Origin of the sequence: Pseudomonas sp. CFII64 (genome assembly GCF_000416235.1) — a bacterium.
Lineage (GTDB): Bacteria > Pseudomonadota > Gammaproteobacteria > Pseudomonadales > Pseudomonadaceae > Aquipseudomonas.
The window spans coordinates 1-57,671 of record NZ_ATLO01000053.1 but is presented as its reverse complement, the minus strand read 5'-3'; the positions used below and the strand labels follow the sequence as shown (position 1 = coordinate 57,671).

Genomic DNA, 57,671 nt, shown 5'->3' with positions numbered 1-57,671 from the left:
GTGTGCTGCTATTTATTTTTGCGCTGTCGGATCACATAGCGATTGGCAGTAGCGAAGCGTTTCAGTATGCATTGCCGACCTTCACCCGACCGTTAACAGATACGTTTCGGGTATCAGGAAGGTTCATCTGGCCTGCCTATTATGCGCTGTACCTCGGTATCTTCTATTTGATATTCAAGCGTTTGAAACCTCAACACGCATTGATCGCGTGCGCCGCTATGTTCGTTGTGCAGACCGTCGACATGAGTAAGGCGTGGCCCAATCTACGTGAAGTGTTAAGCCGTGCCCCAGCCCCGGGATCACTATTGGAATCGCCCGTCTGGAAAGACCTCGGCGCGCACTACAAAAAAATAATCTATGTATTGCCGGTTAATTCAGCGCCCCAATGGCGTCCTCTTACAGAACTGGCCGCAGCTCACCAGATGGCAATCAATATTGGCTATTTCGCAAGGGTCAACCCGGACATCGAAAAAGCCGCGCGCGAGACACTCATTGCATCAGTGTCTGCCAATGAATTCCAGAAAGATGCGTTGTACGTCTTCGAAAACGATTTCCTGTGGACTCTGGCTGCAAACCGTCTTGCACCATCAGACGTTGCCGGGGTGCTGGATGGCTACCGGGTTCTTGCGCCCGGCCTGAATGACTGCAAAACCTGCGTACCAACAACAGCATCCCGAATCGTTGCTGAGAAAAATAGCACCTATGACTATGCCTCCGGGCCTGTGCGCTTTGCACCTGGAGAAAAAGGTCTTGCGTACCTTGTTTACGGTTGGGGGACTGCGGAAAACTGGGGCACCTGGTCCAGCGGCAACAGCGCTCTGATTCGTATGAACTTGCCACCGGCAAGCATGGATCGCGACCATACCTTGTTCATTGAGGGCAACGCGTTTCTTTCAGCGAAGCATCCGGTGCAAAACGTCGAGGTTTTGGTGAACAGGCATCTATTGGCGACGATGAAGTTCGAGCTGAACGTTGCCAGCGGCACACAGTCAATTTCCATTCCCAAACAACTCATAAAGGATGCAGGCGCACAGCTGTCCATCCTTTTAAAATTCAAAGATGCCATTTCACCAGCAGACGCCGGCGCTTCTTCAGATGCCCGAAAGCTGGCATTGGGCATCAAGACACTGGAAATCAGGCCTGATTAGGCTTTGTAAGCTGACACCGGGGGCGGATGAGACGCCCCTTAGCCCGTTTTTGAGAGGAGAGTAATACAACGTAATGGATACATTAGACCAGCCTTCTGCAGCTCGCTTGTTGCTAAAGCGAACCCTGCGATTCGGCGTAACAGGACTTTTCGTGACAGGCGTGCATTTCGTAATTGCTACCCTGATTATTCATTATGTTCTGTCAAACCCTTCTATTGCCAATGGCATCGCTTTCTGCTGCGCCACGATGCTTTCCTATCTCCTGCACACTGTATGGAGTTTTTCCGCCAAACTGCACGGAAAAACATTATTCCGTTTCGTTGTTGTTTCTATCGTGGGCTTATTACTGTCACTTACCATCCCTCTAGGTGTGCAGTACCTTGGCTTCAGTGCCTTGATAAGTACCTGCGCTGTTATTTTTTTACTGCCTCCAGTTAATTTTATACTGCACAACTTTTGGACATATAAATGATACGTTCATCGTCCCGCCTTAGAGATCCCTGGATCCTGATGCCAATAGTTATCGGCGTTGTGTTATTCTTTCTTGTTACGGGAGGAAAAATATTAAATCCTCTCTACGTTGACTGGCTGATGAAAGGCGATCCAGCGCAGCACTTGATAGGGTGGCAGTTTTTTCGCTCGACTCCTCTCTTACAGTGGCCTTTAGGGGCTAATCGCGCTTTTGGTATGGAGTTAGGAAGTTCTATCGTTTTCAGCGATTCAATACCGCTCATGGCTTTCTTGTTCAAGCCTTTCAACGCGATACTCCCTGAGCAATTTCAATACACCGGAATATGGATCCTGATTTGCTTCTGCCTTCAGGCCTATTTTGCCTGGAAATTACTTTCTTTATTTGTCACGGACAAAATCCTTCTGGTTATCGGCTGTCTTTTCTTTGCCATGGCACCGGCCAGCGTCTGGCGCTTGCACGCGCACTTTGCCTTGTTCAGTCACTGGGTATTACTCGCCGCCCTATACCTCTATTTCTCAACCCGGTTCTCGAAGTTGCGCTGGGCGGCCCTGCTCATTGGCGGGGTCCTCATTCACGCCTATCTCGTTGTCATGCTTTTAGCCATCGCAAGCGCTGACCTCGTTCAACGCCGATGGGTAAAGCAGATATCTACAGTTCACGTCGCGGGATACGCGTTTACTGGCTTTGTCCTAGTGGCTTTGGTCATGTGGGCCGCCGGCTATTTCATGGTAGGCGCAGGGGTTGCGGATATCGGTTTTGGCTTTTATCGAATGAACCTTCTGGCACTGATTGATCCTGATGACCTATGGTCTAAAGTCATCCCTGATCAGACACTCACAGCAGGGGATTATGAAGGGTTTAATTATCTAGGCGCGGGCATTATTGGGCTTGTCGTTTCCTCGATGGCGGCGCTGCTTATAAAACCCACTCGTCAAGGGTATCGAGCGGCAACCAAAGTACCGTTAATCCTTTTATCCATATCGTTATCCATGTATGCGATTTCATCTCACATCGCAGTGGGTCAATCCGAGGTTTTTGCCTTCGCACTTCCTCCATTGGCCGACCGTATCACCAATACATTCAGGGCATCCGGACGTTTTTTCTGGCCGGTCTATTACCTTATTTATTTCACCGTTTTCTATATTTTAATGACACGCTTGAAGGTAAAACTGGCCATCGCGCTAACATCGCTGATGCTCGTTTTTCAGGTGTGGGACACTGCCAACGCCTGGTCGTTCTTCAGAGTCAAAATGACGGATACGCCCGCTTGGGACTCGCCCATGACGTCTTCCCTCTGGAAAGATTTTTCCCAGCGTTATAAGTCCGTCATTCTGGTGGTTCCAGGGAGTTTAAGTACGGACTGGATTCCCTTGGCTCAGTTTTCAGCCGCTCACAGGATGATTACCAACACCGGTTATTTCGCCAGAGTAGATCCTTTGGTAAAACTTCAGATGCAGGACCATTTGAAGCAAACCGTCGCGTTTCATCAATACGATCCAGACTCGATCTACATTTTTGAAGACGACGCGCTTTGGGCTACGGCCTCGCAGTCTGTAGCAGAGGACGACGTGGCGGGGGTACTTGATGGATTCCGATTTTTGGCCCCAGGGCTCAAACACTGTGCAAGCTGCGATATAAGCACTGTTGTTTCGGTGGCCGATAGTAATAAAGCTCCCTACAGCTCTGGAGTTCTATCTTTTCAGCCGGGAGGCTCAGGCGTTGAATTCCTTTCTTCAGGCTGGTCTGCTCCGGAAGGAGCGGGTACTTGGTCAGAGCAGCGATCAGCATCCATAAATCTCGAATTACCCAATGTACCAAAAAGGAAATTGGCGCTCTATTTAACTGCTCGTGCTTTTTTATCCAATGCACACCCCCTTCAGGACATCGAGGTGAGTATTAATGGTACGCCGTTGAAAACAGTCCGATATTTTCTTCCAGACCCTTCTGGGCTTCGCGTTATCCCAATCCCTGAAACGCTGGACTTGTCTGCATCTGAACATCTGCAGGTTAATTTTAACTTTAAAAATGCCATAACACCCTTAGAACTAGGGTTGTTTATCGATGGTCGGCCTTTGGGTATCAATATACAATCACTAGAATTGAAATCAATTTATTAATTATTATAAGTCAAAGGCTATATCACAGCCATCTACCGCCTTGGACTCGCTCCAGTTTTAGATGGCTGAGCATAGCAGACGCCTAATGATGTTTATGCTGGGAGCGCAGGCGGCACCAATCCGCTTGCTCTTGGAGGGCTTGGTCTATGGCTTTCACTGCATCTAATTCCCGGGTTTAACGGGAACAAGTGGAGAGAATCAAACTTGGCAAATCGCGGATTTACTAAATCGGGCACATTTGAATCTAAATCTGCAGAAGCAGCAATTGCTCAATCAGATGGATCAGGGGCCTAACAAGCTGACGTCGCTTGGCGGCGCAGCTTTAATCGGACGTCAGGGCGCTGGGGGAAAGCTATGCGCGATCTATTGAAAGCTATTTTTATTCTCGTACTTGCCCTGACATCAGGGCGGGTGCTTGCGGATCTACCTATTGCTCTAGTGGCTGAGGCGCGTCTACCGTATGACTACTCACCGTCTAACTACGATAACTCTCCAAGCAACTATAACAACTCCATAAGCAACTACGATAACAGTCCGTCTAATTATGACAATTCGGAAAGTAACTACGACAACAGCGCATCCAACTACGAGAACAACCGCAACGGGAACCGCAGGATTATCTATAGTTCAAATGGTTCCGGAACCTTCGCTGGCTACTACGCTATTGCTGACAACGGCACAACAAATTTCTTCTCGCCATCTGGAAAGAGAATGTTCTACACGCCGAAAGGCGGTCGAGGTGTTTTTTGCGGAAAGGATGGGAGCTTCTGCGGGGCGCTAGCAGTCGTTGACGGACAGTTTTCTCTTGCGCTCACTGAGAATGGCATCAAGGTAATGTTTCTGAGCAACTAGCCTGGCGCCTAACAATTCATTCAAGCCGAACCCGCTTCGCGGGTCTGCTTAATTCAGGCGTTAGCAAGCTGCACATTATCCAGTCGGAGGAGGAGCCTCTGTCCATTGCAAAGCTCGGCTGGTACTCGATCACGCATCCTACCGCACTCATAGAAAGGCTTACGATTGGTGAATATGCGCCATACCTTCGCTGCTTGTAGAGACGCCTAGGGTATAGGCGAGGTTGGATAGGCTTTTTACTCCAAACAGGTTTTACCATTAATCCCGTTATGTGCCGACTTTATGGCTCCCACCGCATGTTAGCGTCAGGCTTTGGGGATGGCGATTTACCCAATCCGATTGGATGCGTTTCGTCGTTGGATCGGATGCGCTGTGCAGTCCATGGCGGGCCTTAACCTTTTCTGCCAATCAGCTGTCCGAGTGCTCAAGCACAGCAACTTCCTGCGGTGACCAAGTGAGGTCACACCTGAATTCGTTCCACTTCATCCAGGCTTATGGTGTCCCGACGTCGGTCGTACAAGTCAGTGGTGCGGGTCGAGGCATGGTTGGCCATCGCGCCGCGTTCTCCAGCGTGCCTCCATTTTTCAGGTATGCCGGCTGGGCGCTCAACCGAGTCTCTGATCAACGGTATGTACTGACCTATCCTCCCCATCTCAACTCCCCTGCCCTCCAGCCGATAGCGTGAAGACCCTTATCAGAAACGTCCTTCACACCGATTAGAGGCTATCGATGAAAACCGTCCAGGCTCGCTACACCGTGATTTTCATCATACTGATTGCCGCCATCGCGCTGATGACCGAGCAGGGTATCGAGCATTTCGTTGCGCCGAAGATTCAGGCCACCGAGGAGCAGGTGGTGTTGCACAAGGTCGATCAAGTGGCCACGCGCATTCTGACGGATCTGGCTCGGGTCGAGGCGCAATCGCGGGGCATCACCCAGGCGGTACCGTTGCTGGACAGCGACGGCATTGATCGGGTCATGCCGGGGCTGATCGATCAGTACGGGGACACCAAGGTGTTTGGCGGCGGGATCTGGCCGATGGCACAAATGCGTACGCCAGGCCGTAACAAGCACAGCACCTTTTATCATCGGGATGCTTCAGGGAAGCTGGTGGTCAGCACCTACTGGAACTCTGATGCGGCGCCTAACTACTACGAGCAACCGTGGCACAAAGCTGGCCAGAATGCCCCAAAAGGGCAATGCGCGTGGGCGGCGGCTTATCAGGATGCGGCCAGCCCGCAACCGCGCACCAACTGTGCAATGGGCATTTATAAGGACGGCGTGCTGTTCGGCGTGTCGACCATTGACGTTACCCTGGGCTTTTTCAATGGCCTGATTCAGGACAAACAAAAGGAAGTCCAGGGGCAGATCATGATCGTCGAACGCGACGGCAAGATCCTCACCAATCAGGAGACGATCCCCGGCGAGATCGTGCTCAAGAATGTCGCGGACTTCAGCAATCAGTCGCTGTTCGCCAAACAGATTCAGGAAGGCTTGCGCAGCATCTCTGGCAGCAACCTTTATCAGCAGGCCTATAAAGACCAGCAAGCCGGCGACCTGACGTTTTTCCTCAAAGCTGTGCCGGGCACGCCTTGGTTGATTGCAACCGCCCTGCCCACTTCGTTACTGACCTTGCACAGCAATGAGGTGTTGAAAACCCTTGGGCTGATTCAGATTCCACTGGTGATCCTGTTGGTGGTGGTGCTGGTTTTCGCCATCAGTCGCCTGATGAAACGTTTGACCGTGCTGCGCGGCAATATCGACACGTTGTCGTCAGGCGAAGCGGATCTGACACGACGCATTGCGATCAAGGGCGAGGATGAACTGGATGCCGTCGGTAATTCGGTCAACCGCTTCATTGCTTATCTGCAAGGCATGATGGTCGATGTGGCCGCGGCTACCAGTCAGATCTCCGGGGAACTGGTGCAGCTGCAACAGCAATCGCGACACACCAATCAAATCCTGGACCGCCATGCCTCGGAAACCGATCAGGCGGTGACGGCGATCAATGAGATGAGCGCCACGGCTGACAGCGTTGCGCAAAGCGCCAACGAAACCGCGAGCTTTACGCAAAGCGTCAACGACGCAGCGCAAAAATCCAAAGCCGTGGTCGACCAGGCGTCAGTCAGCGTTTTGTCCCTGGTGGAAGAAGTCGAGAGCGCCACGCAATACGTTCAAGGTATGCAGAGCGACGCCAAGCGCATCACCGATGTACTCGGGGTGATTGGTGGCATCGCCCAGCAAACCAATCTGCTGGCACTCAATGCCGCGATCGAAGCGGCCAGGGCTGGCGAACAAGGCCGTGGCTTTGCCGTGGTGGCTGATGAGGTGCGCGCCCTGGCCGGACGCACACAACAGAGCACTTCGGAAATCAACGAGATGCTGGCCAGGCTGGAACAGGGCGTCAACGATGCCGTGGGGGCGATGGTCAAGACCAAGGCCAGTTGCGAATCCACAGCCGATCGGACTTCACGGGTCAACGAAGGCCTGGATGGTATGGCCAGCTCTGTGCTGCGCATCCACGATCTGAGCGCACACATCGCCACGGCCGCTGAAGAGCAAAGCGCAGTGACTGAAGAGATCAACCAGAACATGGTCGCCATCCGGCATATGGTCAGTGACCTGGTGAACAGCGGGCAGCAAGCCGACAAGAGCACCGAAGCGCTGCTGGCCTCCAATGAGCGGTTGGTTATCCTGGTGAATCGCTTCAAGGTGCGCTGACTTATAGCCTGCAGCTGTAGGAAAAGCACGACTGCCTACCCTGCTATACGGCCTATCGACTACAAATTCCGGCTATGCCATTAGTCGGAATATTCCCTGCGAAAACGTTGGTTTTTGTCGGCTGTTAGTGAACAGCGCTGCGCTAATACGTTGTTTCCGGGACAAATCACGCTCTGGATCGCTGTTTTCAACCGAAGATGGCGAGCGCGAACGCCTCTACCACTGATACCCGGAAATGAAATGTGCCTTGCAGGCCGCGTAGAACGGGCTATCGACTACAAATTCCGGCTATGTAACATTTTTGAGAATATCCTGATTAGCTAGCTATATAGCTAGATAGACATCTATCTAGCTAGCCAAGACTTGGTCGGCGGGGGGTTTAACGGGCTTTTCAGGGATAAAAAACGAAGAATTCTCTCGATTCGGTCACAGTTTGACCCAGTGGTTAATACAAAACGAAAAAACCGAGGCGAGGAACAATCTGCTCAGGGGCGCGTAACAGAACGGCCAGGTGACCTGGGCTGAAGGCTATCGACTACAAATTCCGGCTATGGCAAAAAGCCTCTTTTAAGCTAGATAGATATAAAGATAGCTAGATATATAGCTATACATCACTTACTTAACTATCTGTTTCTAAAGGTAATTCATTTATCAAAACAACCTGTTCTGCTGGAATCACTTCCAGTCCGTCACCAAGGGATAGTCGCATTTGCGCAGCTTCCTGGAAGCGAAACATCAGGCTTTTGACTGTCTTGCCTTCGGTAATGGTCTGGTAGGTGATGGTAATTCCGGACTTGGCCATGATCTCGTTGATGGACGGGGCTATGACGCGCTGACGCAGGTTGTTGAACCGTTTGTAGCTGTCTCCCAGGTCCAGCAGGATGCGCAGTTTCTCGACCTCGATGATGAGCACGCCGGTGCTTTTGAACTGCATCATCAGCTCGAACAACCGGAAGCTGTGCATGGAGTTCAGGTTGGCAACGCGACGCAGATCGTAGGAGGTCAGCTTGCTGTTGAGCATCGACAGGTAGGGGATGACATCGACCGTAAAGTTAAGCGTCACCCGGCCCTCGCCTTCTGCGTAAGTCGCTTTGTAGACCCAGCGGATACGCGTGCGGTTCTTGCCGTCAAAGGTCTGGATATCGCGCTCGTAGAGGGAATCCGCCGCTTCCTTGAGGTTGGTGTAGGCAAACCGGATCGGCACGCCATAGATCTCCGCGAAGCTCGCCGCGGTCACGGTGATCTTGGAGGGCATGGGCTTGCGGGGATCAACCTGGGCAATGGCTGCCAGCAGCAGACGCTGTTCCTGAAGCGTCAGGCGATAGGACGCACTTATCAGATCATTGGCTTTGGTCACAAGCAATGATGAAGGTTCTCGGGTGGTCATCGACTAATCCTGGCGCGGTAAGGAGTCGATAGTAACAAGCTTGGGCGAGAAGTTTCTCCCCCCAATTTCATAGCCAGAATTTGTAGTCGATAGCAGGGCCATTGGCCATAGCCGGAATTTGTAGTCGTTAGATGTCAAAGAGCCATGCCCAGAATTTGTAGTCGTATACCTTGTCCGCCATAGCCGGAATTTGTAGTCGCTACACGAAAAACGCAATTCCTAGGAAAAGAATTTCCGAATGTAACCTTGGCTAAACATCGGACAAATGCCACCAGAGGTGCCATAGCCGGAATTTGTAGTCGATAGAAGGGCTTGCGAAGGCTGGATTTGCGGCTGCGGCAGATGCCTGATGCGTATAGCCGGAATTTGTAGTCGTTAGCGGTCTTGCAAAGCGTGCTTGCGAGACGATCGGGTGGGGGTTTGCCTGTGGATAACAGCCGGAATTTGTAGTCGTAATAGCTTAAATTTGTAGTCGTAAGGGCTGGAATTTGTAGTCGCGTAGCCGGAATTTGTAGTCGTATAGCCGGAATTTGTAGTCGATGCACCTCTGGAGGCCACGTAAATCAAGGCCTGTAGAGGTGCTAAAAACAAGATTTAAAAACAAGCTTAAAAACAAGAAAAAAAGATTTTAAAAAGGGGCTCGAAGCTCATTTTTCTGATTTGGGAAAATCAAAAGCCACAGCCAAAAGCAAAATCATTAGCCGGGCTCCTCAGAGCGCGCACAAGCGACAAACTCTGAGATTGCCGAGCTGGTGCGTGAAGAAACCCTGTGTGGAGCGCTGAGAGGCCAATGAGCGCCCTAGACATCGGTTTGAACAGAATATCTGCGACAGGTTTCATGAACATTCCTGAGGATGGGCGGAATCTTTTTCGAAACACCCCGATCGGCAGCATCGATTGGTGTTTCAAAAACCGCGCCAGACCCATGAAGCATCGATGAACACAGTGATCAATCCTTGAAAAAGTTCAGGTAGATCTGTCGTGACCTATGCAAACGTCCTACACAAAAATAAGGGAGATCCTCCCCCTACAGGTATAGCTAGCTATCTATATAGATAGCTATACTGCTAGCTGTCTTATAGCTATATATATAGCTATACATTGGAATAGGGAACCACAGTGACCATTTTTGCTTGTGTAAACACCAAGGGCGGCGTTGGCAAAACGACAACGGCTGTGCACCTTGCAACGATGCTCGCAACACGCGGCAAAACTCTTTTGATCGATGGCGACCCGCAAGGCAGCGCCGCAAGCTGGGCTGCATGGCGTCGTGACAATCCGGAATACAGCCCAAGCCCGACGACTGTTTGCTTGCAAGGTAAAGCTATTAACTCTGAAGGTCGTCAGTTGGCCAGTTCTTATGAGCATGTCGTCGTTGATGCCGGCGGGCGTGATTCAGTAGGCCTGCGTTCAGCGTTGCTGTTGGCTGAAGTGGTGATCGTCCCGGTGGGTGCCAGTTCGTTTGACGCCGCTGCCATGACTGACCTGTTGACCGTCGTTGACCTAGCTCGTGATTACAATCCGGATCTCGACGTACGTATGCTGCTCTCCAGGGTCGATACCCGCACCAAAGACACAGGCGAAATGCTGGCCTTCCTTGAAGAGCAGTCATTCAGTGTGTTCAAGACCAAGATCTGTGAGCGTGTGGCCTTTCGCCGTTGCATCAGTGAAGGCGCCATCGTGCATGAGTTGCGACGCGACCACGCTGCTATCCAGGAAATGAACGCGTTCCTCGCTGAAGTCGAGGTGTTGGGATGATCAAGTCCAAGCCAGACATCAAAAGCTTCAACAAGGATCCTAACGATTTTCTCGAAGGAGGGGAGGCGGACAAGGCTTTGTCCAAATCACGCTCGGCTCCAGAGAGGGCCATCGTTGGAGACGCCACGACTTCTGCCATAGAAGCCTTCAAGCCGGAACCTACGGTGCAGAAATTGTTTCGCCTGCGGTGGGACATTGCCAACGCCTTGAAACTGGGTGCAGCTCAGGAGTCAGCAAAGACGGGCAAGCGCGTCACCGAGACCGATATCATCCAGCAGCTGCTGAAGAAGCATTACAGTCTCAAATAATATATATATCTATATAGCTAGCTATCTTTGATCCTTTATCCTTGGCGTCGAGTAACGCGAAACGCCACCGCAAAGCGAAGGCCTGAGCGTTGCAGGGCAGGGGGGATAGCTAGCTATATAGCTGGCTAGCTATCAATGATATGTTTAATACCACCCCTAACAGCCGATAGCCTGATTACTGCTCTTCCTTCCCTCGGCGTTTGCCTGCAGAAGATCAGAGGAGAAAGCGTTTTTCAAAGAAAACTGCTATGTTAGGGGTGGTATTAATAACTGGAGGCTTACATGCTGACGGATATCACGGCAATCCATGCGCAACTGGTCAGTAAACTCCACGCTTTTAATCAGATCTGGCCTGAATGGGTCGTCTCTGCGCGGGTCTGGCAGTTGCCTTTGTTGGCCGAACAAAAAGCGCCTGACTTGATTAAGGCTCAGCCCCTGGAAGGGGCCGCTGCGATTGAAGCAACGGTGCGCGCGATGACGCAGTTTGAACGGGTGCCTGGCCAGGCACCGGGAACGGTGATGCGATTGCCAGGTTACTTCACGCTCAACCGAAGCGTCTTGCCTTGGGTACAAGAGATAAACCAGCTGAAAGATGAGCTGATGGCCGCGATTGAACGCACGCGAATTGAGCTCAATCTGGCGCCTACCGCGCGCTCAAAAATCCTGCGCCAGGCGTTAGGTGCACAATTCAGCATGAAGCAGTTGGCGCGTCATACTCAGGTGTTCGATATCTGTCCGCGGTTGATTGTGTTCACCTGGGCGGGTCACACCACGGGAGGCGAACGTGTCGCGGTGGGCAAAGTTCGGGAGTTGCTGAGCAAGGCCGCCGAGCAGCAGTCCGCCAAGGAAAGCATCGATATAGGACAAACCTTGGCTGGGGCTGAGCTGCGCCGCATCGTCAATCTGGCCGATCAGGCAAACCTGATCAAATACAAGAAGGTTGCTCCGCATCCACGGGCGATGGTGTATTTCTCGGCGAGCTCGCGGTACGACGCGATGATTCACAGCAACCTGCCGATGTTCGTCCTAGCGGGTGAAGAGCCCACCACCGTACATGAGTTGCGCCACTTTGATCGGCATGCCCGTCAGGCTGAGCGGCCTGACAAGAAGTCACGGATCGAGATCATCCCCCGCATGAACCTGTACCTCAACCCCGATGATCTGGTGGGCCAGCGCAAGACAATCGTGCCTGTCAGTAAACCCAGCGATGTCGCTTCGACGTATTCGGGCAACGTCCACAAGGATCCCGTTACGGCTCGTCCTGCAGAAGACGCACAGCTCGGTCTCAATCTGGCTCCGGACAAGGATTGAACACCTCGGCCGCGCCAGCCTGGATATACGCGGCCCACTCGCTCATCAGCTGCCGGCGCTTTTCCAGCAAATCGCCACGGTTATAAGCGGCCTCGACTTTATCTTCCAGCGAGTGGGCCAGAGCCATTTCACAGACTTCGCGGGGAAACAGTGTGTTTTCTGCGGCCCAGGTACGGAACGTGGAGCGAAAGCCGTGGGGTACGAATTCGCCGGCCTGCAGTTGCTGCATGACCCGCCGCAGCGCATTGCCCGGCAAGCTCGCGGAGTGTCTGGCATTGGGGAACACATACAGCGGATGCTTGCCTCGTTGCTGCTCCAGAACCTGGATCGCGCCTGGGCATAACGGGACACGATGCGTTTTGCCGGCCTTCATGCGCACCGCATCAATGATCCATAAACCCGTAGCCAGGTCAAACTCGGACCAACGCGCATCGCAAACTTCCGAGCTGCGGCAAGCGGTGTAGATCAGCAGTTCACAGGCCCGCGCCGCAGTACTGGCCAAGCTGTCCAGCCGGCGAATAAAGGGGCCGACTTCCTCAGCCGGCATGGCGGAAAATGGCATTTTTGCGTGTTTCTGCCGGGGCAAGAGTTTGTCGAGATGGCCACGCCAGCGCGCCGGGTTTTCGCCCTCGCGCAATTTACGCGCCTTGGCCGCATCGAGCACCAGCTCCATGCGGTTACGTAATCGAAAGGCGGTCTCCGGAATGTTGTTCCATATGGGCGTGAGCACGTCCAGCACATGCTCGGTATCAACGCTGGCCACCGGCATGTCACCCAGCAACGGGTACACGTGATCGCGTAGCGTATGCGACCACTGCTGGACATGCCTGGCATTTTTCCAGCTTTGCCGATGGGTTTTGATGTAGCGTTCGGCTTCGATGCGGAATGTTACAACCGCCGGTCCAGGCAACGTTTGCGGCACACCCAGCAAAGCCCGCTTGCTCAGCGGATCAATGCCCTGGGACAGATCCAGCCGATGAGTGTCGACCGCAAGCCGCGCGGCCTTGAGGGACACGGCCGGGAACGCACCCAAACCCAGGTCATGACGTCGATTATTGAGCTGATAGCGCAGCAGCCATTTCTTGGTACCCAAGGCGCTGACTCGCAGGATCAAGCCACGCTCATCGTGGTAGCTGCCGGGCTTTTCGATGGTCCTGACGAAGGACTGCGTCAGTTTGCTCATTTTTGGTTCTTCTGGGGATTAGTCAGGCGGATGCTGAATTCTACAGCGGAATGTACGCGGAGTATCCCTCTGCGTACATCTGTAAATAATCGCCGTGGCCACTGGAAATCACAGCAGAACATTATCCGGGCCCCACATTCAGACCCACGTCCACAGCTGCGACAAATTCACCCGCCAGCGTAGTGTCATTCTGACCGCACGTGGTATATTCATGGCGCTTATGATCCAGAGACACTCTGTTCATAGCATTTAATAATGCATCTTGGTTGATGCCGTACAACAAGGACGTATACGTGCAGAAGGGAGATGCATCAAGCCAAACCAATGTTTCTCCACCCCTGTGCGCATACTTGGCCTGAGCCCAGCTTGTCTGTGGTTGCCTTTGAAGGTGCACATTTAATCATGAAAAATATTTACTTGATCAGTAACGTCAAGGATGGCGGCAAGACTTATCTCGAATATCTGCTGCCAGCACTGAACGCGTTTCGTAATAAATATAACTGTATAGTACTCCAGACCAGTACGACCGGAATAAGCAATTACGAAGCCGGACAAATTTTAAACTATCCAGTCCAAGAGGTAGACCTGCTGTTTATCGCTCAACTGGAATCTCAGATAGTTATTTCGAACGATGCGATAATTGGCGCACTGTTAGATGAGTCGAGTTTTGGTATTTTTATTGCCCACGGCAATGTGGGCATGCCGGTCAAGGACAAGCAATATTTCGCCGATTTGATATCCTATTGGGATGTCGTTGTCTCTTCTTCTCGGTCACTTTCTGACCTGATCAATGCAGGTTTAAAGTTCTACAGGCATGACCGGGCTGTATTGCGTATTCCGTCCAAAAGAAAATCTCGTCGGTCCGATCTTCGGATGACAACTGTGGTATCGACATTACCCGTTAAAATCCCGGCACCGTTTAGCTCCGCTCCGGAGCTTAGAGAAACGTCGCAAGAATATACAGTGGGTCTCCTGCCGACCCAAATTGGAATATGCCCGGACGGCGCCTCTCTGTTTGAATGTATGAACGTGGTTATTAATACGGTGAAGGCTCGGATTCCCCACGCGAAGTTTATCCTGCGTCCCTATATGACGGATTTTGACCATCCCTATGTGGAGGAAATGTTTGAACAGCTTCACCAATATCCATGGATATCAATAGATAACACCAGGCAAAGCAGTAAAGAATTTTACCAGCGCTGCGACACTATCATTACCGATGCGTCCAGTGGCGGTGTTTCTTTTATGCTCAATACCGGCAGATTGCCTATTTATTATGTCCCGAATGTTGATGAGGACAATATGATCGTCAAGACCTGGCTGGAACAAATGGGCGGTTTTCTGCCGATAGCCCGAACCAGCGATGAGCTTGAGGATTTACTGTTCGGCTTTGAACTCCTCACCCGCGAGCAGCGCTATTCGATATATAAGAATTTTTATGACGCTGAATACAGCGGACAGTTTTACCCTAACGAAGTGTTTCAAGACCTGATCCAGAAAAAACATCAGTCAGATTTTCGCTACTCTTCCACTAACGCGCTCGGTGAAATGGTCAGAAGTGGAATCAAGGTCCCGAATGAACCCAGGAGTTGACATGCGCTTTAGGCAGACAACACACCCGATTTGAGCATGAGTCTGTTTCATATGGAAAAGAATATTGCCGGTCTCGATTTACCCATCGATGAGCCGGACGCAGCTGACTGGGTAGTGGAGTTTGATTCTCACCGCTCGCCACAGATCTTGGCTGATGACTTATTACATCATTTTTATAAAAGGAAGCTGGTATGAAAACCGAATGGGACTACACCACCCTGGCCGATGCCTATCTGAAAAGACCCGACTACGCTGATGCCGCAATCGACGCCATGCTTTCGATTGCCGGTGCCGAGAAAGGCGACAAGTTTTGCGATGTCGGTGCGGGCGTTGCGCATCTGACCATGATGCTGGCAGCTCGTGGCCTGGACGTTGTAGCTGTTGAACCCAATGATGCGATGCGGGGCAATGGCATCAAGCGTACCAGCGATCTGGTCAATGTCAGCTGGCATGAAGGCACCGGCGAAGTTACGGGGCAATCATCCGCTGCTTTCGACATGGTCACCTTTGGCAGCTCCTTCAATGTTTGCGATCGCCAGCAAGCCCTCAAGGAAACGGCGCGCATTCTGAAACCACGCGGCTGGTTTGCCTGTATGTGGAATCATCGCAATCTTGATGACCCGATTCAGAGCCGGATCGAGGCCATCATCAAGGAGCGGGTAGAGGGTTATGGCTACGGCACACGACGTGAAGATCAAACGGCGGTAATCGATGCCAGCGCACTGTTCGGTGCGGTTGTTCATCTTGATGCGCGGGTCATTCACGAGCAAAGCATTGCAGAGTGTCTGGAGGCGTGGCGCTCCCATGCGACGCTGGAGCGCCAGGCCGGTGCGCAATTCCATGAGGTTATCAGCGCAATCGCTGACTATCTAAACAGCCTTGATACAGCCTCGATCCAGATTCCGTATTCAACCAATATCTGGGTTGCTCAGTTGAGATAATGCTAATGGCGCTGCATTTCTCTACAAAGGCTGACACGTTGGTCAGCCTTCAAGAGCGGCTCACCTCAGCTCGCATTGCTCCGCTGTTGTCATTTACCGTGAGGGAATGGCACAGGGGAAAGCAGGCCTGTTTTCGGGATATCCGAGGGCGGCTAGGCAGCGGGCCGTGGATCGTACGCTCCAGTTGTCTGCGCGAAGATGGCACGCAAGCGTCCAACGCGGGGGCTTTTCTGTCGATCCTTGGGGTCGCTGAAGCGGAGTTGGAATCGGCGATTGAACGAGTGATCGCCAGTTATGGCGATGCACCTCTGGAAGACGAAGTACTGATTCAGCCCATGTTGGAGAATGTGGTGCGCTCAGGCGTTGCCTTTTCCCACGACCCCAATACCTGTGCGCCTTATCGGGTGCTCAACTGGTCGGAAGGCAGTGACACCGAATCGGTCACCGGCGGCATGGGCGGGCGGTTGTGGCAGCAAGCCGCACGCAGCGAAGTGCCGCCACCCAGGAACCTGATGCCCATTATCGCGCTGCTCGAAGAGTTGCTCGTCTTGTTCGACGGCGCACCTGTCGATTGCGAGTTCGCCGTGACACGCGAAGCAGAGGGCGAGGTGCTGTGGCTACTGCAAGCCCGGCCATTGATTCTGCAAACACCCCCGCAATCAGACCTGGATCAGGCCGCTCAGCTGAGCAGTATCGAGGACAAAGTCGCGCGTGGCATGCGACCGCACCCGTTCCTGATGGGCCAGCGCACCGTCTATGGCGTGATGCCGGACTGGAATCCGGCCGAGATTATCGGCATCCGGCCCAAACCGCTGGCACTCTCGTTGTACCGGGATTTGGTCACTGACTCGATCTGGGCTTACCAGCGCCATAACTATGGCTACCGCAACTTGCGCAGTTTTCCGCTGATGCCGCATTTCTTCGGGTTGCCGTATATCGATGTGCGCCTGTCATTCAACTCTTTCATTCCCGCAGATCTTGATGAGGGGCTGGCCGGGCGGCTGGTTGATTACTATATCGAGCGGCTGTTGGCCGAACCGACACTGCACGATAAGGTCGAGTTCGAAATTGTATTCTCGTGCTACACCCTGGACTTATCGCAGCGACTGGAGCGTTTGGCCAGTGCCGGTTTTCTGCAGCACGAGCTGGACGCGATCAGCACCAGTCTGCGCAAGCTAACCAATCGCATTGTTCACCCCAAGGACGGCTTATGGCGCGCTGATGCTCACAAGCTTGAAACCCTCAATGCCCGTCGAGAAGAGTTGCTGAACTCCAGCGCCGATCCCTTGGAGCGCATTTACTGGCTGCTGGAAGATGCCAAACGCTACGGAACCTTGCCATTTGCAGGTCTTGCGCGTGCAGGATTCGTGGCGGTGCAGATGCTTAAATCCCTGGTGAGCGTGGGCGTGTTCTCGCAGGCTGACTACGACTGCTTCATGGCGGGGGTATCAACCGTCAGCGGCCAATTGGCACGTGATCGGGCGACACTGGACAAGGCGACGTTCCTTGCGCGCTACGGCCACTTGCGCCCGGGCACCTACGACATCCTGTCGCCCCGTTATGACGAGGCGCCGGAGCTCTATTTCGACTGGACGCAGCGTCCAGCCGCACCGGATCCGGTTCAACCCTTTTCGTTGACCCTTCCCCAGATGCGGGCAATCGTGAAGCAGCTCGAAGACCACGGCTTGCAGCCTGATTCGGTCGGTTTGCTGGACTTCATGCAAGCCGGAATCGAGCTGCGGGAGTTGGCCAAATTTCACTTCACTCGCAATCTCTCGGATGCATTGGCTTTGATTGCCGAGGTCGGCGCGCAACATGGCATTGGCCGTGAAGACATGGCTTATTGCGACATCGGCGTCTTCAAGGAGCTGCACGTGGCCGCCGTTGACGCCAAAGACCTGCTGCTGCGCAGTATTGAGCAGGGCAGATCCCGCTATGAAAAAACCCTCAAGCTCGCATTGCCGCCAGTCATTACTCGACCTGAAGATGTCTGGTCTTTCGAATGGCCGGAAACAGAGCCCAACTTCATCACCCAGAAACAGGTGACGGCGCCTGTGACGAGCAGCAGTGACCGAGAAAGGCTCGCCGGCGCGATTGTCTGCATCCCCAATGCGGACCCAGGATTCGACTGGTTGTTTGCCTATCCGATTGCCGGCTTGATAACGGCCTGGGGCGGCGCCAACTCACACATGGCGATTCGTGCGGGTGAACTTGGCCTGCCAGCGGTCATTGGTGCCGGTGAAGTGCTCTATCGCCGCTGGTCGGTGGCTCGACGCCTGCATCTGGACTGTCCCGGCCGCTGGGTGGAGATCCTCGAATGAAGGTGGTGTTGGGCAGAAGTGGTTCGGCTTGGCTCGGCGCTCACGTCAGAACAGTGTGACAAGGCGCATATGACCAATACGCTTGGGCAGGTCATTGAAGCCGGTCGAATCCCGATACAAGCCTTGCCATACACCGGGCAATGGGGTGAGGTCGACTCTTCTGAAGATCTGTTTCTGTATCAGTAAACGGGCTGGCCAGGCGGCGGGGAGGGTAACTGGATTCTGACCGCCAGAAACGCCGCCAATGCCTTTGCCCGGCAACACCTAAAAGCGCAAAAAAGTAAACCGCCCGCGTAATGAAAATAGCCAGATCACCTCTTAATGTGTACACCGACAGCTGAATTAATTGCTCGCCGCCCGGTCGCATATTTGAAGATCCCGCTATTTTCAAACATGAAATATTTTTCGGAAAAACACTCAATAAGATGTTCGATTAATTTTTTAAAATCCAATTGGAATGGTCAGCTGAGTGCATTAAGCTTTCTCGGCCTTCAGGCGTTTCAGGCAACGGGGATCCAGGATGGAAGGCGGGAAAATATATTCCAATGGTGCTTATATCGAGCCTGTCGATGTCGGCATTATTATTCTGGATTCTGAATTACGCATTCAGTACTGGAACAGTTTTATCAGTGTTGCCGGCCAGAAAGACCTGAATCAGGCCTTGCACCTTCCATTTGTCAGCGTGTTTCCAGAGGCAGACACGCCACATCTGAGCGCGATGATCAGCAAAGTGCGCAATGAGGGCGTGCACGTTTATACCCAGTGGCGTGAAACACCTTACCTGATTCGCTTGACCAGCTCTGCAGCCGGCCATCCGGCTACTTTGATGCTGCAAAGTACGCTGCTGTTTCCATTTATCCAGGCCAATGGGGTGCTCTGCTTCGGGCTGCTGCTCTACGACAGCACGGAGTTCGCCCGGACTCATGAGCCCCTGAGCGCGGCACTGCAGGCGCTCAATACCAAACAGCTGGAACTGGATCACAGTGTCAGCAAACTGGAGAAAGCCCACGTCCAGTTGCTGCAATCAGAACGTCTGGCGGCGATAGGTCAACTGGCCGCCGGCGTCGCCCACGAGATTAACAACCCCATCGGTTATGTATTTTCGAATTTGAAAACCCTGGCCGGTTATGTCGATGATTTGCTGCGCATCGTCGATGCCGTGGACACGGTGGCAAGTCTGGATGAGCTGCGCAAACTCAAGCAAAGCCTGGAATATGACTATATTCGCAACGACGTCGAAGCCTTGATTGTCGAGTCCGAAGATGGCATTGGTCGGGTGAAGAAAATCATCACTGCGCTCAAGGACTTCTCCCATATTGAAGAAGAGGCGTTTTTATTGGCGGACCTGCAGCGGGGCCTGGACTCCACGCTGAACATGGTCAACAACGAACTCAAATACAAGGCCGAAGTGGTCAGGGAGTTTGTTGAATTGCCCGAGGTGCAATGTATCCCGTCGCAGATCAATCAGGTCGTGATGAACCTGTTGATCAATGCCGCGCATGCCATCGAGCAGTTTGGCGTCATTACGTTACGGTGCGGTCATGAAGGCGATTGGGTCTGGGTGGAAGTGCAAGACACCGGCAAAGGCATAGAACCTGCGGTGCTCAACCGTATTTATGACCCGTTCTTCACCACCAAACCCGTCGGGGAGGGGACCGGCCTGGGCTTGACCCTGTCGTACAACATTGTGCAAAAACACCACGGTCGACTGGAAGTACACAGTGAGCCCGGGCAAGGTTCGCGCTTTCGCTTGTGGCTCCCGCTGCGTCAGCCCGATACTGCCTTCGCGAGTGGCCAGCAATGACCGAAACAGTTGGAATCCTGCGACCGTTCAAGGCGGCCGGCAATACCATGGCAACTGCACATCCTTGAAATCACCCCCCGTAGACCGTTGTAACTCCGAGCCGTGATGTAAGGAATGTGATGAAAAACCGCTACGTAGTTGCCCAGATCTACATCCACCTCGTTGCCTTCACTCTGGTTGCTTTCAGTGTGATCGGGCTGATCGGTTTTTTGTTGATTGACCCTTCAAGCCGCCTGAAGGTGGAGTACCTTTCCGACGCCCCGCTGGCGGCATTATTGATCGCGGCCGGTTTGCTGGGTGCGGCTCATAACCGTCATCGCCTGAGCGTGGTGTTTGCCGGGCTGCTGATTGCGCTGTGCGCCTATAACATCGGGCATAACCTGATTTCATCCTCAATGGAGTCGGGTATTTCCTGGGTCAGCGGCTTGCATCTCATGCGCAGCCCATTGGCCGTGCTGTTGACCCTGATCGGGCTTGCCATCGCCTTTGCCCATCGCGTGACAGCGGGCAGGTGGTTCACTCAGTGCAGTGGTGCGCTGCTGATCCTGCTGATTGTTCTGAGCCATGTAACCCCCTGGTGGCAGGAGCTAAGCATCGAGCAAATAGGTTTCCGGCCCGAGCTCAATTACATCGCCCATCTGCTGATTGTGTTTACCAGCGTCGCGCTTATCTTGCTGCCACGTCTCCCCGCCAACCGGACCTTGCTGCTGGATCGATTGACGCTGCTGGCGGGCGCCATCGGCGCACTGATCACGGTGCTGACCTGGTATCTGCTCAGCCAGCAGCACTTCGCCAATCAGGATCCGGCCGACAGTTTTGCCGTGGAATACCTGCCCAACCTGATTCTCGGTCTGGGCCTGATCTTCACCTTTCTGATCATGACCAGCCAGCGTCTGGCCCGACTGGCCATCAAACATGCGCAGCACTTGAACGTAAGCAATCTGGCGCTGCAGGCCAGCCTGCGCGAGCACGCCAGCCTGCAGGCGCTGAACCTGCGCATCATGGAGTTTTCCGACGACATCCTGTGCTCGCTGGATGAACACAGTCGGTTTACCCAGCTGAGCCCATCAACCGCCAGCGTGCTGGGCTATCGCCCGGACGAGATGATCGGCCAGTCGCTGTTCGACTATCTGCTGCCCGAAGACCGGCCACTGACCCAGATCACCCTGCAAGCCATGATCGATGCCGGCGAGCGGCATAACTTTCGCGGCAGTTGCCGACGCCAGGACGGCACCGTCGTGCACCTGCACTGGTCGGGCCGCTGGTCCGCCAGCGAGCGCACGCTGTACGCCATGGCGCATGACGTCACGCCGTTGGTGGACAGCGAAAGCTTCGCCAGGGAGCAGCGCGACATCCTCACCATGATCTCCACCGATCAGCCGCTGGCGCAGATCCTCAACAGTGTTTGCGTGCTGGCCGAATCCCAGGCGGCGCAAAGCATGTGTTCGGTGCTGCTGGTGGACAAGGCACAAAAACACCTGCTGCTCGGTTCGGCGGCAAGCCTGCCGCTGGCGTTTACCCGGTCGCTGCATGGCATGGCCATCGGTCCCCGGGACAGTGCCTGCGGCACGGCCGTGTTTCGGCGCAAGCTGGTGATCAGCGATGACATCGACAGCGATCCGCTCTGGGAGACCCTGCGCAAGCCGGCGTTGAACAACGACCTGCACGCCTGCTGGTCGATCCCGCTGATTTCCCATCGCGGTGAAATGCTCGGCGCGTTCGCCATGTATCACCGGATTCCGCTCGCCCCGACCGCCGGTCACTTGCAATTGATCACCACCGCCAGCCAGCTCGCGGCCCTGGCCATTGAGCACCTCAATGACCGGCTGCGGTTGCAACAGAGCGAGCAGCGCTACCGTTCCCTGTTCACCTTCAACCCGGACCCGGTGTTTTCCTTCGATCTGCAAGGCCGTTTTACCAGCATGAACCAGGCAGGGTGTGAGCTGGCGGGCTACAGCGAAGAAGAGTTGCTCAGCGAGCATTTGTCGCTGCTGGTACACAACGAAGACCCGTCGAAACTCGCCGACTACATCAGCACCACCATCACCGGCGGTTCGCTGCGCGATGAAGGCCTGCTGCGCACGCGCGACGGTCAATTGATCGACGTGGGCCTGACGCATTTGCCGATCATCATCGATGAAAAGGTCGTCGGCGGCTTCGGGATCGTCAAGGACTTCAGCGAGCGCAACAGAACCCTGAGCGCCTTGCGCGAGGCGTTGCAACACTCTGAGCACCAGGCCGAACTGCTCGGCGGCTTGAGTGAAACCGCCGTGAACATCAACAGCATCATCAACAGTCACACTCACAACGATACCTTGCTCGACTACATGGCCGAACGCTTACGTCTGTTACTTGGCGCCCATCAGTCGGTCATCGATTTGAACGAGACAGCAGACGGCGCGCCGGCCATTCATTCGGTATCGCTGTCCGAGAAATATGCCGACTGGCCCTACGAATCCATTGCCGCCGACGATCTGGATTTCAACGCCAAGATCCGCGACACCAACCAGCCGATCCTGCTGACCCGCGACGAACTGGACAACCATTCGCGCTGGTACGCAAAAGGCGCCATGACCCGCACTTCGCCGGCCAAACGCGGCTGGCTGGCCGTGCCGCTCAAGGACCATGACGGGACCAACCTGGGCCTGTTGCAGCTCTCGGACAAGTACGAAGGCGAGTTCGACCAGGATGACCTGGCCATCGCTCAGCAGTTTGCGCAAATGGCCGTGGCGGTCATGAAAAACAGCCAACTGGTCCAGGCCGTCCTGGCCGGCGAGCGGCGTCTGCAAACCCAACTGGAATTCACCTCGGCCATCACCAACAGTGTCAGCGAAGGCTTGCTGGCGGTGGACCGCAAAGGCCTGCTGACCTTTATCAATCCGACGGCGGCCGACTTGTTGAACCAGCCGGCCGACGCGCTGGTGGGCCAGGCCCTGGAGCATTATCTGCCGCTGGCCCTGAGTGACAGCCAGCACAGCGCGCGCACCAGCAGTTACCACGGCGAAGTCAGCCGCTGGCGAGTGCCGCAGGGCGAACGTTACCTGGCGTTCGATAGCGCGCCGTTGATCAACGAGGAAGGACCGCAAGGCTGGGTGGTGGCGCTGCGCGATGTCTCCGAGCAGAAACGCGTTGAGTCGGAACTGGCCTATAACGCCAGCCATGACGTCCTGACCGGGCTGCCCAATCGCACGTTGCTGGAAGATCGCCTGATTCAGGGCTGCAAGATCAGCCACCGCTACAATCGCACCCTGGCGGTGATGTTCATCGACCTGGACGGTTTCAAGCCGATCAACGACAGCCTGGGCCACAGCATCGGCGATCTGATCCTGATCGAAGTCGCGCGGCGCATGGAGCAACAGGTGCGCCCCGGCGATACCGTGGCGCGTCTGGGCGGTGATGAATTCATCGTCATTCTGCCGGACCTGGCCAAGGCTGAGGATGTGTTGCTGGTGGCCAACCGTTTGATCGAAAACATTGGCCGCGTCTACAAGATCGAGGGCACTGAGCTGCAGATCACCGCCAGCATGGGTATTACCATGACCGATGGAAGCATCGAACAGCCGATGCATCTGATTCAGCAGGCCGATCTGGCCATGTATAAAGCCAAGCGCCAGGGTAAAAACAGCTATCAGTGGTACACCGAAGACCTCAATCAGAAAGTCAGCGAGCGGGTTTATCTGCGTAACGAACTGCAAAAAGCGATCGAAGCCCAGGCCTTGCAGCTCTACTACCAACCGCAGATCGATGCGCGCAGCGGCCGGGTTACCGGCTATGAAGCGCTGATGCGCTGGCACCATGCCGAGCATGGTTTCATCCCGCCCATCCAGTTCATTCCCGTTGCCGAAGACACCGGCCAGATCATTCCCATGAGCGAATGGGCGCTGATTACCGCCTGCCAGCACGCACGTCTGTTATTCGATCAGGGCTGGAAGAATCAGGTCATGGCGGTGAATATTTCTCCGCTGCAATTCCAGCGGGCGAACTTCATCAACTTCGTGCAAGCCACGCTGCAAAGCACTGGTTTACCCGCCGAACTGCTGGAGCTGGAGATCACCGAGTCGGTGTTGATGGACAACGCCGAGAAGGCCATTCAGACCCTGAAATCGCTGAAGAAAATCGGTGTGCACATCGCTATCGACGACTTCGGCACCGGTTTTTCCAGCCTCAACTACCTCAAACGCCTGCCCATCGACAAGGTCAAGATCGATCGCTCTTTCGTCCAGGAAATCATCAGCGACCGCAACGACGCCGCGATTACCCAAGGCATCATTTCCATGGCCCACCACTTGGGCCTCAAGGTGATCGCCGAAGGCGTGGAAAACGAGCCGCAGTTCGATTTCCTGAAGAAGAACCAGTGCGACGCGTTCCAGGGCTATTACTTCGCCAAGCCGATGCCGCTCAAGGATCTGGAAATATTCCTCCACGAGCAGCAGCAGCGCCTTCAATTGCAACGCCCGACCCAAGGCATCAATGCCAGCGGGCAAACCCTGCTGCTGCTGGATGACGAGGAGAACATCCTGCGCGCCTTGAGCCGCGTGCTGCGCCGTGACGGCTACCAGATCCTGACCGCCAGAAACGCCGCCGATGCCTTTGCCTTGCTGGCCAAGCATGACGTGCACGTCATCCTGTCCGACCAGCGCATGCCGGAAATGAATGGCACCGAATTCCTCAGCCGGGTCAAGGATCTGTACCCCGCAACCGTGCGCATTGTGTTGTCAGGCTACACCGATCTGAAGTCAGTGACCGACGCGATCAATCAGGGCGCGATCTACAAGTTTCTCACCAAGCCATGGGACGACAAGGAACTGCGCACCACCATCGCCCAGGCGTTTCAACACCATGATCTGATCATGAAAAAGGATGAAAGTCCGGCGGCGGGTGAGTTTAAGGAAGGTTGACCTGACCCTCCTGAATCGAGAAGCCCAAGCGTTGAACCATGCCGCGCCCAATGCGCGCAATGATAAAAGCTTCATCGGAGCAGCCGTCGTTCGCTCTTGGTAAAGAATGGACATCAGCTTTGCGATCAAGGCTACTGTCACCAATTGGCCCGTTTGATCTATGCAGTGTTAACCAGGGGATGGTGTTTATGCAGCCAAGACCCAGGCAGACAGATGCGGGCATTGCTGCGCAAGTCACGCACGCTGGGACCGGAGAAAGCTGCGTAATCTTTTCGACGCAGATTAGTGGTTTATTTTAAGTTTACTAGGCCAAGTGGGCCACAATCCCACTCACTAATGAGACCCAAGGTAAGGAGGTAGGGTTCACTAGAATTTAGGTTGCAGTACACGTGCTACACCATCTAGTCCGATTTCTTCACTGTCAAACACTCCCCGTTCTTCACTCCGCAGTGGCGTGATTAGGCCCGCTGATTTCAGCAGCCTTGCACGTCGATTAAACCCCGGCCATCTGGCGCATGGTGCCAAACCTGCCCTTTGAGCAAAACGTCGCTCTGAGTCTTTGAGCGCACAGCGGCCTCACTGTATCCCGACTCGGCGGAGAACTTCCTAATTGTCAGATAGCGCGTCAACCACTCCGCTATGGCGTGTGCGATCACTTCGCTGCCTGGGCATACGAGCAGCGTTAATCGAATCACAATGTCTGCTTTTGCGGTTCTACCGGCGCGGCTTGAGAAATCCTGACAATCAAGTCAACCATGCCCTCGGCGATTTCGTCGGCATTCTCTTGGAGCACATCCAGGTAGGCTCCGATGCTAAGTGCCGTGCCTACGTCGCCCTGTCGGCTGATCCAAATTCGAATCTCGTCGACGGCAGATCCAAGGGCGTTGATATTTCGGTTTAGTCGCACGAGCAAAGCGGCGGTTGGATCGCGGGGCAAGGCAGACATATTGTTTCCTCCATTGATGAGGAAAGCTTAGGCCATAGACGTTGGAAGAGCTGGCGAGCTGACGAATCGCAGGCAAAGAAGACCCGCGCTTACCGAGCGCGGATTGGCAATATTTGGTACAGCTCTGTCGGGCCCATACCCATTCGGTAACGTTACTTGAACGTTTCCTTTCTCGATCCGTCCACCACTCACAATGAGAAAAGGAATGCTGCCATGATCTCTCCCTTGGAGCTTTGCCAAATAATTGAATCGGCCTTTTTGCCAACTAGGTGCGTATGCAAAATCGATGGTGAGGGCCGTATGACGGTCAACCTCTACCCTTCGCAGAAGGGGCACGCGTCGTTTTTCGTCGATGGGATACGCGTCGATACACTTTCCTCGAGCCGTGCTATTGCGAACTTGGTATCCGAGTTAAGGCTGGAATTTTCGCAAAAGGGGCTGCCGGACCACTCAATGCGTAAAGCAGTGCGGCGTTAGCCCCTCGCCAAGCGTAGAACAACCACCAAAGCTGTTGGCGAGCTTACAACTCGAAGCCGCTGGAACTGCCCAACGTCTCAACAGGTGACGAAATATTGAGTAGTCTTGGGCGAAGGCTGTCCGGTTGAGCGTTGGTAACGCCAACATTCCGGCTGGAAATCGGAGAAACCCTTTACGATTTCCTTAGCCGCCTTGCTCAGTTCGGGATTGCGAAAATGCTTTCGAAGCAGCCACCTGCAAGCTGAGATTTCATTGCTTGCCGCCGGCTTATCACCCGGCTGAAGCTGGGCCATAAAAACAAAGTGCGTTGTATCTTCTCTCTCATATCGGGCGAGATAGATAAGGTCTCGAGCCGCCATCCCTGTTTCTTCCTCAAGCTCACGTAACGCCGCGTCGCTGGGCGACTCCCCACGCTCTATCTTGCCGCCCGGCAACGTCCAATTAGCGCCGGGTTTTCGCACGCAAAGGACATAGTCGTTTTTTCGACAAATAACGGTAGCCCTGGCTTTCATCTCGCCCTCCTTCAGCATTGCTGTAAGACGCTAAAAGTGTGACGGCAAATTCAAAGCAAAATTCAGGATTCGGTCTGTTGATTAACGAGCGCCTCCGACGGACAGATCACGGCTGTGAGCCTATATGGTCGTTAACAAAACCGGGCTGCAAACATTCCATGCGTCGTGATCTACTGGTACGCGACGGTCCATGACCTACAGATCTCGCCACCGCGTACTCGGCTAAGGTCAATCTTTACCGTCTTTTTCGGCCTCGCCAGCAAGAATCCTTAACTGGGATGAAGTGCGGAGCAGTCGACCTATCAGGTCTGATGTTTCGGCATCCATCAATCCTTCAGCTTCCCGTAGCTTCCCCAAGCCGGCTGCAGAGAATTCGAATTCTTCTGCCAGCCTAGAAAGCTCTGAAACCATTCGCGCCCTGGCAATTTCAGTACTCATTATCACGCTCCTGTTACAGCCTGCCGCTCTTAGAAGTGGAAAGCATAGACGTCAATGAAAACTCCGATAGAGCAGGTTTTTCTGCCTCTGCTAGTGAACTGAATTTATCCCCGCATCAGCTCCTTAACGCAGTGACCAATAACGGCCTCGTTACTCTTAAGCGGCTTGAGGCGATCACGTACGCTTTGTGCTATTTCGGCGGAGCCGGTGGATTCCACCCAGTCGGTAAGATCATTGATGGCTTCAGCGAGGGCCGTCTGATTGCTTAGGAGCGCATGAAGCAGACTTGCAATTGTTTCGGTGCTTTTCATTGCAGGCTCCGGCAGAAGGAGCGGAGCATACATCTGCAATGCGATAATGCCATCATCCATTTGTCGCTCTGGCGGCGCGTGGCGCACCTCGATTTTGGCTGGTCTGATAAGTAGTCTCAGCGAGACCACACCAGCTAACTGAGACTACCAATTCAGGTAATCCTGACGTGATGTGGAGAACCGCAGCGTGCGCAAGTTGCGCCGACAGTTAGATTTGTAACCATGAGCGTAACCATGGCGGGCGTAACCCTGAGCCTACCCAGCGATAACCCACGTCGGCCCAACAGCCTCGTGGCCGTCACTCATGCCAGCCCCGACTTCATCCTTGGTGTCGCTGATCGGGTTGCTGTACCAGGGATTATCTGACTGGGACGCGGCGGGTGCCTGGCTTGCTGGCTTATTGCCAGCATCGGGATAGGCGTCCCACCAGTTCGCCTGCTTCAGAGTAGGAGGCGTGGCGTTTGGCACTGGTTGCTGGTCTTGCGCTTGCTCCGGCAGTATCTGTAGGGACTGAGTAGAGAACTTGGATGACTGGGATGCCTGGCCAATGCCCGGAGCGGCGGCGTCCGGGTACCCGCCCGCACAAACTGCTATCGGCGTAGCAATTTTCAAGACGTTACTCATTGTGCTCTGAGATATCCCAGGAGAGTGCGACATCTAGATTTCAAATCCAGAAAAGCGCGATTTTAAGCAGAGGCCTTTGAGCGAGCTGCCTTGTCACAGGGTATCTGGCTGGGTTACTTCTGGGCTTTGGAAGCCCGGTATGCGAGCGCAGAGAGTCGCCCCAAAGAACCGAATCATTGTGTGACGGCCCGGGGCAATCCTGTCTGAAGGCTATCAAGGTCTCGCCAAGGGTAGGCCGGGCATTCTACAAACCTGCAATTTGGATAATGCTTAAACGCCAAAGCTTGCTCTTCCTCCGGCTGCTCAGCGGCACATGCCCTACAGGACACAACTACACCAGAAATCCGCCAGAGAAAGTTCCAGCTAGTCAACCTTTCAGAGATGCTCATTTTGCGGTACCCGCATTAGTGAGGAATGCATTTGCCTCACTAAGGTTGAACACGATCAGACTGCCCCGGTTCATAGATTATGACTACCACCGGTCTATTCGTTTGGATTGTGCGGACAATCTCCAACTTCATTATGGATGGCGTGCTCTGGAGGCATCCGGCCCGCCGATGCCAAGGCCAGGTTTGCGGGGCACACCTACCTACCTACCTACCTACAACCGGTTCACTAAACTCGGGCAGATGCGTCTCTCTGTCACATCAACTGCTACATCCTGTCTTGCTACAGAGTCATCGTCCCGCATGTTTTCGCCTGCCCCGGGTATTGTCATGCACACACCCCCTTACGCCGACCTGAGAGACGATATAGTACTGTAGTGGGTATCTCGGTTTTGGAGGACACCCCGGCGACTATGCTATCCCCGTGTCCTGCCGATGTAAAAACCATCCATCCGCTCGACCGTCTACTTTCATCAGATACGCTAAATTCCCTCTGTCAGGAACTCACGCCACCTGACCGGTCACGCCCTGGGCTCGATGTTCGATTCTGACCCGGGCTGGCCGTCGCGCTTCGAATGCGCAAGCTAGACGCTATGCGTTTGCCATTACCAAGCTCCAGTGTCTTGCAAGCTGAATCTGAACCATCTATCTGCTTGATTTTGGCCTTGATCCCTTTGCGCTACATTTAATCCGTCGAAGCTAGGATGATCTTATGGCTGAGGTCGGCCAGCTTCGCCTCAGCAGGTGCTCTCCAAACTGCTGACCGTCATTACAACATCCCGTCGCCTCATCTTGATTCGCTGCCGAGATCTATAATACTGTATATTAAAACAGTATAGAGACGCAGAGCTATGCTCATCAACGACGAACCATTCGGGTGCCTTGGCGTACCGACCCCGCTGGAAATGCTGAAGCATCAATCTGAAATGCTGTGTGATGAGGTGGCCGACCTCAACGACAGGCTGCGCCGCAGCCGGAGCAATGTCGCCGAGCTGATCGAGATGAATCAGCAGTTGGCTGCCGAACGGGATGCTTTGCGGATCAAGCTCGCAGCGACTGAAGCCAGGGTTTCGGAGTGCCTATTGCAGGCCGGACGAGACTGCAATCAGATCATGGGACTCAAAAGGGTCGCCGAACAGGTCGATGTGCTCCGACGCGCGCTGGACGCAGCTAATCAAAAGCTTGAAAAAAATAGAGCGTAGGGTACTGCCCTGTAAATTCTAAAGAGGGGAATGATCAGGATTGGATCGCATGTTCGCTCGTGTTACCAGCTCCCTCAGCAATGTTTGCTGCTCGGCGGTGAGCAACTCGAGGTCTTCCAATGCTTGCATATAGCCAGCGATCAGCTCCATCAATTTATCGCGCTGAGCAAGTGACGAGCACGCTTGGATAGACTGGAGGTAGCCCGCAATACGCTGTTTGACTACAGATGTGGGAGATAAGGCTGAAAGGGCAGATAGATCGTCTTCAAAGCTAAACGTTAGCAAGTTCATCAGTATGGCCCAATCCGAAGTAACCTTGAAAGTTCCGCCCCCTTAAGCGCGACTAGTCCCAGGTCGGGTAATACTGAGCAAGCCAGCCCTCAGTCCAGGTTTACGTCGGTTAAATCCAGCTGTCGCCCCTTTTCGAGCGTGATGCTGGTGAACGGAAATCGGTCATCAGCACACCTCACGCCTCAATAAGAGTGCGCTAAATTTCAGGCACTGTGGCGCTCATCCTCTGGCCTGCTGGTCACCGCCCTGTATAAAACATTAGAAAGCTTTTCGAGCGCATTTTGGCTTGTAGTATCGAGTGCACGATAGGAACGCACGATCCCTTCCTCTTGGGGATCTAGGCACGCCATGGACAACGGGGTTCTATCACCCGTCACGATATAAAGAACGTCTGCACCCTCTGCACCTATGGCGGTCAGGTATCTGGCGTTCGGAATCCTTTGGTTCGATTCGTAATTTCCTTGGGCGTTTGTCTTAACCCCACCCAAGCCAGCAAACCTTTTCTGTGAAAAACCAAGTCTATGCCGCTCTGCCCTTAACCGCTCACCCAGACTGCTCATAAACGCCACCATCTTCCTGTTCTTATGACCATATTAGTAAATTTAACACATTCGAAAAGGTGCATTTTGCCCAGGCGTTGAGAGTTTTCGCGCGCGATTCGAACAAAAGCGCTTAAGGCGGCCGGGATAGCTGAAATTTGTAGTCGATGGATATCGCTAAGCCAATGGGAATACTTCGCAATGAACCCTGCGAATCCGAGGTTGTCATTTGTGATGTAGTTAATGAAAACGTGCCAAAGGAGACCGGCATGGGTAGCACAACGGAAAGTTCTTTCATCTCCGAGATTAAGTTTTTCGACCTGCTCTTAGCGCAATTCGGCGGGAGCGAAGGCGAGTTGCCAAGCGCAATCGCTTACCTTACCCAAGCCTCAAATGAGGATCATCCCACACGAAAAGCAAGCCTTATCCGAATTGCTCGCGTCAAACTCCAGCATGCAGACATAGTTGGCTCCATTTTGTTGCAGATTTCGACAAACAGGGCAGGCCCGCTATCGACGAGAATTGATCGAGATGAATTCAAAAAATTTTTGAATATCAAGGGTATAACGATTGACGATTATGATGCTGCGCCTGTATCCCTGAGAGAATTTTCGAAGACTAAGCTTAAGCGTCCAACCGGCCCCAACTTCAGCCACAACCCGCAAAAATATCTCGCGGCTAATATTCTCACTGAAGAGCACCAGATTGTTACCTACCAACGTCTTGTCGGTCTTACCGAGGACTCTAATTTCATCTCGGCCCTGAACTATGTCAAAGCTCGCCAGATCGAACATCGAGATGAGTTTATCGAAATGCTGCGGCGGCTTACGCACTAAGACGGTCATCGTCCGCCACACGGCAACGCCAGCACCAGCAGCTCATGCGAAACGCGTCCACGGGTAGGCAAGGGCGCGCGGTGAGTGCAGGAAAACCAGCCGTGCTCAAACTACCAGAATCGATCGTTTCGACTGATTCTGGTGATCCCAGTAAGAGGGTTTTTCCGCACGCCGCCCAAGCCCAAAAATCTACGCATTCAGCGGGTGTTCCGATCTAATCGGTACCGCTTCCGAGCGGTTGAAACATCAGTAGCTGCCCACCTCGGAAGACTAGCGAGGAAATAACCTGCTGCTGCATCAGTGAATGCCTCTCTAAACCCCGCAAGGTGTGTTCGCTGGCTGCTTACATTCGCATTCGTGGGGGTCGGCAAGCGCGTACCCAGAGTCAGGCAACAGTGATTGAAGATGGCGGTTTCCAAGCCTGCGCCAAGCGCGCTAAAGTTATCTTACAAGTCGTCGATAAACTTCCTACACCAAACGTTGATGGAGTGACGATATGGAAATCTCTTTGACTGCCGGCTCGACTCTGGCATCGACAATGCGACTGAACCCATCCAGCCAAGCCCTGTCCGCGCAGCCCATCAGCGAGGATCAGAAATCGGCGTTCAGCAACGCAACGCCAGCGGCGATTTATCATCCAAGTGAAGCAGCCCAAGCGCTAACTCAGACAACGTCGACTCAGCCAATGGTGGTGGTAAACACCTACGGTCGCCCTCAGTCTGCCGACTTCCCTGCCATGGCCAAGCTGCACCAAGGTGCTTTTTATGGTTTGAAATCCGCGTTCGAGGAGTTCAAATCCGCTCTTGAGTCCACGTTCCCGGACCTCGCCGAGAAGAAATTCGGCTTTACTATCGAAGCCGACGGCAAACTCAAGGCACTCAACCCTGCCGGCGAGCTCAGCCTTACCGATATGGATCAACTGGATAAGCTATTAAACGCCTCCAGCACGCTGATAGGCGCTGCCGACACCTACCGGGATGTCTCCATAGACTTGGTGGCGGCCGACGGAAACTGGGGTGGCTCTTATCTGGGCGATTACCAGCTGGACGAAAACAATTTCGCCAGCACCATTGATCTGGCGGCGTTGTTCATCCCCAAAACCACTACCCTGAATCCAGAGGCCATGGCGGGTTGGTTTTCGCACCAGCTATGGAGCAAAGGTGAACTCGCGACGAAGGAAACGCATGCAGCCATCATGGCCTCACGCGACGTCGCACGCGAGGCGCAGGAAAAGGCCGCGGCTAAGGCTGCGGCTGCCGCTGAGACTGCAAAGGCCTGAGACCTTTAGGCGTGCGTCATCAGAGGCGGCATTGTCGCGCAACAAAACCTCGTTCCCGTTGGAGCGAGGCTTGCCCGCGAAGAACGACGCCGCGGTGACCTGGGTGACTGCGGCGTCTGATTCGTCCAGGGAAACCCCGGCATATCCGATGAAATTCCAATTCTGAAACGACGTATTCGCGGGCAAGCCTCGCGCCAACAGAATCAGCGAACGGCAAAAGTGGATACGCTCGCAATTCGACCCTCCAGACGACCCACTATCTGGAACATTTCAATTGCCGAACTGACGACTCAAACCCGCTGGCACGCCGCTGGAATCGGTGTCCTGCCACGGGCCGTTGGGCGTGGTTGACCAGCTCCAGCCGCTATTCCAGCGATAGTAGGTGCGCTGGCGGTAGAAGGTGTTCGGTTGATCATCCAGTACGTGGACGCCGAGCTTTGCATCCCAATGACTGTTGCCACCCGGTGGCGGCGCGAAGTTGGCCGAGGTCTTCGGGCCTGCCGCTGGCGCCTTGGGCGTTTGCGGAGCGCTTGGCTTACTCGGCGCCGATGGCTTGCCGGGCAAGCTCTGGATCGGCTCCTGGCTGCGTGGTCCGGTGGGCTGGACCGCACAGGCACTCAGGCCAAGGACCATACCCAACAAGGTGATGCGTGCTGCGCGGTACATAAGCGGATTCTCTACTGATCTGGACTGTCGATGGTGAGCGTCTGCAACGCCGTGACGCTGCTGGCCAGCGGCTTGCTGCGGCCGATCCACTCGCCGGTGGTCGGCTGGCCTGCACGGGATACCCGCGCCACCAGTTGGACTTCAGGGAAGTTGGACAGTTTCAGTTGCGGCATCATCGCGTCGGCGTCTGCCAGTTCGACTTCTGCCGGCAGGTCCGCGACCGTCACGCGCTTGACCGCCAGTGGTGCCGGCGGGCCTTTGATCGCGCGGGCGAAGATGAACACGCTATCGCCCGGTGCTGTTCTGGCTTTCAGTTCCGGGGCCAGATCGACCCGGACTTTGATGCGCGCCGTCTGGCTCGCGACAACCGCAGGCGTCTGAACAACGCCGCCGCTGGCGGTCAGCTTCTCAGTCGCGCGGGCGATACCGCCTTCCAGCGCCGACCGGGACGGATCCTGTGGCGGCAGCACCGCCAACAGCCGCTTCCAGTAATCCACGGCTTGCTGGTAACGCTCAGTCTCGAAAGCGGCGATGCCCAACAGACCCAGGCTGGTGACTTCCTTCGGATCGGCCTTGAGGGCTTCGTCGGTCAGGGCCTGGACGTGCGGGGTGAATTTCTTGCCACCGGCGAAGTACAACGCCTGCGCCCATTGCCCGAGCAGTTCCGGCGGCCGGCCGGCCAGGGCTGCGGCACGTTCGAACATCGCCGCAGCGTCCGCCGGACGATCCTGGGCCATGTAGGTGCGCGCCAGGAAATAAATGCCCTCGGCCGAATCCGGCTGGGCTTTGACTGCGCGCTCCAGGCGGCTGGTCATCTCCTGAATCGAGCCCGGCGGCTGGGCGAATTCCCGAGTCAGCTCGACCTTGTCACTGGCGCCGAAATGCAGATACATCGCCAGGCCCAGCACCGGCACCAACACCGCCGCCAGCAATGGCAGCGGTTTGCCCAGACGCGAGGTGCGCAGCGGTTCGACGCCCTCGGTGTCAGCCAGCAACTCGCGGGCAGCTTCGGCGCGGCCATTGTCCATTTGCACCGCAGACAACACGCCCTCCGCTTGCTGCCCTTGCAGTTCGGCCACGCGCTCCTGATACAGCGCGACATTGAGCGCAGTGCGGTCTTCTTCGCTTTGCGCACGACGGCCACGCAGGACCGGGATCAGCAGGAAACTCAGGGCCACCAGCAACAGCAGGCCAGCAGCTAGCCAGAAATCAATCATTCGCGGTTTTTATCCAGCAGGTGGGCGAGGCGCTGACGCTCCTCGTCGGAAAGGGCGTCGCTCTTGTTGCGACCCTGGCCACGGCGACGTACGACAATCACGCCAATGACCAACAAGCCGCCGATCAGCAGACCGGCCGGGCCGAACCAGAGCAGCCAGGTGCTTGAGTTGAGAGCCGGCTTGTAGCGCACGAAATCGCCATAGCGATCAACCATGAAATCAATGATCTGCTGATTGCTCTGCCCTTCGCCAAGCATGCGGAAGATTTCCTTGCGCAGGTCGGCGGCGATCGGGGCGTTGGAATCGGCGATGTCCTGATTCTGGCACTTGGGGCAACGCAGCTCTTTGGTCAGCTCGGCGTAACGCGCGCGTTCGGCGTCATCGCGAAACTCATAGGCATCGATGGCGGCATGGGCCACAGTGGCCAGCCCAAGTGTCAACAATGCGGCAGTTATCCAGCGCTTCATTGCCTGGCCTCGTCAACCAGCCCCTGATACAACCCAGCCAACTGTTCGCGCCACACGGTTTCGTCAATCACGCCGACGTACTTGTGACGAATGATGCCTTTGCTGTCGATCAGGAAGGTCTCCGGCGCGCCGTAGACGCCCAGATTCAGGCCCAGGCTGCCCTGCTCGTCGCGGATGTTCAGCTGATAAGGGTCATGAAAGTCCTGCAGCCATTTCAGGGCGTCGGCATTCACATCCTTGTAGTTGATGCCGTAGATCACCACGCCTTGCTGAGCCAGTTTGTTGAGCACCGGATGCTCGACCCGGCACGCCACGCACCAGGTGCCCCAGACGTTGACCAGCGCCGGCTTGCCCAGCAGGTCGGCGCGGGTCAACACCTTGTCGCCTTGCACCTGAGGCAGGGAAAACTCGGGGAAGGGCTTGTTGATCAAGGCCGACGGCAACTCGGCCGGATCCAGGTACAGACCGCGATAGAGAAACACTGCGACCGCGAGGAAAATCGCCAGCGGCAACAACAGGATCCAACGCTTCATACCACCGCCTCCGCGATGCCCAGGGCGTCACGAACCTTGCTTTTAACCTTGACCCGGTAACGCTTGTCCATCGCTGCCAAAACGCCTCCCAATGCTGTGATCAAACCGCCAAACCAGATCCAGCGCACGAACGGCTTGACGTGAACCCGGACCGCCCAGGCGCCGTCGCCGAGCGGTTCGCCCAGCGCCACGTAAAGGTCACGGGTGAAACCGGCGTCGATACCGGCTTCGGTCATCATCGATTGCTGCACGGTGTACAGGCGTTTTTCCGGGTGCAGGATCGTCACTTGCCTGCCGTCTTCCAGGACGCGAATGGTGGCGCGATCCGAGGTGAAGTTCGGGCCCTGATAATGTTTGGCGCCGTCGAACACGAACATGTAGCCGCCCAGTTCCATGGATTCACCGGGCGCCAGACGCAAGTCGCGTTCGGCGCTGTTCTGGCTGGAAAGCACCACGCCGAGGGCGCACACGGCGATCCCGATGTGCGCAACCTGCATGCCCCAATAGCTGCGGGTCATGCCCCGCGCGCCTTTGATCAGGCCTTTGTGGCGAGTCTTGTCCAGCAGGTCGCGAACGCCCGCCAGCAATACCCACGCGGCCAGCATGAAGGTCGCCAGCACCGCCCAGTGGAAATCGTCCATGGCGAAACCGGCGATCACCGCCAGCACGGCGCTGCCGATCAGGACCGGTGCCAGCATGCTCAGCAGCCATTTGACCGGTGTGTCTTTCCAGCGCACCAGCACGCCAACCGCCATCACCGCCATCAGCAAGCCCATCAAGGGCACGAACAGCGCGTTGAAGTAAGGCGGGCCAACGGACATCTTCGCGCCGCTCAGGGCGTCGAGCACCAGCGGGTAGAGGGTGCCGAGCAGAATCATCGAAGCGGCGACCACCAATACCAGGTTATTGCCCAACAGCAGGGTTTCTCGCGACCACAGGCCAAAGCCGACGTGGCTTTTCACCACCGGGGCGCGGAAGGCGAACAAGGTCAGCGAACCGCCCACCACGAACAGCAGGAAAATCAGAATGAACACGCCCCGCGCCGGGTCGGAAGCGAACGCGTGAACCGAGGTCAGGACGCCGGAGCGCACCAGGAATGTTCCCAGCAGGCTCAGGGAAAACGCCGCAATGGCCAAAAGCACCGTCCAGCTCTTGAATACGCCGCGTTTTTCCGTCACAGCCAGTGAGTGAATCAACGCCGTGCCGACTAACCAGGGCATGAACGAGGCATTTTCCACCGGGTCCCAGAACCACCAGCCGCCCCAGCCAAGTTCGTAATAGGCCCACCAGGAGCCCAGAGTGATGCCAATGCCGAGAAACGCCCAGGCAACGATGGTCCATGGTCGCGACCAGCGCGCCCAGGCCGCATCAAGACGCCCGCCGAGCAATGCGGCAATGGCGAAAGCGAACGCCACCGAAAACCCGACATAACCCATGTACAGCATCGGCGGATGCACGATCAGGCCAATGTCCTGCAACAACGGATTGAGATCGCGGCCGTTGGCCGGAATTTGCGGCAGGATCCGCGAGAACGGGTTGGAGGTCAGGATCAGGAACAGCATGAAGCCGATGCTGATCATGCCCATCACCGCCAGCACTCGGGCCAGCATCACTTGAGGCAACTGTCGGGAGAAGATCGACACCGCAAAGGTCCACGCGCCGAGAATCACTGCCCAGAGCAGCAGCGAACCTTCGTGCGCGCCCCATACGGCGCTGAATTTGAAGTACCACGGCAAGGCACTGTTGGAGTTTTCCGCGACGTAGGCCACGGAAAAATCGTCGGTCATGAAGGCGTAAGTCAGGCAACCGAAAGCGAAAATCAGAAAGGTGAACTGCCCCCACGCCGCTGGCTGCGCCAGACCCATCCACATGCGGTCACCGCGCCATGCGCCCATCAGCGGCACGAAGGCCTGCACGACGGCGAAGCACAGCGCCAGAATCATGGCCAGATGGCCGAGTTCAGGAATCATGGTTCAACCCTGCTTGGAAGGTGAAGAAGGCGACGCCGGTGCAGCCTGACCGCTCTCTTTGAGCGCCTTGGTGACTTCAGGCGGCATGTATTTTTCGTCGTGCTTGGCCAGCACTTCGTCGGCGACCACGACGCCATCGGCGTTGAGTTTGCCCAACGCGACGATGCCCTGCCCTTCGCGGAACAGGTCCGGGAGGATGCCGCGATAGGTAATGGTCACTGATTTATTGAAGTCGGTGACGATGAACCTGACGTCCAGCGAGTCCCCGGAACGCTGCAGCGAACCTTTTTCCACCATGCCGCCGGCACGAATACGCGTGTCGTGTGGGGCTTCGCCGTTGGCGATCTGGCTCGGGGTATAGAACAGGTTGATGTTTTCCTTGAGGGCACTCAAGGCCAGGGTGACGGCGATGCCGACCCCGGCCAGTATCGCGACGATGATCAACAGACGCTTTCTACGCAGCGGATTCACTTCTGATTCTCCCGACGCAAACGACGCGCCTCTTGTTGCAGGTAACGCCGGCGGGCCAACAGCGGCAGCCCGACGTTCATGGCCAGCACCCAAAGGCAAATGCCGTAGGCCGACCAGACGTAAAGGCCATGGTGACCCATGGCCAGGAATTCACCGAATGAAGCAAAATTCATTGTGCGCCTTCCTTCGCAGAGGGGTGGCCCAGGGCTTTGAGCACCTCAGCCTTGACCCAGCTGGCGCGCGCCTCGCGCTTGAGAATTTCCAGGCGCATGCGCATCAGCAGGACCGCACCAAAGAAGCAGTAGAAACCCAGCACCGTGAACAGCAACGGCAGCCACATTTCGGCGGGCATCGCCGGTTTTTCGGTGAGGCTGAACGTGACGCCCTGATGCAGGGTGTTCCACCATTCCACCGAATATTTGATGATCGGGATGTTGATCACCCCGACAATCGCCAGCACCGCACAGGCCTTGGCGGCGCTGTCACGATTACTGATCGCGTTGCCCAGGGCAATAAGACCGAAGTACAGGAAAAGCAGGATCAACATGGACGTAAGGCGTGCATCCCAGACCCACCACGACCCCCAGGTGGGCTTGCCCCAGATGGCGCCGGTGGCCAGCGCCACGGCAGTCATCCACGCACCGATGGGTGCTGCACACTGCAGCGCCACATCGGCGATCTTCATTTTCCACACCAGGCCGACCACACCGCAGACCGCCAGCATGACGTAGCAGGACTGGGCGAGCATGGCCGTCGGCACATGGATATAGATGATGCGAAAGCTGTTGCCTTGCTGATAATCCGGTGGTGCGAATGCCAGGCCCCAGACCACGCCGATACTTATGAAAAGTACCGCTGCGATGCTCAGCCACGGCAACAGACGTCCGCTGATGCCGTAGAACCATTTCGGTGAACCGAGCTTGTGGAACCATGCCCAGCTCACGCCGCTTTTAGCGCTGTTTTTCGTCACGCTGCCTTTCATCAAGCCGCCTTTCATCACGGTGTAGCTCGGGTTTTTACTGCCAGGTCCGATGTCGGCCTGTCAGAACCTCAATTATTCGCCGACGCTGATTTTCAGGCCAGCCGCTATTGCAAAAGGTGTCAGGGTTACCGCGAGGGCGGTCAGGCTGCCAAGCCAGAGCAGGTAACCCGTGGCCGGCATGCCTTGCAATGCTGCCTGCAAAGCGCCGCTGCCCAGAATCAACACCGGGATGTACAAGGGCAGAATCAGCAGCGCCAGCAACAGGCCGCCGCGCTTGAGTCCCACCGTCAACGCCGCGCCCACTGCTCCCAGCAGGCTCAATACCGGCGTGCCCAGCAACAACGAAAACAACAACACCGGCAGGCACTGACTGGGTAAACCCAGCATCAGGGCCAGCAATGGTGCCAACAATACCAGTGCCAGCCCGGAGAAAGCCCAGTGTGCCAGCACTTTGGCCAGAACCAGAAGGGCCAGGGGGTGCGACGAAAGGACCCACTGCTCAAGGGAACCGTCCTCGAAATCACTGCGAAACAGGCCGTCCAGCGAGAGCAGCACGGACAACAGTGCCGCTACCCAGACTAACCCCGGCGACAAGGTTTGCAACAATTGAGTCTCCGGTCCGACCGCCAGCGGGAACAACGCGATGACGATGGCGAAGAACACCAAGGGGTTGGCCAGCTCTGCCGGGCGACGGATCAACAGCCGGGCTTCGCGCGCGACCAGCAGGGTAAACACATGACTCATACGGACCACTGCCCCAGATCAATATCCCGATAACCTGCCGGCATGCGCGTCAGGGTGTGGTGCGTGGTGAGAACGATCATCCCGCCCCGCTCGCAGTGTTGCGCCAGATGGTTTTCCAGCTGCGCGACGCCTTGTTTATCCAGCGCGGTGAAGGGTTCGTCGAGAATCCAGATCGGTGGACTGGCCAGATACAGTCGGGCCAGCGCGACCCGGCGCTGCTGCCCGGCCGACAGCGTGTGGCAAGGCACATCTTCGAAACCGCGCAGACCGACGGCTTCCAGCGCTTGCCAGATGTCGGCGGGCTGCGCAGGACAATGCAGGGCGCAAAGCCAGGCGAGGTTTTCCACGGGGGTCAGCAAATCCTTGATCCCGGCGGCATGACCGATCCACAACAGATTGCGCGCCAGTTCGGTACGTTGCGCGGCCAACGGTTGACCCTTGACCAGGACTTCGCCGAAGGTTGGCTGCATCAGACCCGCCAACAACCGCAACAGACTGGTTTTGCCGCTGCCGTTCGGGCCGCTGATCTGTAGCATGTCACCGGCTTGCAGCGACAGCTCCAGGTGCTCGAAAAGCATCCGCCAGTCACGCTCGCAGGCCAGGTCATGTGCCTGCAAAACAGGGATAGGACGAGTCATTGATGATTCCAGGCGCAGCGTTGTCGCCTCAAGACGCGCCAGACAGGGCGCAGGCCGAAGAAATGGCTGTTCAAGTCGGCGTGGAAACGGCCGCTATATTGATACGAATTCATTGCATATCCGGCCCGGTCGCGACCGGGCCGCATTATACATGGCATGTCCCGGTACAAGAGGGCAATTTCAACAAGGTCACGATCCATGACAGGCGATATCACCAGCCTCCAACCGACGACTGCGGCCGCTGCCTTGGTCCGTGCCGGTCTTTCTCCCGCGCAAGTCCTGACCTTGCTGCAACCGATGGAAAATCTCCTGCCGCCCGGTGAAACCGTCGATGCCCAAGTGATCACGCTCAAGCAGCTGAACCAGAGTTTTCAGTTGCTGCTCAGCCTGGCAATCGCCAATGGCGGCAAGGTCAGCGTCCAGGTCGAAAGCGCCCTGCCTTTCACGCCAGGCACCAGCCTGTCCGTGGCGCAAGCATCCTCCAATACCCTGACGCTGACCTTGCAGCAGATCAATACCGCGCTGAATAACGCGCAAACCAGCATCGACATCAAGCAATTGCCGGTGGGCACCTTGCTGCAAGGCCGCGTCTTGACCACCCAGGTGATCAACGACGCGTTGAGTCAAATGAGTGGCGAGGCTGCGACCAAATCCAATGTCCAGCCCGGCGCGCCGTTGCCAGCCCAGCCAATCCAGCCGGCGTTGTATCGCTCCATGGTGCTGCTGCTCAACACCGCGCTGGCCGGCACCACCCTGACCATCGAAAGCCCGCGACCGCTGACCACCGGAACATTGCTCAGTGCTCAGGTACAGGGCAGCCAGGCGCTGAGCTTCGTCCCGTTACCCAGCCGTCTCGATCAGTTGGCATTGAGCCAGCAACTCACCACCCAGCAGAACCGCCAAGGCTCACTGGACGTGCTGATCAATGCCCTGCGCAACCTGCCAGCGTCGAGTCCGGCGATTTCCGCGCCGTTGCAGGCCAGCATCAACCAACTGCTGGCGGACTTGCCGGACGTCGAGCAGATGACCAACCCCAAAACCGTCGCCCAGGCGATCAGTACCAGTGGGCTGTTCATGGAAGCCAAACTGCTGACCGGTTTGAACCCGATGGCCGGCCCGGACCTGAAAGCCAACCTGATGCGGGTGATTCAACAGATTCTGCCCGGTTTGCCCGGCGGGCCGGGTTATGACGCTGCCGCCGCGTCGAACATGCTGACCCGCTCCATGCCGGGCGCGTTGCGTAGCGTATTGGGCACCATGGGCCTGGTGGCCGCACCGGCGCTGCCGATCCATTTCCCGCTGCCGTCGCGCTCGGTGAAAGGTGGCGGCAAGGAAGACGACCTGGAGATGCTGCTCAAGCTGGCGGCAGCGGCCGTGTCGCGCCTGCAAAGCCATCAGCTGGGCGGCTTGGAGCAGACACGCACCGCGGCCGATGGCGGCCAGTTGACGACATGGCAGCTGGAAATTCCCATGCGCAACGCTCACGACATCGTGCCGCTGCAGGTCAAAGTGCAGCGTGAAGACACACCTGAAAAAGACAAGTCCTCGGATAAGGACAAAGACGAAAGCGAGGTCGGCGAGACGAGAGAAAAGCTCTGGAAGATTGATCTGGCGTTCGACCTCGCCCCACTGGGGCCCTTGCAAGTACAAGCGCAACTGATTCGCGGCAACCTGTCGAGCCAGCTGTGGGCCGAGCGCGCTGACAGCGCTGCATTGATCAGCCGCGAACTGGGCCATCTTCGCGAGCGGCTGGTGGCGTGCGGCCTGACCGTCAGTGAGCTGGAATGTCGCCATGGCACTCCGCCGCAAGGTGCGCGCACCACCCTCGAACGCCGCTGGATAGACGAGAACGCCTGATGAGCCAATTGGAACATGCCCCACGCCAGGCCATTGCCCTGAGCTACGACGGCCAGCACACCCCGACCTTGAGCGCCAAGGGCGACGACCAGCTCGCCGAAGCGATTCTGGCGATTGCCCGGGAATATGAAGTCCCGATCTACGAAAACGCCGAGCTGGTCAAACTGCTGGCGCGCATGGAATTGGGCGACAGCATCCCCGAACCGCTGTATCGCACGATTGCCGAGATCATCGCCTTTGCCTGGCACTTGAAGGGTAAGTTTCCCGAAGGTCAGGACCCGAATGCGCCGCCGGTGGAGCGGGATATCACGCCCAAGTGGTGAGCACCGATGATCTCATGACCATGCCAAACGGCCCGTTGGAGCGAGGCTTGCCCGCGAAGGCTTCATATCAATATTGGTGCTGAATTTGTGGGAGAGGACTTGTCCTCGAAGGGCTCGTACATCCGACTGTTTTTTCGAACCTGAAACAAAGCCTTCGCGGGCAAGCCTCGCTTGTATGTTTAGACTTGAAGGGGTGGGGTGGGACTAAAGCATCGCTTCTCCCACGGATCCTGCATCGATCCACAGCCTCGGTTCCATTTCTGTAGGAGCGAATTCATTCGCGAGGCGGTGGGTCAGCCGCCAAAGGTGTCGACTGGACTGACGCCTTCGAGGACAAGTCCTCTCCCACAGGTTTCAGCATCGTCCTCGTGGCAGCGATCACGTTCAGCGCTGATTATTACCATGCAGCTTGGTCATCAGCTGGGCTTCGGCCTGGGTCAGGCCGCAGGCCTGGGTGAGTTCGTCGATGCTCGCGCCCATGCCGACCAATCGCGCGGCCTGGGCGAAGGACAGGCTGGAGGGGTCGCGCTGCTCGAGTGCGGTGAGCTTGTCGGGCAGCGGCCCGACAATCGCCCGCAGCTCGTGCAAGGCTTCGCCCATCTTCACCGTGCCGTTCTGGAAGTTATCCACACGCCGGGCCAGATCCCGATAGCGCTGATCGCGCACGGTATCGGCTTCTGCGCGTGCAAGATCAAGCCGGCGCTGACGCTTGGTATGCGCCAGGAACATTCCCAGGGTCACGACCCAGAGAATGCCCAGAAAGATGACAGCAACCTCAAGGATCAATCAGATGTTCTCCAGATCCGACCACTCTTCTTCGGACATCATCTTGTCCAGCTCGACAAGGATCAACAGTTCGCCGTTCTTGTTGCACACGCCCTGAATGAACTTGGCGGATTCGTCATTGCCCACGTTTGGCGCGGTTTCGACTTCGGACTGACGCAGGTAAACCACTTCGGCCACGCTGTCGACCAGAATCCCGACCACTTGCTTGTCAGCTTCGATGATCACCACACGCGTGTTGTCACTGACTTCAACCGGTTCCAGACCAAACCGCTGGCGGGTGTCGATAACCGTGACCACGTTGCCGCGCAGGTTGATGATGCCCAGCACATAGCTCGGCGCACCTGGCACCGGAGCGATTTCGGTGTAGCGCAGCACTTCCTGGACCTGCATCACGTTGATGCCATACGACTCGTTATCCAGGCGGAAGGTAACCCACTGCAGAATAGGATCTTCGGAACCTTGTGCGGACGACTTCTTCATACCCCTAACCCCTCACGTGTGTGCTGTGCAGGCGACGTCAAAACGTCATCCCATGATTATTTGATTTTTTGCATCTGCTTGACCGCGCCACTGGCAATCAGCTCGGCCAATTCGGAAACGTCCAGCAACGCGCACATGTGTTCAATCACCGTGCCCGCCAACCAGGGGCGCTGCCCGCGATGGGAGCGCCATTTGATCTCGCTGGGATCAAGGCGCAGCGAGCGGCTGACCTGATGCACTGCCAGCCCCCACTCATAGCCTTGAACTGAAATCACGTACTGCAAGCCCTGCCGGAAATCATCGCGGTAGCGATCCGGCATGATCCAGCGCGCGGTATCCAGCACTTTCAGATTGCCGCCCTGGCTGGGCAGGATGCCGAGGAACCAGTCCGGCTGACCGAACAACGGCGTCAGGTCATGCCCGGCCAGCGGATAAATCGATCCCAGACACACCAGCGGTACTGCCAGCGTCAAGCCGGCGACATCAAACAACAGGCATTCGAATGGCTCTTGCGCCCAGGCAGGTCGCCCGTCAACGGTGGTGGGCGGCGGCGTGGTCGTACGTTGCGCCGAAGGCAAATACACCTCGGCCACCGGTTCGACCAGCTCCACCAGCGGCACAGTGATTTCTTCGACGGTGGGCACCGGGGCAATATCAACCCGGGCCACGACGGGCACCACAACCGGCACTGCGACTGCAACGGCTACCGGCGCGGGAGCCGCGACAGCAATCGCGATTGGAGCGGCAATTGCCAGCATCCGCGCGTCATAAGCCTGCTCCTCAAGAACCGCCGCCTCGAATTCATCGATGCTGGACAGTTGCGGCAGCTCAACCAGTTCTTCAGTGGCGTCCTGAAGCAGCGCATCCAGATAGGACTGCAGCGCCAGTTGCGGTCGTGTTGCGATTTGTACAGGCCGAAGATTCATACGGATGCCACACATTGATTGACGCGATTACCGCTTGATTGAGTTATCGGCCGCAATGACGCGCGACTTGAATGCTTGTGCACAATGCGTGGCAAGAATGAGCAAAGGTCCACGTCAGGCCACCTGCGCCAGCAGCTGCTCGGACAACAGATGCTTGAGCAGCGCGCGATAGGCCAGCACCGCGCGGCTCTTGTTGTCGAACTGCGATGGCGTGACGCCGGCCCGGCTGGCGTCGCGCAGACGCGTATCGACCGGCACGTAGGCCTTCCAGACATGCTCTTCAAAGCTGTCACGGAGTAATTTCAGGGTACCCATCGAGGCCTGGGTCCGGCGGTCGAACAAGGTCGGCACGATGGTGTACGGCAATGGCGTCTTGCGTGAGCGGTTGATCATCGCCAAGGTGTTGACCATACGTTCCAGGCCTTTGACGGCGAGAAACTCGGTCTGCACCGGAATCACCAACTGCTGGCTCGCCGCCAGCGCATTGACCATCAAGACGCCCAACAACGGCGGGCTGTCGATCAATGCGTAGTCGTAGTCCTGCCACAACTGCGCGAGGCTCTTGGCGATGACCAGGCCCAACCCGTTCTGCCCCGGCGACTGACGCTCCAGAGTGGCCAGCGCGGTGCTTGAAGGCAGCAGCGAGATGCGCTGGTCACTGGTGGGCAGCAACAACTGACCGGGCAGCCCATCGGTAATGGCGCCCTTGTTCAGGAACAGGTCGTAGACACTGTGCTCCAGCAAGTCCGGGTCATGCCCGAAATAGCTGGTCATCGAGCCATGGGGGTCCAGATCGACAACGACCACGCGCTTGCCCGCCTCGGCCAGCAATCCGGCTAACGCGATCGTAGTGGTGGTCTTACCGACGCCACCTTTTTGATTGGCTACTGCCCAGACTCTCATTGTGTTTTTTCCTCCCGCCATGGCAATGGCCATAACGAGAATGACTAGGGGGCGGGTGACGAAGAATTGACGGTATTGCTGCGCACCGCTGGCTTGACTGGCGTGATTGCAGTTTGTGTGCCAGCACGACGCATTGCGGCATCCGGTTGTGCATTGGCCGCCGTGCCTGTCGCGGTCAGGCTGCGACGCACGTCCAGGTTACGGGAAATCACCAGCACGACCCGGCGATTACGCCCTCGCCCGTCGGCGGTGGTATTGGGGGCCACTGGCTGGAATTCGCCGTAACCCACCGACGCCATGCGGGCCGGATTGATGCCGTCCATGGCCAGCATGCGTACCACGCTGGCCGAACGCGCTGACGATAGCTCCCAGTTGCTTGGAAACTGCGCAGTGTTGATTGGCTGGTCGTCGGTAAAACCTTCGACATGAATCGGGTTGTCGAATGGCTTGATGATCTTCGCAACCTTCTCAATGATCGCGAACGCCTTGTCACTGGGCATCGCGTCGCCGCTGCCAAACAGCAGGCTCGAATTAAGCTCCACTTCGATCCACAGCTCGTTGCCGCGCACCGTCATCTGGTTGGATTTGATCAAGTCGCCGAACGCATCGCGCACATCATCGGCGATGGCTTTGAGTGGGTCCGAAGAGGTCTGGCCAATGCCGGCATCGGTCTGCTCGCTGTCCTTGACCAGCGGCTCGGCAGGCTTGATGGTCACCGGGCGCTGCTCGCCGATGGGAATCGGCTTCATGCTGCGTTCGGTCTCGCTGAACACACCCACCAGCGCCTGGGACAGAATCTTGTACTTGCCTTCGTTCAGCGACGAGATCGAGTACATCACTACGAAAAAGGCAAACAGCAAGGTGATGAAGTCGGCGTAAGACACCAGCCAACGCTCGTGATTTTCATGCTCTTCATGCTGACGACGGCGGGCCATAGCGCGTTACTCCATGAAACCTTGCAGCTTGAGTTCGATGGAGCGCGGGTTTTCGCCCTCGGCGATGGACAACAGGCCTTCCAGCAGCATTTCACGATAGCGCGACTGGCGCACGGCAATCGCCTTGAGCTTGTTGGCAACCGGCAACAGAATCAGGTTGGCCGAGGCCACGCCGTAGATGGTCGCGACGAACGCCACGGCGATGCCGCTGCCCAACTGGCTCGGATCAGCCAGGTTGCCCATGACATGGATCAGGCCCATCACCGCGCCGATGATGCCGACCGTTGGCGCATAGCCGCCCATGCTTTCAAAGACTTTTGCCGCCTGGATATCACGGGTTTCCTGGGTAATGAAATCCACTTCCAGAATGCTGCGAATCGCTTGCGGCTCCGCGCCATCGACCAGCAATTGCAGGCCTTTGCGCGCATAGGAGTCAGGTTCGGTATCGGCAATGGTTTCCAGACCGAGCAGACCTTCCTTGCGGGCGGTAAGGCTCCAGTTGACGACCCGGTCGATGCCGCCCGCCAGATCGATGCGCGGCGGAAACAGAATCCAGCCGACAATTTGCATCGCGCGCATGAAGGCGCTCATGGGCGACTGCAGCATTGACGCACCCAGCGTTCCGCCCAGCACGATCAGCGCCGCCGGACCATTGAGCAGCGCGCCCAGATGTCCGCCCTCGAGAAAGTTACCGCCAATGATTGCTACAAATGCGAGGGTCAGGCCGATCAGACTCAATATATCCATCAGATACACGCCTCGACCAGGTGCCTGCCGATATCGTCCAGGCTGTACACCGCATCGGCCAGGTCGGCTTTGACGATGGCCATGGGCATGCCGTAGATCACGCAGCTCGCTTCGTCCTGAGCCCAGATGTGACTGCCACCTTGCTTGAGCAGACGCGCGCCTTCACGACCGTCGGCGCCCATGCCGGTCAGCACTACGGCCAACACTTTGTCGCCATAGGACTTGGCGGCGGAACCGAAGGTGATGTCCACGCAGGGTTTGTAATTGAGGCGTTCGTCACCGGGCAGAATCTTTACCGCGCCACGGCCGTCAACCATCATCTGCTTGCCACCCGGCGCCAGTAGCGCTAGGCCCGGACGCAGAATGTCGCCGTCTTCGGCTTCCTTGACGCTGATGCGGCACAGCTTGTCCAGGCGTTCGGCGAACGCCTTGGTGAACGCTGCGGGCATGTGCTGGATCAGCACGATAGGCGCCGGGAAGTTGGCGGGCAGCTGGGTCAGAACCCGTTGCAGCGCAACCGGGCCGCCGGTGGACGTGCCGATGGCGACCAATTTGTAAGCCTTGCGTTTTGGCGCGGGCGACGAAGGCGCATGGCTGCTTGCGGCAGCCGGTGCCGACGAGGCCAATGGACGTGGAGCCGCAGTACTGCGAGCAGCGACAGGCGTGCCGGGCCTGCTTGCGGTGATCGGTGCGGGTGTCGCAGGTATTGGTGCCGGAGCGCTGTAACTACCCAGGCGCCGATTGCTGCGAGAAATGCTGTGGACTTTTTCGCACAGCATTTGTTTGACCTTCTCGGGATTGCGCGAGATGTCTTCAAAATTCTTGGGCAGGAAATCCACCGCGCCGGCGTCCAGTGCATCCAGCGTAACGCGGGCACCTTCGTGGGTCAGCGAGGAGAACATCAAGACCGGGGTCGGACAGCGCTGCATGATATGACGCACGGCAGTAATGCCATCCATCATCGGCATTTCGTAGTCCATGGTGATCACATCTGGCTTGAGCGCCAGAGCCTGTTCGATCGCTTCCTTGCCGTTGGTTGCCGTACCGACAACCTGGATGTTCGGGTCCGAAGAAAGAATTTCCGTGACGCGGCGGCGGAAAAAACCGGAATCATCCACCACCAGGACCTTGACTGCCATAAACACTCCATTAGGTTACGCGGGCAACAGATGTCGCCCGCGACACCGGAATCAAATACGCCGGGCGGCGTAACGCTTGAGCATGCTCGGTACATCGAGAATCAAGGCGATGCGACCGTCACCGGTAATGGTGGCGCCCGACATGCCTGGCGTACCTTGCAACATCTTGCCCAGCGGCTTGATTACCACTTCTTCCTGACCTACCAGCTGATCGACGACAAAACCGATTCGCTGAGTACCCACCGACAGGATCACCACATGACCTTCGCGCTGCTCTTCGTGAGCGGCCGAGCTGATCAGCCAGCGCTTGAGATAGAACAGTGGCAGGGCCTTGTCGCGCACGATCACCACTTCCTGACCATCGACGACGTTGGTGGTCGACAGGTCCAGGTGGAAGATCTCGTTGACGTTGACCAGCGGGAATGCAAAGGCCTGATTGCCCAGCATCACCATCAGCGTCGGCATGATCGCCAGGGTCAACGGCACCTTGATGACGATCTTCGAGCCCTGGCCCTTGGTGGAGTAAATATTGATGGTGCCGTTGAGCTGGGCGATCTTGGTTTTCACCACGTCCATGCCCACGCCACGACCCGACACATCGGAAATCTCGGTCTTGGTCGAGAAACCCGGTGCAAAGATCAGGTTGTAGCAGTCGCTGTCGCTCAGGCGATCGGCCGCGTCCTTGTCCATCACGCCGCGCTTGACCGCGATAGCGCGCAGGACATTGGGGTCCATGCCTTTGCCGTCATCGGAAATCGACAGCAGGATATGGTCGCCTTCCTGTTCCGCCGAGAGAATCACACGACCGCCACGGGACTTGCCCGAGGCTTCGCGTTCTTCCGGGGTTTCGATACCGTGGTCGACCGCGTTGCGCACCAAGTGGACCAGTGGATCGGCAAGGGCCTCGACGAGGTTCTTGTCCAGGTCGGTTTCTTCGCCGACCAGTTCCAGGTTGATCTCTTTCTTGAGCTGGCGGGCCAGGTCGCGAACCAGGCGCGGGAAGCGCCCGAAAACTTTCTTGATCGGCTGCATGCGGGTTTTCATCACCGCAGTCTGCAGATCGGCGGTGACCACATCCAGATTGGAGACGGCCTTGGACATGGCTTCATCGCCGCTGTTCAGGCCCAGGCGCACCAGACGGTTACGCACCAGCACCAGTTCGCCGACCATGTTCATGATCTCGTCCAGGCGCGCGGTATCAACCCGCACGGTGGTTTCCGCTTCGGAAGCCGGCTTGTCCGGACTCGCCGCAGCCGGAGCCTTGGCCGCAACAGGTGCCGCTGCTTTGGCCGGAGCTGGCGCAGCGGCTGGAGCTGGCGCAGCGGCTGGAGCTGGAGCCGGTTTGGCGGCGGCAACCGGCGCAGGCGCGGGCTTGGCAGCAACGGCGGCGACCGGCGCGGCAGCTATGGCTTCAGGCTTGAAACTGCCTTTGCCGTGCAGCTGATCCAGCAAGTCTTCAAATTCGTTATCCGAGATTTCGTTGCTGGACGAAGCGGCCGCAGCAACCGGCGCTGCAATGGCAGCCGCAGCAGGCGCAGGCGTTACCGCCGCAGCAGCGTCAAACGAGCCCTTGCCGTGCAGCTGATCCAGTAACGCTTCGAATTCATCGTCGGTGATTTCATTGCTTGCCGCAGCGCCGGTGCTGGCAGCCGGAGCCGCAGCAGCCACTGGCGTTGCGACGGCATCGACTGCGAACTGACCTTTGCCATGCAATTGATCAAGCAGCGATTCGAATTCCTGGTCGCTGATTTCATCGCTGGCCGCTGCCGGAGCAGAAGCAGCAACTGGCGTCGCAGCAGGCGCACTGGCTGATTCGGCGGCCTGAGCCTTGACGGCGTTCAGCGAGTCGAGCAGCAGTTCGAATTCGTTGTCGGTGATTTCGTCGGAAGCAGGAGCAGGCGCTTCCTCGACCACTGGCGCAGCAGCAGCCACTTCATCTGCGGATGCGGGCTCGGCCAGACGCGCCAGTGCCGCCAGCAATTCCGGTGTGGCGGGTGTGACCTCGGTACGTTCGCGAACTTCGCTGAACATGCCGTTGACCGCATCCAGTGCTTCGAGCACCACGTCCATCAATTCGGAGTCGACGCGACGTTCACCCTTGCGCAGGATGTCGAAAACGTTCTCGGCGATGTGGCAGCACTCCACCAGCTCATGGAGCTGGAGGAAGCCGGCGCCGCCTTTTACAGTGTGAAAACCGCGAAAAATTGCATTGAGCAAGTCTGCATCATCAGGTCGGCTTTCCAGCTCGACCAGCTGTTCGGACAATTGCTCCAGAATTTCGCCGGCCTCTACCAGAAAATCCTGAAGGATTTCTTCATCGGCGCCGAAGCTCATTGGGTGCTCCCTAAAATTAACCGTCAACAGACCTAGAAGCCAAGGCTCGATAGCAGATCGTCTACATCGTCCTGTCCGGACACAACGTCTTCTCGTTTATCGGCATGAATCTGCGGACCTTCACCCTGAGAGAGACCTTTTTGTGGATCTTTTTCTGCGAGGATTGCCTGGTCGTCGTGTTCGATGCCTGCAAAGCGATCGACCTGACTGGCCATGAGCACCAACTTGAGCAGATTGCTTTCGACTTCAGTGACCAATTGCGTGACGCGCTTGATGACCTGACCGGTAAGGTCCTGGTAATCCTGGGCCAGCAGAATGTCATTGAGGTGGGCCGCGACCTCGTGGGTTTCCTGCTCACTGCGTGTCAAAAAGCCGTCGACACGTTTAGCCAGCTCACGAAACTCTTCCGCGCCGATTTCCCGACGCATGAAACGTCCCCAGTCCTGGCTCAACGCTTTGGCGTCGGTACTCAAGCCGTTCATCAGGGGCGTGCTCAGCTCAACCAGATCCATCGTCCGGTTGGCGGCGTTTTCAGTCAGTTTGACAACATACGACAAGCGTTCGGTAGCGTCCGTGATCTGGGACACTTCTTCGGCCTGAGGCATGTTCGGGTCAATCTGAAAATTGACGATCGCGCTGTGCAGCTCTCGGGTCAGCTTGCCGACTTCCTGATACAAGCCGCGATCACGCGTCTGGTTCAGCTCATGGATCAATTGCACGGCTTCGCCGAAACGGCCTTTCTCAAGGCTCGTTACCAGCTCATGCGCATGTTTTTTCAGGGTTGACTCAAAGTCGCCCTGTGATGACTCGTTATGCTCCATAGCGCCCTCGCGGCAAACATCAGCTATTGACGCGCTCGAAGATCTTTTCGATCTTTTCTTTCAGCACTTGGGCCGTAAATGGCTTCACGACATAACCGTTGACGCCCGCCTGGGCGGCTTCAATGATCTGGTCACGCTTGGCTTCGGCCGTGACCATCAGCACTGGAAGGTGCTTGAGTCGTTCATCGGCGCGTACCTGACGCAACAGGTCAATGCCGGACATGCCCGGCATGTTCCAGTCAGTCACCAGAAAATCGAAAGCACCGCTCTGCAACATTGGCAGCGCGGTGAGTCCGTCATCGGCTTCGGCCGTGTTGGTGAATCCCAAATCACGCAACAGGTTCTTAATGATCCGCCGCATCGTTGAGAAGTCATCAACGATGAGGATTTTCATGTTCTTGTCCAATTCGACCTCCAAGCAGTCTTTAACGCGTTCAGCACCTGAACGCGCTGTTCAATCAATACCGGCACAGCTCACATCGGCTGTACTAAAACGACGACGGGCTTGGTAAATCAACAGTCAAGAAACCGGGCAGCAGCTCAACCTGCCGCCAGAAAGGTAAACCACCTTCCAACAGCTCGCAGCAGTGCCAATGACCGGTTCCCGCCTTGTCCATCTCCCCACACAACGCTTTGCACAGCCGGCCTACACGCACAGCGCAACCTTACGGATGCGCCCTGCCTGTCAACGCGCTCGCCACTCTCCCAAACGCCCTCGCAAACGAGCTGCGCACTGGCTGTGTAACTGGCTGACTCGCGACTCGCTGACCCCAAGGACCTCACCGATTTCCTTGAGATTGAGCTCCTCGTCATAGTACAGCGCCAACACCAGTCGCTCGCGCTCTGGCAAATTGGCAATCGCATCTGCTAACGCGGCCTGGAAACGTTCATCTTCCAGATCTCGTGATGGCTCAAGCGAACCGCTTGCGCCGTCCTCGTGCAGCCCTTCATGTTCGCCGTCCTGCAAAAGGTCGTCGAAACTGAACAGCCGGCTGCCCAGGGTATCGTTCAAAATCCCGTAATAATCATCGAGACTCAATTGGAGTTCGGCCGCAACCTCGTGATCTTTAGCGTCACGACCTGTTTTAGCTTCAATTGAGCGAATTGCGTCACTGACCATGCGCGTATTGCGGTGAACCGAGCGTGGTGCCCAGTCGCCTTTGCGCACTTCATCGAGCATTGCGCCGCGAATCCGGATACCGGCGTAGGTCTCGAAACTCGCGCCTTTGGTGCAGTCGTATTTGGTGGACACTTCAAGCAGTCCGATCATGCCGGCCTGGATCAGATCCTCGACCTGAACGCTGGCCGGCAAGCGCGCCAACAAGTGATAGGCGATACGCTTGACCAGCGGCGCATAACGCTCGATGAGCTCGTACTGCGAGTTCTTGGAGGTCTTGCTGTACATCTGATAGCCGCTGGCTGTCATTGGACAGGCCCCGCAAATGTCTGGTGGACAAGTCGCTCCACGAAGAACTCAAGATGGCCGCGCGGATTGGCCGGCAGCGGCCAGGTGTCGACTTTCTGCGCGATAGCCTTGAACGCCAGGGAGCATTTGGAACGCGGGAACGCTTCATAAACGGCACGCTGCTTCTGCACCGCCTTGCGCACACACTCGTCGTAAGGCACGGCGCCGACGTATTGCAGGGCAACATCGAGGAAGCGGTCAGTCACTTTGGTCAGCTTGGCAAACAGGTTGCGGCCTTCCTGCGGGCTCTGGGCCATGTTGGCCAGGACCCGGAAACGGTTCATGCCGTAGTCGCGGTTGAGCAGCTTGATCAGCGCATAGGCGTCAGTGATCGAGGTCGGCTCGTCGCACACCACCAGCAAGACTTCCTGGGCGGCGCGTACGAAGCTCACCACCGACTCGCCGATGCCGGCGGCCGTATCGATGACCAGCACGTCGAGGTTATCGCCAATATCGCTGAAAGCCTGAATCAGACCGGCGTGCTGGGCTGGCGTCAGGTGCACCATGCTTTGCGTGCCGGAAGCGGCTGGCACGATGCGAATCCCGCCAGGCCCTTGAAGGAGTACGTCGCGCAATTCGCAACGCCCTTCAATGACATCGGCCAGGGTGCGCTTGGGCGTCAGCCCCAGCAACACGTCGACATTGGCCAGGCCAAGGTCGGCGTCCAGCAGCATGACGCGCCGGCCAAGCTCGGCCAAGGCCAGCGAGAGGTTCACTGACACGTTAGTCTTACCGACGCCACCTTTGCCGCCGGTCACCGCGATCACCTGTACGGGATGCATGCTGCCCATGTTATTTCATTACCTTGTCTTGCGTAGACCGAAGCCACATTGGGGGCTGCACGTTCGCTGCGGAACAATGCGTGTCAGACCATCGATGCAGGTAAATTCCAGTAGTTCGTTTCACCTAACCCACCCGCTTGCTTGGGTTGTGGTACAGGTCGGCGAACATGTCCGCCATTGCTTCTTCGCTAGGCTCTTCCTGCATTTGCACATTGACTGCACGGGTCACCAACTGGTGCCGGCGGGGAAGGTGCAAATCATCAGGTATTCGCGGACCGTCAGTCAGGTAGGCGACAGGAAGCTCATGACTGATCGCCAGGCTGAGCACTTCGCCAAGGCTGGCGGTTTCGTCGAGTTTGGTCAGGATGCACCCGGACAAACCACAACGTTTGTAACTGTGGTAGGCAGCGGTCAGCACTTGCTTCTGACTGGTCGTTGCCAACACCAGATAATTGCGCGCCTTGATCCCACGTCCGGCAAGACTTTCGAGCTGCATGCGCAGGGCCGGATCGCTGGCTTGCAGGCCTGCGGTGTCAATCAACACCACGCGCTTGCGCAGCAGCGGCTCCAGGGCCTGAGCCAGCGACTGGCCCGGATCGACATGCGTCACTGGCACATTGAGGATGCGGCCCAGCGTCTTGAGCTGTTCCTGAGCACCAATGCGAAAGCTGTCCATGCTGACCAGAGCGATATTCTGTGCGCCGTACTTCAACACGTAGCGCGCCGCCAGCTTGGCGAGTGTGGTGGTTTTACCCATGCCAGCCGGGCCGACCATGGCGATCACGCCGCCCTCTTCCAGAGGCTCGATTTCCGGAGTTGCAATCATCCGCGCCAGGTGCGCCAGCAACATGCGCCAGGCCTGACGAGGCTCTTCAATTTCGCTGACCATGGCCAGCAGATCGCGGGACAACGGACCGGACAGACCGATACGTTGCAGGCGACGCCACAGGTTGGCCTGTTGCGGACGGCTGCCTTGCAGCTGATTCCAGGCCAGCGAACCCAACTGGACTTCCAGCAGTTCACGCAGGCCATTCAATTCGAAACGCATGTTTTCGTAAGCGCGCTGGCCGCCAGCGGGTTCCGCAGGGGCTGCGTGGGCCTGGACGAAAGGACGCGGCGGCTCTTCAAGCGTTGGCTCGATATGCGTGTCCGCAGCACTGAGCGGCATGCCGGCGAACAACTGGCGGTTGACTGACGGGTCACTGTCGCCGCGATTGTTCAGTTCAGCCTGGGCAGTAACAATTCGCGACTGGGTTTTGCGCAGCTCGTCTTCAAGCTCGATGTTCGGCACCCGAGGCGCCAGCGCAGACAACTTGTAATCCAGCGCAGCAGTCAGCTCTACGCCACCGGCAATGCGCCGGTTACCGATGATGGCCGCTTCTGCGCCCAGCTCATCGCGAACCAGTTTCATGGCTTGACGCATATCGGCGGCGAAAAATCGCTTAACTTGCATGACTCACTACCTCAGCCGTTCGGCCCGACAGTCGCTACGATGGTGACTTGCTTATTGTCAGGAATTTCCTGATACGCCAACACATGCATGTTCGGTACAGCCAGTCGTCCAAAGCGGGACAACATGGCGCGAACCGGGCCTGCAACCAAAAGAATTACCGGCAAACCCTGCATCTCCTGCCGCTGCGCCGCGTCGATCAACGAACGCTGGAGCTTTTCTGCCATGCTTGGCTCAAGCAGCACGCCTTCTTCCTGACCCTGACCTGCCTTCTGCAAACTATTGAGCAATATCTGTTCCAACCTTGGTTCCAGAGTGATAACTGGCAGCTCCGGCTCAATCCCTACAATGCTTTGCACGATTGCGCGGCTCAATCCCACGCGAACCGCGGCAACCAAAGCGGCGGTATCTTGACTCCTCATGGCATTGTTCGCGATGGCTTCGGCGATGCTGCGAATGTCGCGAACAGGCACCTGCTCGGCCAAAAGCGACTGCAATACCTTGAGCAACGCTGACAGCGAAAGAATCCCCGGAACCAGCTCTTCAGCCAGCTTTGGCGAGCTTTTAGCCAGCAATTGCATCAATTGCTGGACTTCTTCATGGCCGATCAGCTCATGAGAGTGTTTATAAAGAATCTGGTTCAAGTGCGTTGCCACTACCGTACTGGCATCGACCACGGTGTACCCCAGCGACTGCGCCTGGCTGCGCTGGCTGATTTCGATCCATACCGCTTCAAGACCAAACGCCGGGTCCTTGGCGGTAATACCGTTGAGGGTGCCGAACACTTGACCGGGGTTGATCGCCAACTCCCGATCCGGGTAAATCTCGGCTTCCGCCAGCGTCACGCCCATGAGCGTCAAACGATAGGCACTGGGCGCCAGATCCAGGTTGTCACGGATATGCACAGTGGGCATGAGAAAGCCTAGCTCCTGCGAGAGCTTCTTGCGCACGCCCTTGATCCGCGCGAGCAACTGACCACCCTGATTGCGATCCACCAGCGGAATCAAGCGATAGCCCACTTCCAGGCCGATCATGTCGATGGGGGTCACGTCATCCCAGCCCAGCTCCTTGGAATCCTGAACCCGGGTCGGCGACGGCAGCATTTCCTGCTGGCGCTTGACCTCTTCCAGCGCCTGGACCTTGACCACGTTCTGTTTTTTCCACAACAGGTAAGCGACACCGCCCGCTACCAGCCCGAGGCTGAGAAAGGAAAAGTGCGGCATGCCCGGCACCAGGCCCATGACAATCATGATCCCGGCGGAAACCGCCAGCGCCTTGTGGGAACTGAACATCTGCCGATTGATCAGCTTGCCCATCTCTTCCGAACCGGAAGCACGGGTCACCATGATCGCCGCGGCAGTCGACAGCAGCAGCGATGGCAATTGCGCCACCAAACCGTCACCAATGGTCAAAAGCGTATAGATCTTGCCCGCATCGGCAAACGTCATGTTGTGCTGCAGCATGCCGACCAGGATGCCGCCGATGAGGTTGATAAACAGAATCAACAGACCGGCGATGGCATCACCGCGCACGAATTTCGAGGCACCGTCCATGGAGCCGTAGAACTCGGCCTCCTGGGCGACTTCCAGACGCCGACGCTTGGCTTCAGGCTGATCGATCAGGCCGGCGTTCAAGTCGGCATCGATTGCCATCTGTTTGCCGGGCATCGCATCGAGGGTGAAACGCGCGCTGACCTCGGAAATCCGCCCGGCACCTTTGGTGATTACCACGAAGTTAATGATCATCAGGATCGCGAAAACCACGATACCAACCACATAGTTACCGCCGATCACCACCTCACCGAAGGCCTGGATCACCTTGCCGGCTGCGGCATGACCGTCCTGACCGTGCAGCATGACCACCCGCGTCGAGGCAACGTTGAGCGCCAGACGCAGCAGCGTCGCCACCAGCAAAATGGTGGGGAATACCGAGAAATCCAGAGGACGCAAGGCGTAGACGCAGACCAGCAGGACCACAATCGACAGCGCGATGTTGAAGGTGAAAAACACGTCCAGGAGGAACGGCGGCATTGGCAACATCATCATTGCCATCATGACCAACAGCAACAACGGCACACCCAACTGGCCCCGACCGAGACCCGCGAGATTACTGCGTGCGCTACTGATTAATTGAGAGCGATCCACCGATTTTTCACCTGCACTAAACCAAAACTTTGACGCCGAAGGCGACCTGAATTGACCTATTGCAAGAAGCTTTCCAACAGTGGACAAAGGGCCATTATTTGGAGAATTGGCTGTAGGAAGAGGTGTTGGCCTTTGCGACTAAGCCCGTCGTAACGAAAGCCGAGGCTTCGGCTTTTGATTTTCGCTTTTCCGTGCCGCGATGGCTCAGACACCGCCAAACGCGCGTCGGGAGGCTG

General features: G+C 56.6%; 53 protein-coding genes and 2 pseudogenes (1 of these 55 running past the window's edge). 23 read left to right on the top strand and 32 right to left on the bottom strand.

The window, feature by feature from the left end:
- The 4 genes from CFII64_RS27790 to CFII64_RS27780 all read left to right on the top strand — a co-directional run.
- Positions 1-1,148, top strand: partial view of a DUF6311 domain-containing protein gene (locus CFII64_RS27790; protein ID WP_020294213.1) — the 3' portion only. 973 nt of this gene lie to the left of the window's left edge; the window shows 1,148 of its 2,121 coding nt (coding positions 974-2,121); its start codon lies beyond the left edge, outside the window; the stop codon is at positions 1,146-1,148.
- A gap of 73 nt (positions 1,149-1,221) precedes the next feature.
- Entirely contained in the window at positions 1,222-1,620 is a 399-nt protein-coding gene (locus CFII64_RS29595; protein ID WP_084488327.1) for a GtrA family protein, read from the top strand.
- Between the two features lie 38 nt (positions 1,621-1,658).
- Entirely contained in the window at positions 1,659-3,737 is a 2,079-nt protein-coding gene (locus CFII64_RS27785) for a DUF6311 domain-containing protein (RefSeq protein ID WP_020294211.1), read from the top strand.
- A gap of 354 nt (positions 3,738-4,091) precedes the next feature.
- Positions 4,092-4,589: a hypothetical protein gene (locus tag CFII64_RS27780; protein ID WP_020294210.1), complete on the top strand. Its 498-nt coding sequence runs from the start codon at positions 4,092-4,094 to the stop codon at positions 4,587-4,589.
- Between the two features lie 460 nt (positions 4,590-5,049).
- On the opposite strand, the gene CFII64_RS29950 is transcribed toward CFII64_RS27780, so the two are convergent.
- Positions 5,050-5,142: a hypothetical protein gene (locus tag CFII64_RS29950; protein ID WP_020294209.1), complete on the bottom strand. Its 93-nt coding sequence runs from the start codon at positions 5,140-5,142 to the stop codon at positions 5,050-5,052.
- Between the two features lie 176 nt (positions 5,143-5,318).
- Here CFII64_RS29950 and CFII64_RS30665 point away from each other — a divergent pair.
- Both CFII64_RS30665 and CFII64_RS30660 read left to right on the top strand, forming a co-directional pair.
- Positions 5,319-6,449: pseudogene (locus CFII64_RS30665) on the top strand (cache and HAMP domain-containing protein); the annotation flags it as partial.
- Between the two features lie 15 nt (positions 6,450-6,464).
- Entirely contained in the window at positions 6,465-7,310 is an 846-nt protein-coding gene (locus CFII64_RS30660) for a methyl-accepting chemotaxis protein (RefSeq protein ID WP_371106478.1), read from the top strand.
- A gap of 619 nt (positions 7,311-7,929) precedes the next feature.
- On the opposite strand, the gene CFII64_RS27765 is transcribed toward CFII64_RS30660, so the two are convergent.
- Positions 7,930-8,697: a replication initiation protein gene (locus CFII64_RS27765; protein WP_020294207.1), complete on the bottom strand. Its 768-nt coding sequence runs from the start codon at positions 8,695-8,697 to the stop codon at positions 7,930-7,932.
- 1,119 nt (positions 8,698-9,816) lie between these two features.
- On the opposite strand from CFII64_RS27765, the gene CFII64_RS27760 reads away from it, so the two are divergent.
- From CFII64_RS27760 to CFII64_RS27750, 3 genes are all read left to right on the top strand, one after another.
- Complete coding sequence (locus CFII64_RS27760; RefSeq protein WP_020294206.1) at positions 9,817-10,455, top strand: ParA family protein; 639 nt, start codon at positions 9,817-9,819, stop codon at positions 10,453-10,455.
- The gene (locus CFII64_RS27755) at positions 10,452-10,763 is read left to right on the top strand and encodes a hypothetical protein (RefSeq protein ID WP_020294205.1); all 312 of its coding nucleotides are present in this window, start codon (positions 10,452-10,454) and stop codon (positions 10,761-10,763) included. The genes CFII64_RS27760 and CFII64_RS27755 overlap by 4 nt, the downstream gene beginning before the upstream one ends.
- Before the next feature lie 282 nt (positions 10,764-11,045).
- Entirely contained in the window at positions 11,046-12,074 is a 1,029-nt protein-coding gene (locus CFII64_RS27750; protein WP_020294204.1) for a DNA replication terminus site-binding protein, read from the top strand.
- Here CFII64_RS27750 and CFII64_RS27745 read toward each other — a convergent pair.
- Positions 12,049-13,257: a site-specific integrase gene (locus tag CFII64_RS27745; protein WP_020294203.1), complete on the bottom strand. Its 1,209-nt coding sequence runs from the start codon at positions 13,255-13,257 to the stop codon at positions 12,049-12,051. The two genes, CFII64_RS27750 and CFII64_RS27745, sit on opposite strands and share 26 nt — an antisense overlap.
- 402 nt (positions 13,258-13,659) lie before the next feature.
- On the opposite strand from CFII64_RS27745, the gene CFII64_RS27740 reads away from it, so the two are divergent.
- From CFII64_RS27740 to CFII64_RS29935, 7 genes and pseudogenes are all read left to right on the top strand, one after another.
- Positions 13,660-14,850, top strand: a complete 1,191-nt coding sequence (locus tag CFII64_RS27740) for a hypothetical protein (protein WP_020294202.1) — start codon at positions 13,660-13,662, stop codon at positions 14,848-14,850.
- 51 nt (positions 14,851-14,901) lie between these two features.
- Positions 14,902-15,045 (top strand): adenylyl-sulfate kinase, encoded by a 144-nt coding sequence (locus tag CFII64_RS29945; RefSeq protein ID WP_020294201.1) that lies wholly within the window; start codon positions 14,902-14,904, stop codon positions 15,043-15,045.
- Positions 15,042-15,791, top strand: a complete 750-nt coding sequence (locus CFII64_RS27735; protein WP_020294200.1) for a class I SAM-dependent methyltransferase — start codon at positions 15,042-15,044, stop codon at positions 15,789-15,791. Before CFII64_RS29945 ends, CFII64_RS27735 begins: the two co-directional genes overlap by 4 nt.
- A 5-nt stretch (positions 15,792-15,796) precedes the next feature.
- Positions 15,797-18,112 (top strand): PEP-utilizing enzyme, encoded by a 2,316-nt coding sequence (locus CFII64_RS27730; RefSeq protein WP_044901761.1) that lies wholly within the window; start codon positions 15,797-15,799, stop codon positions 18,110-18,112.
- Positions 18,113-18,632: 520 nt separating this feature from the next.
- The gene (locus CFII64_RS27725; RefSeq protein WP_020294198.1) at positions 18,633-19,916 is read left to right on the top strand and encodes an ATP-binding protein; all 1,284 of its coding nucleotides are present in this window, start codon (positions 18,633-18,635) and stop codon (positions 19,914-19,916) included.
- Between the two features lie 119 nt (positions 19,917-20,035).
- On the top strand, positions 20,036-24,814 hold the full coding sequence (locus CFII64_RS27720; protein WP_020294197.1) for an EAL domain-containing protein: 4,779 nt from the start codon (positions 20,036-20,038) through the stop codon (positions 24,812-24,814).
- Positions 24,815-24,824: 10 nt separating this feature from the next.
- Positions 24,825-25,081 (top strand): annotated as a pseudogene (locus CFII64_RS29935) (IS110 family transposase); the annotation flags it as partial.
- Positions 25,082-25,505: 424 nt separating this feature from the next.
- Here the strand turns inward: CFII64_RS29935 and CFII64_RS27710 are convergent.
- Positions 25,506-25,760 (bottom strand): hypothetical protein, encoded by a 255-nt coding sequence (locus CFII64_RS27710; RefSeq protein WP_020294195.1) that lies wholly within the window; start codon positions 25,758-25,760, stop codon positions 25,506-25,508.
- A 213-nt stretch (positions 25,761-25,973) separates the two neighbouring features.
- On the opposite strand from CFII64_RS27710, the gene CFII64_RS27705 reads away from it, so the two are divergent.
- Entirely contained in the window at positions 25,974-26,237 is a 264-nt protein-coding gene (locus CFII64_RS27705; protein ID WP_020294194.1) for a DUF1652 domain-containing protein, read from the top strand.
- 77 nt (positions 26,238-26,314) lie between these two features.
- On the opposite strand, the gene CFII64_RS27700 is transcribed toward CFII64_RS27705, so the two are convergent.
- The 3 genes from CFII64_RS27700 to CFII64_RS27690 form a co-directional block, all read right to left on the bottom strand.
- Positions 26,315-26,749, bottom strand: a complete 435-nt coding sequence (locus CFII64_RS27700; RefSeq protein ID WP_020294193.1) for an NUDIX hydrolase — start codon at positions 26,747-26,749, stop codon at positions 26,315-26,317.
- 228 nt (positions 26,750-26,977) lie between these two features.
- On the bottom strand, positions 26,978-27,187 hold the full coding sequence (locus CFII64_RS27695; protein WP_020294192.1) for a hypothetical protein: 210 nt from the start codon (positions 27,185-27,187) through the stop codon (positions 26,978-26,980).
- 104 nt (positions 27,188-27,291) lie between these two features.
- Positions 27,292-27,558, bottom strand: a complete 267-nt coding sequence (locus CFII64_RS27690) for a hypothetical protein (RefSeq protein ID WP_020294191.1) — start codon at positions 27,556-27,558, stop codon at positions 27,292-27,294.
- Between the two features lie 162 nt (positions 27,559-27,720).
- Between CFII64_RS27690 and CFII64_RS29930 the strand changes: the two genes are divergently transcribed.
- Positions 27,721-27,864, top strand: a complete 144-nt coding sequence (locus tag CFII64_RS29930; protein ID WP_156883300.1) for a hypothetical protein — start codon at positions 27,721-27,723, stop codon at positions 27,862-27,864.
- 1,495 nt (positions 27,865-29,359) lie between these two features.
- Positions 29,360-29,710, top strand: a complete 351-nt coding sequence (locus tag CFII64_RS27680; protein WP_020294189.1) for a hypothetical protein — start codon at positions 29,360-29,362, stop codon at positions 29,708-29,710.
- A gap of 494 nt (positions 29,711-30,204) precedes the next feature.
- Here the strand turns inward: CFII64_RS27680 and CFII64_RS27670 are convergent, their stop codons facing one another.
- Positions 30,205-30,561, bottom strand: coding sequence for a helix-turn-helix domain-containing protein (locus CFII64_RS27670; RefSeq protein ID WP_052026680.1), 357 nt, complete (start codon positions 30,559-30,561; stop codon positions 30,205-30,207).
- Between the two features lie 248 nt (positions 30,562-30,809).
- Here CFII64_RS27670 and CFII64_RS27665 point away from each other — a divergent pair, with 248 nt between their 5' ends.
- Entirely contained in the window at positions 30,810-31,376 is a 567-nt protein-coding gene (locus CFII64_RS27665; RefSeq protein WP_020294186.1) for a manganese catalase family protein, read from the top strand.
- A 496-nt stretch (positions 31,377-31,872) separates the two neighbouring features.
- Positions 31,873-32,655, top strand: coding sequence for a hypothetical protein (locus tag CFII64_RS27660; protein ID WP_020294185.1), 783 nt, complete (start codon positions 31,873-31,875; stop codon positions 32,653-32,655).
- Positions 32,656-32,925: 270 nt separating this feature from the next.
- Here CFII64_RS27660 and CFII64_RS27655 read toward each other — a convergent pair whose 3' ends face one another.
- The 10 genes from CFII64_RS27655 to ccmA all read right to left on the bottom strand — a co-directional run bounded on the left by CFII64_RS27655 (position 32,926) and on the right by ccmA (position 40,343).
- The gene (locus CFII64_RS27655) at positions 32,926-33,321 is read right to left on the bottom strand and encodes a hypothetical protein (protein WP_020294184.1); all 396 of its coding nucleotides are present in this window, start codon (positions 33,319-33,321) and stop codon (positions 32,926-32,928) included.
- An 11-nt stretch (positions 33,322-33,332) separates the two neighbouring features.
- Positions 33,333-34,538, bottom strand: a complete 1,206-nt coding sequence (ccmI, locus tag CFII64_RS27650; RefSeq protein ID WP_020294183.1) for a c-type cytochrome biogenesis protein CcmI — start codon at positions 34,536-34,538, stop codon at positions 33,333-33,335.
- A complete protein-coding gene (locus CFII64_RS27645; protein ID WP_020294182.1) occupies positions 34,535-35,005 on the bottom strand; it encodes a cytochrome c-type biogenesis protein in 471 nt (156 codons plus the stop codon). The genes ccmI and CFII64_RS27645 overlap by 4 nt, the downstream gene beginning before the upstream one ends.
- Complete coding sequence (locus CFII64_RS27640; RefSeq protein WP_020294181.1) at positions 35,002-35,538, bottom strand: DsbE family thiol:disulfide interchange protein; 537 nt, start codon at positions 35,536-35,538, stop codon at positions 35,002-35,004. Before CFII64_RS27640 ends, CFII64_RS27645 begins: the two co-directional genes overlap by 4 nt.
- A complete protein-coding gene (locus tag CFII64_RS27635) occupies positions 35,535-37,508 on the bottom strand; it encodes a heme lyase CcmF/NrfE family subunit (protein ID WP_020294180.1) in 1,974 nt (657 codons plus the stop codon). Before CFII64_RS27635 ends, CFII64_RS27640 begins: the two co-directional genes overlap by 4 nt.
- A gap of 3 nt (positions 37,509-37,511) precedes the next feature.
- Positions 37,512-37,979 (bottom strand): cytochrome c maturation protein CcmE, encoded by a 468-nt coding sequence (gene ccmE / locus CFII64_RS27630; RefSeq protein ID WP_020294179.1) that lies wholly within the window; start codon positions 37,977-37,979, stop codon positions 37,512-37,514.
- The gene (gene ccmD / locus CFII64_RS27625; RefSeq protein WP_020294178.1) at positions 37,976-38,152 is read right to left on the bottom strand and encodes a heme exporter protein CcmD; all 177 of its coding nucleotides are present in this window, start codon (positions 38,150-38,152) and stop codon (positions 37,976-37,978) included. The genes ccmE and ccmD overlap by 4 nt, the downstream gene beginning before the upstream one ends.
- Positions 38,149-38,961 carry a heme ABC transporter permease gene (locus CFII64_RS27620; protein ID WP_084488331.1) on the bottom strand — a complete coding sequence of 271 codons (813 nt, stop codon included), beginning with the start codon at positions 38,959-38,961 and terminating at the stop codon, positions 38,149-38,151. Before CFII64_RS27620 ends, ccmD begins: the two co-directional genes overlap by 4 nt.
- A gap of 72 nt (positions 38,962-39,033) precedes the next feature.
- Entirely contained in the window at positions 39,034-39,705 is a 672-nt protein-coding gene (gene ccmB, locus CFII64_RS27615) for a heme exporter protein CcmB (protein ID WP_020294176.1), read from the bottom strand.
- On the bottom strand, positions 39,702-40,343 hold the full coding sequence (gene ccmA / locus CFII64_RS27610; protein WP_020294175.1) for a cytochrome c biogenesis heme-transporting ATPase CcmA: 642 nt from the start codon (positions 40,341-40,343) through the stop codon (positions 39,702-39,704). Before ccmA ends, ccmB begins: the two co-directional genes overlap by 4 nt.
- 198 nt (positions 40,344-40,541) lie before the next feature.
- Between ccmA and CFII64_RS27605 the strand changes: the two genes are divergently transcribed.
- Positions 40,542-42,200 (top strand): flagellar hook-length control protein FliK, encoded by a 1,659-nt coding sequence (locus CFII64_RS27605; RefSeq protein WP_020294174.1) that lies wholly within the window; start codon positions 40,542-40,544, stop codon positions 42,198-42,200.
- Complete coding sequence (locus CFII64_RS27600) at positions 42,200-42,523, top strand: EscU/YscU/HrcU family type III secretion system export apparatus switch protein (RefSeq protein WP_020294173.1); 324 nt, start codon at positions 42,200-42,202, stop codon at positions 42,521-42,523. Before CFII64_RS27605 ends, CFII64_RS27600 begins: the two co-directional genes overlap by 1 nt.
- Positions 42,524-42,907: 384 nt before the next feature.
- On the opposite strand, the gene CFII64_RS27595 is transcribed toward CFII64_RS27600, so the two are convergent.
- The 14 genes from CFII64_RS27595 to flhA form a co-directional block, all read right to left on the bottom strand.
- Positions 42,908-43,309, bottom strand: coding sequence for a DUF2802 domain-containing protein (locus tag CFII64_RS27595; protein ID WP_020294172.1), 402 nt, complete (start codon positions 43,307-43,309; stop codon positions 42,908-42,910).
- Positions 43,310-43,789, bottom strand: a complete 480-nt coding sequence (locus CFII64_RS27590; protein WP_020294171.1) for a chemotaxis protein CheW — start codon at positions 43,787-43,789, stop codon at positions 43,310-43,312.
- A gap of 56 nt (positions 43,790-43,845) precedes the next feature.
- On the bottom strand, positions 43,846-44,715 hold the full coding sequence (locus CFII64_RS27585; protein WP_020294170.1) for a CheW domain-containing protein: 870 nt from the start codon (positions 44,713-44,715) through the stop codon (positions 43,846-43,848).
- Between the two features lie 114 nt (positions 44,716-44,829).
- Positions 44,830-45,618, bottom strand: a complete 789-nt coding sequence (locus CFII64_RS27580) for a ParA family protein (protein ID WP_020294169.1) — start codon at positions 45,616-45,618, stop codon at positions 44,830-44,832.
- Positions 45,619-45,662: 44 nt separating this feature from the next.
- On the bottom strand, positions 45,663-46,553 hold the full coding sequence (motD, locus tag CFII64_RS27575) for a flagellar motor protein MotD (RefSeq protein ID WP_020294168.1): 891 nt from the start codon (positions 46,551-46,553) through the stop codon (positions 45,663-45,665).
- Between the two features lie 6 nt (positions 46,554-46,559).
- Positions 46,560-47,300 carry a flagellar motor protein gene (locus CFII64_RS27570; protein WP_020294167.1) on the bottom strand — a complete coding sequence of 247 codons (741 nt, stop codon included), beginning with the start codon at positions 47,298-47,300 and terminating at the stop codon, positions 46,560-46,562.
- Complete coding sequence (locus CFII64_RS27565) at positions 47,300-48,439, bottom strand: chemotaxis response regulator protein-glutamate methylesterase (protein WP_020294166.1); 1,140 nt, start codon at positions 48,437-48,439, stop codon at positions 47,300-47,302. Before CFII64_RS27565 ends, CFII64_RS27570 begins: the two co-directional genes overlap by 1 nt.
- A gap of 51 nt (positions 48,440-48,490) precedes the next feature.
- Complete coding sequence (locus CFII64_RS27560) at positions 48,491-50,773, bottom strand: chemotaxis protein CheA (RefSeq protein ID WP_020294165.1); 2,283 nt, start codon at positions 50,771-50,773, stop codon at positions 48,491-48,493.
- Positions 50,774-50,805: 32 nt separating this feature from the next.
- A complete protein-coding gene (locus CFII64_RS27555; RefSeq protein ID WP_020294164.1) occupies positions 50,806-51,594 on the bottom strand; it encodes a protein phosphatase CheZ in 789 nt (262 codons plus the stop codon).
- A 19-nt stretch (positions 51,595-51,613) separates the two neighbouring features.
- Entirely contained in the window at positions 51,614-51,988 is a 375-nt protein-coding gene (locus CFII64_RS27550; RefSeq protein ID WP_177325461.1) for a chemotaxis response regulator CheY, read from the bottom strand.
- A 291-nt stretch (positions 51,989-52,279) separates the two neighbouring features.
- Entirely contained in the window at positions 52,280-53,020 is a 741-nt protein-coding gene (fliA, locus tag CFII64_RS27545) for an RNA polymerase sigma factor FliA (RefSeq protein ID WP_020294162.1), read from the bottom strand.
- Positions 53,017-53,850 (bottom strand): flagellar synthesis regulator FleN, encoded by an 834-nt coding sequence (gene fleN, locus CFII64_RS27540; RefSeq protein WP_020294161.1) that lies wholly within the window; start codon positions 53,848-53,850, stop codon positions 53,017-53,019. Before fleN ends, fliA begins: the two co-directional genes overlap by 4 nt.
- Before the next feature lie 115 nt (positions 53,851-53,965).
- A complete protein-coding gene (gene flhF / locus CFII64_RS27535) occupies positions 53,966-55,294 on the bottom strand; it encodes a flagellar biosynthesis protein FlhF (RefSeq protein ID WP_020294160.1) in 1,329 nt (442 codons plus the stop codon).
- A gap of 11 nt (positions 55,295-55,305) precedes the next feature.
- Positions 55,306-57,435 carry a flagellar biosynthesis protein FlhA gene (gene flhA / locus CFII64_RS27530; protein WP_020294159.1) on the bottom strand — a complete coding sequence of 710 codons (2,130 nt, stop codon included), beginning with the start codon at positions 57,433-57,435 and terminating at the stop codon, positions 55,306-55,308.
- Positions 57,436-57,671 lie beyond the last annotated feature (236 nt).

Coding starts and splice junctions, on each gene's coding strand:
- CFII64_RS29595 (WP_084488327.1), top strand. CDS start 1,222: ATGGATACATTAGACCAGCCTTCTGCAGCTCGCTTGTTGCTAAAGCGA.
- CFII64_RS27785 (WP_020294211.1), top strand. CDS start 1,659: ATGCCAATAGTTATCGGCGTTGTGTTATTCTTTCTTGTTACGGGAGGA.
- CFII64_RS27780 (WP_020294210.1), top strand. CDS start 4,092: ATGCGCGATCTATTGAAAGCTATTTTTATTCTCGTACTTGCCCTGACA.
- CFII64_RS29950 (WP_020294209.1), bottom strand. CDS start 5,142: ATGGCCAACCATGCCTCGACCCGCACCACTGACTTGTACGACCGACGT.
- CFII64_RS30660 (WP_371106478.1), top strand. CDS start 6,465: ATGATGGTCGATGTGGCCGCGGCTACCAGTCAGATCTCCGGGGAACTG.
- CFII64_RS27765 (WP_020294207.1), bottom strand. CDS start 8,697: ATGACCACCCGAGAACCTTCATCATTGCTTGTGACCAAAGCCAATGAT.
- CFII64_RS27755 (WP_020294205.1), top strand. CDS start 10,452: ATGATCAAGTCCAAGCCAGACATCAAAAGCTTCAACAAGGATCCTAAC.
- CFII64_RS27750 (WP_020294204.1), top strand. CDS start 11,046: ATGCTGACGGATATCACGGCAATCCATGCGCAACTGGTCAGTAAACTC.
- CFII64_RS27745 (WP_020294203.1), bottom strand. CDS start 13,257: ATGAGCAAACTGACGCAGTCCTTCGTCAGGACCATCGAAAAGCCCGGC.
- CFII64_RS27740 (WP_020294202.1), top strand. CDS start 13,660: ATGAAAAATATTTACTTGATCAGTAACGTCAAGGATGGCGGCAAGACT.
- CFII64_RS29945 (WP_020294201.1), top strand. CDS start 14,902: ATGGAAAAGAATATTGCCGGTCTCGATTTACCCATCGATGAGCCGGAC.
- CFII64_RS27735 (WP_020294200.1), top strand. CDS start 15,042: ATGAAAACCGAATGGGACTACACCACCCTGGCCGATGCCTATCTGAAA.
- CFII64_RS27730 (WP_044901761.1), top strand. CDS start 15,797: ATGGCGCTGCATTTCTCTACAAAGGCTGACACGTTGGTCAGCCTTCAA.
- CFII64_RS27725 (WP_020294198.1), top strand. CDS start 18,633: ATGGAAGGCGGGAAAATATATTCCAATGGTGCTTATATCGAGCCTGTC.
- CFII64_RS27720 (WP_020294197.1), top strand. CDS start 20,036: ATGAAAAACCGCTACGTAGTTGCCCAGATCTACATCCACCTCGTTGCC.
- CFII64_RS27710 (WP_020294195.1), bottom strand. CDS start 25,760: ATGTCTGCCTTGCCCCGCGATCCAACCGCCGCTTTGCTCGTGCGACTA.
- CFII64_RS27705 (WP_020294194.1), top strand. CDS start 25,974: ATGATCTCTCCCTTGGAGCTTTGCCAAATAATTGAATCGGCCTTTTTG.
- CFII64_RS27700 (WP_020294193.1), bottom strand. CDS start 26,749: ATGAAAGCCAGGGCTACCGTTATTTGTCGAAAAAACGACTATGTCCTT.
- CFII64_RS27695 (WP_020294192.1), bottom strand. CDS start 27,187: ATGAGTACTGAAATTGCCAGGGCGCGAATGGTTTCAGAGCTTTCTAGG.
- CFII64_RS27690 (WP_020294191.1), bottom strand. CDS start 27,558: ATGGATGATGGCATTATCGCATTGCAGATGTATGCTCCGCTCCTTCTG.
- CFII64_RS29930 (WP_156883300.1), top strand. CDS start 27,721: ATGAGCGTAACCATGGCGGGCGTAACCCTGAGCCTACCCAGCGATAAC.
- CFII64_RS27680 (WP_020294189.1), top strand. CDS start 29,360: ATGCTCATCAACGACGAACCATTCGGGTGCCTTGGCGTACCGACCCCG.
- CFII64_RS27670 (WP_052026680.1), bottom strand. CDS start 30,561: ATGAGCAGTCTGGGTGAGCGGTTAAGGGCAGAGCGGCATAGACTTGGT.
- CFII64_RS27665 (WP_020294186.1), top strand. CDS start 30,810: ATGGGTAGCACAACGGAAAGTTCTTTCATCTCCGAGATTAAGTTTTTC.
- CFII64_RS27660 (WP_020294185.1), top strand. CDS start 31,873: ATGGAAATCTCTTTGACTGCCGGCTCGACTCTGGCATCGACAATGCGA.
- CFII64_RS27655 (WP_020294184.1), bottom strand. CDS start 33,321: ATGTACCGCGCAGCACGCATCACCTTGTTGGGTATGGTCCTTGGCCTG.
- ccmI (WP_020294183.1), bottom strand. CDS start 34,538: ATGATTGATTTCTGGCTAGCTGCTGGCCTGCTGTTGCTGGTGGCCCTG.
- CFII64_RS27645 (WP_020294182.1), bottom strand. CDS start 35,005: ATGAAGCGCTGGATAACTGCCGCATTGTTGACACTTGGGCTGGCCACT.
- CFII64_RS27640 (WP_020294181.1), bottom strand. CDS start 35,538: ATGAAGCGTTGGATCCTGTTGTTGCCGCTGGCGATTTTCCTCGCGGTC.
- CFII64_RS27635 (WP_020294180.1), bottom strand. CDS start 37,508: ATGATTCCTGAACTCGGCCATCTGGCCATGATTCTGGCGCTGTGCTTC.
- ccmD (WP_020294178.1), bottom strand. CDS start 38,152: ATGAATTTTGCTTCATTCGGTGAATTCCTGGCCATGGGTCACCATGGC.
- CFII64_RS27620 (WP_084488331.1), bottom strand. CDS start 38,961: ATGAAAGGCAGCGTGACGAAAAACAGCGCTAAAAGCGGCGTGAGCTGG.
- ccmB (WP_020294176.1), bottom strand. CDS start 39,705: ATGAGTCATGTGTTTACCCTGCTGGTCGCGCGCGAAGCCCGGCTGTTG.
- ccmA (WP_020294175.1), bottom strand. CDS start 40,343: ATGACTCGTCCTATCCCTGTTTTGCAGGCACATGACCTGGCCTGCGAG.
- CFII64_RS27605 (WP_020294174.1), top strand. CDS start 40,542: ATGACAGGCGATATCACCAGCCTCCAACCGACGACTGCGGCCGCTGCC.
- CFII64_RS27600 (WP_020294173.1), top strand. CDS start 42,200: ATGAGCCAATTGGAACATGCCCCACGCCAGGCCATTGCCCTGAGCTAC.
- CFII64_RS27590 (WP_020294171.1), bottom strand. CDS start 43,789: ATGAAGAAGTCGTCCGCACAAGGTTCCGAAGATCCTATTCTGCAGTGG.
- CFII64_RS27585 (WP_020294170.1), bottom strand. CDS start 44,715: ATGAATCTTCGGCCTGTACAAATCGCAACACGACCGCAACTGGCGCTG.
- CFII64_RS27580 (WP_020294169.1), bottom strand. CDS start 45,618: ATGAGAGTCTGGGCAGTAGCCAATCAAAAAGGTGGCGTCGGTAAGACC.
- motD (WP_020294168.1), bottom strand. CDS start 46,553: ATGGCCCGCCGTCGTCAGCATGAAGAGCATGAAAATCACGAGCGTTGG.
- CFII64_RS27570 (WP_020294167.1), bottom strand. CDS start 47,300: ATGGATATATTGAGTCTGATCGGCCTGACCCTCGCATTTGTAGCAATC.
- CFII64_RS27565 (WP_020294166.1), bottom strand. CDS start 48,439: ATGGCAGTCAAGGTCCTGGTGGTGGATGATTCCGGTTTTTTCCGCCGC.
- CFII64_RS27560 (WP_020294165.1), bottom strand. CDS start 50,773: ATGAGCTTCGGCGCCGATGAAGAAATCCTTCAGGATTTTCTGGTAGAG.
- CFII64_RS27555 (WP_020294164.1), bottom strand. CDS start 51,594: ATGGAGCATAACGAGTCATCACAGGGCGACTTTGAGTCAACCCTGAAA.
- CFII64_RS27550 (WP_177325461.1), bottom strand. CDS start 51,988: ATGAAAATCCTCATCGTTGATGACTTCTCAACGATGCGGCGGATCATT.
- fliA (WP_020294162.1), bottom strand. CDS start 53,020: ATGACAGCCAGCGGCTATCAGATGTACAGCAAGACCTCCAAGAACTCG.
- fleN (WP_020294161.1), bottom strand. CDS start 53,850: ATGGGCAGCATGCATCCCGTACAGGTGATCGCGGTGACCGGCGGCAAA.
- flhF (WP_020294160.1), bottom strand. CDS start 55,294: ATGCAAGTTAAGCGATTTTTCGCCGCCGATATGCGTCAAGCCATGAAA.